This window comes from Micromonospora sp. DT231 (assembly GCF_049847025.1).
Lineage (GTDB): Bacteria > Actinomycetota > Actinomycetes > Mycobacteriales > Micromonosporaceae > Micromonospora.
The window spans coordinates 182,382-240,052 of sequence record NZ_JBNCNO010000003.1; the positions used below are offsets into that span (position 1 = coordinate 182,382).

The following is a 57,671-nucleotide window of genomic DNA, read 5'->3' on the forward strand; positions in this document are numbered from 1 at the left end:
CGCCGCCGCCCAGGGTGCCGTCGGGGTCATCGCCTGGATGCACACCTTCTCTCCGGCGAAGATGTGGATCGCCGGTCTGGACGCGTTGCAGACGCCGCTGCTGCACCTGCACACCCAGGCCAACGTGCTGCTGCCGTGGAACGACATCGACATGGACTTCATGAACCTGAACCAGGCCGCCCACGGCGACCGTGAGTTCGGGTACATCCAGACGCGTCTCGGTGTGGCCCGCAAGACGGTGGCCGGGCACGTCAGCGACCCGCGGGTGTCGGCCCGGGTCGGGGCGTGGGCGCGCGCCGCGCTCGGCTGGTCGGCGATGCGGTCGCTGCGGCTGGCCCGCTTCGGCGACAACATGCGCGACGTCGCGGTGACCGAGGGCGACAAGGTCGAGGCGGAGCTGCGGTTCGGGGTGTCGGTCAACACCTACGGGGTCAACGACCTGGTCAAGGTGGTCGGCGAGGTCACCGACGCGCAGGTGGACGACCTGGTCAAGGAGTACGAGGACACCTACCGCATCGGCGCGGAGCTGCTGCCCGGGGGCGATCGGCACGACTCGTTGCGGTACGCGGCCCGCCTGGAGTTGGGCATGCGCGGGTTCCTGGACGCGGGTGGCTTCCGGGCCTTCACCACCAACTTCGAGGATCTCGGCGGCCTGCGTCAGCTGCCGGGCATCGCCGTGCAGCGGCTGATGGCCGACGGCTACGGCTTCGGTGGCGAGGGCGACTGGAAGACGTCGATCCTGGTGCACACGCTCAAGGCGATGTCGGTGGGCGTGGACGGCGGCACGTCGTTCATGGAGGACTACACCTACGACCTCACCCCGGGCGAGGAGTTGGTGCTCGGCGCCCACATGCTGGAGGTCTGTCCGACAATCGCCTCCGACGTCCCCAACGTGGAGATCCACCCGCTGAGCATCGGCGGGCGGGAGGACCCGGTCCGGCTGGTGTTCGACGCCGCGCCCGGCCCGGCGGTGGTGCTCGGGCTGGCCGACATGGGTGAGCGGTTCCGGCTGGTGGCCAACGAGATCGACGTGGTGGCGCCGCCGCAACCGTTGCGTCGACTGCCGGTGGCCCGTGCCGTCTGGCGTCCGCGGCCCGACCTGCCCGGTTCGGCCGAGGCGTGGATCACCGCCGGCGCGCCGCACCACACGGTGCTGTCGCAGGCGGTGGGCGTGGAGGAGTTGCACGACCTGGCCGAGATGAGCCGTACCGAACTGGTCGTCATCGACGCCGACACCACGCCGCGCCGCTTCGCCGACGAGATCCGCTGGAACCAGGCCTACTACCGGCTGGCCCGCGGCTTCTGACCCGCGCGGCCCGGCCGCGTATCTGACGGGTGGTCCCATCCCCTGCCTGCGGGCTCGGGATGGACCACCCGTTCGCGTCTCCGCCGGCAGGGCCACGAGACGGTTGTGTTACGCCTTGACTAACAGCATGTTATCGCTCACAGTCTATAGCCAAGATGGTCGATGTCGTTGGCTGGTCCGGCCACGCGCGCGTCCTACCCCGCGGATTCGGCACCTCGGCACCGCGACGGTCGGACGACCGGTGTTAGCGATCACATGGCCGGGCGTGGTCAGCTCGGTGCCCCGCCCGGTGCCGCGGACGCCGGCCCAGACCGCACGGTTCGCGTCAGCAGAGGAGGATCATGCTTTCCATCGGTCGGGTTCCCCGGGGTGCGCCACGGCGCGGGTGGCTTACGAGACTCGCCGTCGCCGCGATGGTGCTTGTGGTCGGTGGCGCGGCTGCGGCCGTCGCCTCGTCGCCGGCGTCAGCGGCCACGGTCGACACCAGCGCCTGGTACGTCCTGGTGAACCGCAACAGCGGCAAGGCAGTGGACGTGTACAACATGGCCACGAACGACGGCGCGCGGATCACCCAGTGGACCCGTAACAACGGCAACCAGCAGCAGTGGCAGTTCGTCGACTCCGGCGGTGGCTACTACCGGCTCAAGTCGAGGTTGTCGGGCAAGGTGCTGGACGTCTCCGGCCGCTCGACCGCCGACGGCGGGCCGATCGTGCAGTGGTCCGACAACAACGGCACCAACCAGCAGTTCCGGTTGGCCGACTCGGACGGCGGGTACGTCCGGCTGATCAACCGCAACAGCAACAAGGCGATGGAGGTGCAGGGCGCCTCGACCGCCGACGGCGGCAACATCGTGCAGTACGCCGACTGGAACGGCACCAACCAGCAGTGGCAGCTCGTCCGCGTCGACGGCGGGGGCAACCCCACCACGCCACCGCCCACCACGCCGCCCCCGTCGAACGGCACGTACTCGAACCCGGTGGTCTGGCAGGACTTCGCCGACGTCGACATCATCCGGGTGGACAACGCCTACTACATGTCGGCGTCCACCATGCACTACTCGCCGGGCGCGCCGGTGCTGCGTTCGTACGACCTGGTCAACTGGGAGTACGCCGGTCACTCCGTGCCCAAGCTCGACTTCGGCTCGAAGTACGACATGAGCGGCGGTAGTAACGCGTACGTCGACGGGATCTGGGCGTCGACGTTGAACTACCGGCCGAGCAACAAGACGTACTACTGGGCCGGGTGCATCGACTTCGCGCAGACGCACATCTACACCGCGTCCGCCGTCGACAGCACGTGGACCAAGCACACCACCATCCCCAACTGCTACTACGACGCCGGGATGCTGATCGACGACAACGACACCATGTACGTGGCGTACGGCAACTCCACGATCAGCGTGGCGCAGCTGTCCGCGGACGGGAAGTCCCAGGTCCGTGCCCAGCAGGTGTACCAGACGCCGTCGAGCATCGGCACGCTGGAGGGCGCCCGGTTCTACAAGCGCAACGGCGCCTACTACATCTGGCTCACCCGCCCGGCCAACGGTCAGTACGTGCTGAAGTCGACAAACGGCCCGTTCGGCCCGTACGAGCAGCGCCAGGTGCTGCTCAACCTGCCCGGCCCGATCTCCGGTGGCGGCGTGCCGCACCAGGGTGGGCTGGTGCAGACCCAGAACGGCGACTGGTACTACATGTCCTTCGTCGACGCGTACCCCGGTGGTCGGATGCCCGCGATGGCTCCGATCACCTGGACCGGCGACGGCTGGCCGGTGCTGCAGACGGTCAACGGCACGTGGGGCTCCTCGTACCCGAAGCCGAACCTGCCCGCGCCGCCGCGAGCGGTCAAGCCGCTCACCGGCACCGACACGTTCGCCGGCACCACGCTCGGCCCGCAGTGGGAGTGGAACCACAACCCCGACACCAGCAAGTTCTCGGTCAACAACGGGCTGAACCTGCAGACCGCCACCGTCACCGGCGACCTGTACAAGGCCCGTAACACGCTCACCCACCGGATCCAGGGCCCCACCTCGACCGCCACCATCGAGTTGGACTACTCCACGATGCGCGACGGTGATCGGACCGGCCTGGCGGTGCTGCGCAACTCGTCGGCCTGGATCGGAGTCCGACGGGACAACGGGGCGACCCGACTGGTGATGCAGAACGGGCTCACGATGGACGGCAGTTGGAACACCACGAGCACCGGCAGTGAGGTGGCGAGCACCGCCGTCTCCGGTGGCCGGATCTGGTTGCGGGCCAACGCCGACATCAGACCGGGGTCCGGGCGGCAGGCCCGCTTCTCGTACAGCACGGACGGGGTCAACTTCACCTCGTTCGGCAATGCCCTGACGCTGGCGAACAACTGGCAGTTCTTCATGGGTTACCGGTTCGCCATCTTCAACCACGCGACGTCGGCGCTCGGCGGCGCGGTCACGGTCCGCCAGTTCGCCCTGACGACGCCGTGACGCCGGTCACACGGCGCTCGGTGTGACAGGTGGCGTCGACGAGCGCCGGCCGGTCCGGCACGAAGTCGGCGCCACCTGGTCATGTTCCAGTCGGCCTGCTCCACGCTCTGTCCAGGAGCGTGGAGCAGGTTGGCGCACCATCGCAGCCCGTACGCGCGAGCCGGTGGCCCGCGTACGGCGCGTGGGAAAAGCCTTGTGTGGCTTCGATGCGTAGCACATCCGGGCACAGCCGTCCCGTATTCGAAGCGGTTGCTGGCGTAGACTGACGGCGATTCAGCGCTGGTCACCTGGGATTCAGCACCGGCGTGGTGGCTGAGCGAGGGGGATCGGGCCGGGCCGTTCCAGTCGACGTCGACGGGCCGCGGGCCGGAGACGTAGCGGGGAGAGTGAAATGGCCGTCCACGGTCCCGCGATGACAGATGTCGCTCGTCTGGCCGGTGTCTCCCATCAGACGGTGTCGCGGGTGCTCAACGGGCACCCCAACGTCCGTGAGCAGACCCGGCTTCGGGTGCGGGCGGCGATCGCCGAACTCGGCTACCGCCCCAACGGTGCCGCTCGTGCCCTGGTGACCGGCCGATCCCAGGTCATCGGGGTGGTCGCCCAGAACACCACGCTCTACGGTCCGGCCTCGATGCTGGCCGCGTTGGAGCAGACCGCCGCCGAAGAGGGTTTCGCGGTGAGTGTCGGCAGCGTGCGAAACCTGGACCACCGCTCCATCTCGGCCGCCGTCGAGCGACACCTGTCGCACCGGGTCGCCGGCATCGTGGTCATCGCGCCGGTGGAGTCGGCGGGTGAGGCGCTGGAACACCTGCCGCAGGATGTCCCCCTCGTCACCGTCGACGGCGACCCGAGTCGGCCGGTGCCGCTGGTGACTGTCGACCAGGTGGCGGGCGCCCGGGCGGCGACCCAGCACCTGCTCGACGCGGGGCACCGCACCGTCTGGCACGTCTCCGGGCCGTTCGACTGGTTCGACAGCGTCGGCCGCATCGACGGTTGGCGGGAGGCGCTGCTGGCGGCCGGGGTGGACCCGCCGCCGCTGATGCCGGGGGACTGGTCCGCCGCATCGGGTTACCGGTGCGGGCAGATGTTGGCGAGGATGCCGGAGGTCACGGCGGTCTTCACCTCGAACGACCATCTCGCCCTGGGCGTGCTGCGGGCGTTGCACGAGTTCGGTCGGCGGGTGCCGCACGACATCAGCGTGGTCGGTTTCGACGACGTGCCGGAGGCGGCGTACTTCATTCCGCCGCTGACCACCGTCCGTCCGGACTTCGACGCGGTGGCGCGGGCGAGCCTGCAGATGCTGCTGACCCAGATCGAGTCGGGCACCGGCGGGGCGTTGCGAAAGACCATCGCGCCAACGCTTGTCGCCCGAGGGAGCGTCGCGCCGCCGCAACGCTGAGAGCCGGGCCGCCGCGAGGCCGCCGGCATCAGGTCGCCACCGCCCAGCGTCGCTCACGGTGGGCGGTTGCTCGGGGCCGACCTCACCTCGTCGCCATCCGGGCCGTCACAGTCGGTAAGACGTAGCTCAATCGAGCTTGTGCGTTTTTCATCGACGCACGACGATGCAACTGCCGGGGAGGTATTGAACCTCGTGAAATCTGGCCGTAACATGATGGACGTCGCTGTTAACGCTAACAAGAATTGGCGTCCAACTTCCGTCCCACCAGTCAGATCGTAGTCACGGGCGGGCGCCACCGACAAGGAGGCTCGATGAACCGCATCACCCGAGGTCGACGCTGGGGGGGCGTCCTGGCGGCCGGAGTGCTGGTCGCCGGCGCTTTGGTCGGCCTCCGCGCCCCCGTGGCGCAGGCACTGGACAACGGGGTGGCACGCACTCCTCCCATGGGGTGGAATTCGTGGAACTCGTTCGGCTGCAACATCAACGAAGCTCTGATCCGGCAGTCGGCGGATGCGATCGTCAGCAGCGGCATGCGGGACCTGGGCTACAACTACGTCGTGGTCGACGACTGTTGGTTCAACCCCAATCGGGACAGCTCCGGCAACCTCCAGGGCGACCCCGGCCGGTTCCCCAGCGGGATGAAGGCGCTCGGCGACTACCTGCACGCCCGGGACCTGAAGTTCGGCCTCTACCAGGTGCCCGTCGACAAGACCTGCGCGCAGTACTTCGGCGGCTACCCCGGGGCAACCGGCAGCCGCGGCCACGAGGCGCAGGATGCCCGCCAGTTCGCCGCCTGGGGTGTCGACTTCCTCAAGTACGACTGGTGCTCGCCGGAGGGCAGCATCAACGACCAGGTGACCACCTTCGCCAAGATGCGTGACGCGCTGGCCGCCACCGGTCGACCGATCGTCTACAGCATCAACTCCAACAGCATCCACGCCAAGACCGGCCCGCAGCGCAACTGGGGCGACGTGGCGAACATGTGGCGTACCACCGAGGACATCACCAACGCGTGGGACACCGGGCAGACCAACGGCTACCCGATGGGCATCCAGAACATCATCAACGTGACGGTTCCGATGGCCTCGTACGCGCGGCCGGGCGGCTTCAACGACCCCGACATGATGGAAATCGGCCGTGGCGGGATGAACGACACGGAGATGCGCAGCCACTTCGCGATGTGGGCGATCATGGCGTCTCCGCTGATCGCCGGCAACGACGTCCGGAACATGAACGCCGCGACGCAGACCATCCTGAAGAACGCCAACCTGATCGGGATCAACCAGGACTCGCTCGGGCTGCAGGGGGCGCAGGTCTCGTTCGACGGCACCCGTCGGGTGCTCGCCAAGCGGCTGGCCAACGGTGATGTCGCCGTGGCCCTGTTCAACCAGGGTGGCTCGACGACGACGATCTCGACGACCGCCGCCGCCGTCGGCAAGTCCGGCAGCTCGTTCACGCTCGTGGAGGCGTGGTCCGGTGCCAGCGCCTCCAGCACCGGGACCATCAGCGCCAGCGTTCCGGCGCACGGCACCGTGGTCTACCGGGTCAGCGGTGGCGGGACGACCCCGCCGACGACCACCCCGCCGCCCACGACGACCCCGCCGCCGAGCACGTCGGGCGCGTTCGCCAGTGCCGCCTCCGGCCGCTGCCTCGACGTGCCGGCGAGCAACACCGCGAACGGCACCCAGCCGGTGATCTGGGACTGCAACGGCGCCGCCAACCAGCGCTGGACCGCGAACGGTCAGACCCTGCAGTCGCTCGGCAAGTGCCTGGACGCGCCCCCGAACGCCACCCCCGGCACCAAGGCGCAGATCTGGGACTGCAACGGCGGGGCCAACCAGCAGTGGACCGTCAACACCAACGGCACGATCAGCAACGCGCAGTCCGGCCTCTGCCTGGACGTCAACAACAACGGCACGGCCAACGGCACCACGGTGCTCCTCTGGACCTGCACCGGGGCGGCGAACCAGCGGTGGACGCGGCGCTAGCCGACCAGGTCCCCCGACCGACCAGGTCGCGGCAGCCCACCTGATCCGACCGCCCGCCACGTGCCCGCGGACGACACCCGTCGTCCGCGGGCACCGTCGCGTCTGCCGGCGGTTGCGCCCCGGCGGCCGTTCCTGCTCGGGCGGTGGCCCGGCCGGTCCGGTGGTGGTTCGCGGCGGTTCTGGCCCCGTTGGCGGCCTCCGCGGGCGCCCGTCCGCGTCGTCACAGTTCGTCACCGTGATCGCAGGTCCGGGCCTGTTCGGCCGCTGGCCTGGTCGGTCGGGACGCCTCCGTTACGAGACCGTGACACCGGTATTTCGGATCAGGTGTTGACGTGCAGTATGTGAGCGCTAACACTACCCCGAAAGGTGACAGTTTTGGCCCCGGCACTCGACGGGGGAGTCCAGAGAGGAGAGGCCCGTGGGCAGGAGATTCCTGGTTGCTCTCGGCGGTGTGATGCTGACGCTGAGTATGGCAGCGTGCAGTGGCGGGGGTGCGGGCAGCGGTGACGACAAGAGCGCCGACAAGCCCGGTGACCTGACCATCGGTGTGTCGATGCCGACCCAGACCTCCGAGCGGTGGATCGCCGACGGCAACGCGGTGAAGTCGAAGCTTGAGGCCAAGGGCTACAAGGTCGACCTCCAGTACGCCGGCGACGACATCCCCACCCAGTCGCAGCAGGTCGACCAGATGATCACTCAGGGCGCCGACGTCCTGATCATCGCGGCGATCGACGGCACCGCGCTCAGCAGCCAGCTGCAGGCCGCAGCCGACGCGAAGATCCCGGTCATCTCCTACGACCGGCTGATCCGCGGCAGCAAGAACGTCGACTTCTACGTCAGCTTCGACAACTACAAGGTCGGCGTCGCCCAGGGCACCGGGCTGCTCGTCGGTCTCGGCCTGCTGAACAAGGACGGCTCGAAGGGCACGGCCAAGGGTCCGTTCAACATCGAACTCTTCGCGGGCTCGCTCGACGACAACAACACCCAGTACTTCTTCGGTGGCGCGATGGACACGCTGAAGCCGTTCATCGACAGCCGTACGCTTGTCGTCAAGTCCAAGCAGACCACCCCCGAGCAGGTAGCCACCCTGCGGTGGCAGCAGGAGACCGCGCAGAAGCGCATGGAGAACCTGCTGACCTCCAGCTACAACGACGGCTCGAAGGTCGACGGTGTGCTGTCGCCGTACGACGGCATCTCCCGGGGCATCATCACCGCCCTGCAGAACGCCGGCTACGGCACCGCCGCCAAGAAGCTCCCGCCGGTCACCGGCCAGGACGCCGAGATCGCCTCGATCAAGCTGATCAACGACGGGGTCCAGAGCTCCACGGTCTTCAAGGACACCCGTCTGCTGGCCGACCAGGCCGTGAACGCCGCCGAGGCGTTCCTGCAGAAGAAGGAGCCGCAGGCCAACGACACCAAGACGTACGACAACGGCGTCAAGGTCGTCCCGGCGTACCTGCTCCCGATCGTCACGGTCTACAAGGACGACATCAAGACCGCGCTGATCGACTCCGGCTACTGGACGGCGGAAGAGGTCGCCGCCGGTCAGGCCAAGAAGTAAGCCAATCGTCGGGCCCGGCGGTCATCGCCGGGCCCGACGTCTGGGCGTACCGTGTCCAGACCTGACGGAGGACAGTGACAATGGACGACACCATCCTCGAGATGCGTCGCATCACCAAGACCTTCCCCGGCGTGATCGCGCTGGAGGACGTCACCCTCGCAGTGCGCCGCGGGGAGATCCACGCCATCTGTGGTGAGAACGGCGCCGGCAAGTCCACCCTGATGAAGGTGCTGTCCGGCGTCTACCCGTCCGGCTCGTACGACGGCGAGATCCTCTTCGACGGCAAGCCGATGCAGTTCCGTGGCATCCGCGACAGCGAGGCCAACGGCATCGTCATCATCCACCAGGAGCTCGCCCTGGTGCCGTACCTGTCGATCGCGGAGAACATCTTCCTCGGCAGCGAGCGGCGCAGCCGCCTCGGGCTGATCGACTGGAACCTGGCCAACGCCGAAGCGGCGAAGCTGCTGGCGTCCGTCGGGCTGCACGAGAATCCCGTCACCCCGGTCATCCAGCTCGGCGTCGGCAAGCAGCAGTTGGTGGAGATCGCCAAGGCGCTGTCGAAGAAGGTGCGCCTGCTCATCCTGGACGAGCCGACGGCCGCGCTCAACGACGTCGACTCGGCTCACCTGCTCGACCTGTTGCGGGCACTCCGCGACCAGGGCATCACCTGCATCATGATCTCGCACAAGCTCAACGAGATCACCGCCATCGCCGACACGACCACCGTCATCCGGGACGGGCGCGCGGTGGAGACCCTCGACATGCGCTCCGACGACGTGACCCAGCAGCGGATCATCCGCGGCATGGTCGGGCGCGACCTGGACAGCTTCTACCCCGACCGCGAGTCGTCCCCCGGCGAGGAGGTCCTCCGGATCGAGGACTGGACGGTGCGGCACCCCGTGCAGGACCGGATGGTCGTCGAGGACGTCGCCCTGTCCGTCCGCGCCGGCGAGGTCGTCGGCATCGCGGGCCTGATGGGTGCGGGGCGGACCGAGCTGGCGATGAGCGTGTTCGGCCGGTCGTACGGGCGTGACATCCGGGGCCGACTCTTCGTGCGCGGTCGCGAGGTGCAGGCCCGCACCGTCGCCGAGGCGATCGACAACGGCATCGCCTACGTCACCGAGGACCGCAAGAGGTACGGGCTCAACCTCATCGACGACGTCCGCCGTAACGTGTCCGCCGCCGCGTTGGACCGGTTGTCCCGCCTGGGCTGGGTCAACGGCAACGAGGAGATCAAGGTCGCCGAGGACAGCCGGCGGGAGATGAACATCCGGACGACGAGCGTCATGGCTGTCGTCGGCAAGCTCTCCGGCGGCAACCAGCAGAAGGTCGTCCTGTCGAAGTGGCTGTTCACCGACCCGGACGTGCTGATCCTCGACGAACCCACCCGGGGCATCGACGTCGGCGCCAAGTACGAGATCTACACGATCATCAACCGGCTGGTGGCCGCCGGCAAGGCGGTGATCGTCATCTCCTCGGAGCTGCCGGAGTTGCTCGGGATGTGCGACCGCATCTACACCCTCGCCGCCGGCCGGATCACCGGTGAGATGCCGGTGGCCGAGGCGACTCAGGAGAGCCTCATGGAGCTGATGACAAAGGACAAGGAGCTCGTGGCGTGACCAGCATCAAGACCCCCCCGACGGAGAGCCCGGCGCCTTCGGACAGCACACCCGCGGCCGCTCTGCACAGCGGCACGAACGACCTGCGGGCGCTTGTGCTGAACAACCTGCGGCAGAGCGGGATCTACGTCGCCCTGGTCGTCATCGTCGCGCTCTTCGCAGTCCTGACCGACGGGGTGTTGCTGAGCCCCGGCAACATCACGAACATCGTCCTGCAGTACTCGTACATCCTGGTGCTCGCGATCGGGATGGTCATCCTGATCATCGGCGGGCACATCGACCTGTCGGTCGGATCGGTCGTCGCGCTGACCGGAGCGGTGTCCGCCGTCCTGGTGATCCAGCAGGGCTATCCCTGGTGGGTAGGCGTCGTGGCCGCGCTCGCGGTCGGCGTCGCGGTCGGCGCGTGGCACGGCTTCTGGGTGGCGTACGCCGGCATTCCGGCCTTCATCGTGACCCTGGCCGGCATGCTGCTGTTCCGGGGTCTCACCCTGCGGGTGCTCGACAACATCTCGCTGTCGCCGTTCCCGGCGGAGTACCAGAAGGTCGCGGCGGGCTTCCTCAACGGGCTGCTCGGCGGGCAGGGCTTCGACGCCTTCACGCTGCTGATCGGCGCCGTGGCCGTGGCCGGGTACGCGGTGAGTGGCTTCCGCACCCGCGTGGCGCGTATCCGCTACCAGCAGCCGGTCGAGTCGTTCCCGCTGTTCGTCGCCCGGGTCGTGCTCGTCGGCGCGGTCATCATGTACTTCGCGTGGCAGCTGGCGCACGCCCGCGGCCTGCCGATCGTGCTGATCATCCTGGCGGTTCTGGTGCTGGTCTACGGCCTGCTCACCAGGCGTACCGTCTTCGGTCGCCAGGTCTACGCGATCGGCGGCAACCTGTCGGCGGCGGCGCTGTCCGGGGTGAAGGTCCGCACCGTCAACTTCTGGATGTTCGTCAACATGGGCTTCCTGGCGGCGGTGGCGGGTGTCATCTACTCCTCGCGGTCGAACGGCGCTCAGCCCGCCGCCGGCAACATGTTCGAGCTGGACGCGATCGCCGCGGCCTTCATCGGCGGCGCGGCGGTCACCGGCGGCGTGGGCACCGTGGTGGGCGCCATGGTCGGCGGTCTGATCATGGCGGTGATGAGCAACGGCATGCAGCTGATGGGTATCGACCAGTCGACCCAGTCGGTGGTGAAGGGCCTCGTCCTGCTCGTCGCGGTCGCCTTCGACGTCTACAACAAGCGCCGGGCCGGCACGGCCCGCTGACGTCCTGACGGTACGAGGGTGCCCCCTGCCCGCCTCGCGGGCAGGGGGCACCCTGCGTCGGTGGGTGGAGTTAGTGGCAGGCGCTGGTGCCGCTGTCGGTGTAGGTCTGGCCGGCTACCGGTACGAACCGCCAGTCGTAGCTGTTGGAGTGCAGGGTGAACTTCAGGACTCCCCAGGCCGAGCTGTTGCGCGCCTCGCTGTTGGGCTGGATGGTGCCGAAGCCGTAGTGACCCGCGCCGCCCATGCCGGCGACGAAGCTGCGCATGCCGCGGCTGGTGTCGGCGCCACCGGACGGGTTCATCGGCGCGAAGCGCTCGTACACGTGGTTGTGTCCCCACACCACGACGTCGGCGTTGTAGTCGTAGAGCGCCTGGTACAGCGGGCGCGTGGACGTCGACGGCGCGTGGTTGGAGCTGGACGTGAACAGCGGGTGGTGCCAGTAGGCGAGCGTGCACGGCTTGCCGCTGGCGGCCAGGTCCGCCCGCAGCCACTGCTCCTGGGTGGATCCGGCCGACATGCTGATGTTCGAGTTCAACGACACGACGTGCCAGTTGCCGAGGTCGTACGAGTAGTAGCCGCGCCCGCTCGGGCCGGCCGACGTACCGAAGTAGTTGTAGTAGCCGGTCGCGCCCGACGTGTTGTAGTCGTGGTTGCCCGGCGACGGGCGGGTACGGCTCTTGTGCCGGCCCCAGGTGGGCTCGTAGTAACTGGCGAACTGCGACGCGGTGCCGCTGTCGTAGACGTTGTCGCCGGTGGTGAAGACCGTCCCCGGGATGCTGTCGAGCAGCGTCGCGGTGGCGCTGTCGCCGGAGCCGGAGTCGGCGATGTCGCCCGCCCCCACGAACACCGGGTCCCCGGACTCCGGTGGCGTGGTGGTCCCGGTGGTGACCACCAGTTGCGGGGCGTCCGCGCCACTCTCGCGCGTGTCGTAGTAGGCGCCGTCGCCGCTGGCGGAGGTCGCACCGAAGCTGTACGTCCCGTTGCCGGTGACGGCGGCCGTGACGTCGACCTCGTACCAGGTGTTGCCGCTGACCGCGCCGATGGTGCCGAGCGTGGCCCCGTCGATCGTCGGCTGGTTGGCCCAGGTGGTGCCGGTCTCCGACCACGTCGTGTTGGACATCCGGCGGAACGTGCCACCGGCGTCGCTGCCGCTGTTGCCGCTGATCGTGCGCAGTCGCACCTTGGCGCTTGTCACCGTGCCGCTGACACCGCTCACGGTGAAACGCAGGAACGAGCGGCGCACGGGCGAGTTGTCGACCACGATCTGCGTGGACGTGCCGTAGTTGGTGGACGTCGCGTCACTCTGGACGTAGGTGTCCGCGACCGGCGTGAACGTCACGCTCGCCGCCGACGCCGCGTCGGCGCCTACCCCGACGACGGCGGCGGTCGCGGCGACGAGCACCAGCACCGCTCCCGTCGTGATCGGCGGACGGGGGAATCGAATATCCATCCAGGACTCCTTCGCTGCGGGTGTGAAGCCCACGGAATGTAGGAAGGTCGATGGACCGGCGGGCGACGGGTGGATGAACACCACGTCCCGGCAGGCAAACACCTCGATGTTCGCGGCACGTTCACCCACGCCTCGCCCGGCTGCCACGCGCGGTCCGTTGTGCCCTTCGCGACGAGTACGGACGATGGCTGGCCGGCAGTTGTCGACCCGAGGAGATGCTCGTGTACCTGTCGACCGTTTCCCGACCGGTCGCCGACCCGCCCGCACCGGGGCCCCGGCGTCGACGGCTCGCCCTGGTCAGCGGCAACGTCGTCGCACTCGGCACGGTCAGCCTGATCACCGACGTCTCCGCCGAGATGGTGGCCGCCGTCCTACCGCTCTATCTGGTGCTGGGCCTCCAACTCAGCCCGGTGGCCTTCGGCGTGCTCGACGGCGTCCACACCGGCGCCACCGCGCTCCTGCGGGTCGTCGGTGGGTTCGCCGCCGACCGGTTCCGGCGGCGCAAACTGATCGCTGGCATCGGCTACACCCTCTCGGCGGTCGCGAAGCTCGGTCTGCTGCTCGCCGGCCGGTCGATACCGGCGATCGGTGGCGTCATCGCCGTCGACCGCCTCGGCAAGGGACTGCGCAGCGCACCACGCGACGCGCTGATCACGCTCTCCACGCCACCCGAGGCGCTGGGTCGGGCGTTCGGGGTGCACCGGGCGATGGACAGCGTCGGCGCGTTCCTCGGACCGCTCGCCGCGTTCGCGGTCCTGCTCGTCGTCGGGCAGTCGTACGACGCGGTCTTCGTCACCAGCTTCTGCGTCGCCGCGCTGGCCGTCGTCGTGCTCGTGCTCTTCGTCCGGGAACGCCCCGCCGAGCAGGCGACGGACGGCCCGGACGACCCGAGCGTCACCGTCCGGGAGGCGCTCGGCCTGCTGGGCGGGGGACCGGCCCGCCGGCTCGTGCTGGCCGCGGCGATGCTCGGGCTGGCCACCATCGGCGACGGTTTCGTCTACCTGCTGCTGCAACGCCGCGAGGACCTCGGCCTGCGCTGGTTCCCCCTGCTCGCGGTGGGGACCAGCCTGGCCTACCTGCTGCTCGCCGCCCCGCTCGGCGTCCTCGCCGACCGGATCGGCCGGCTGCCGGTGGTGCTCGGCGGCTACACCGCGCTCGGTGCCACGTACCTGCTGCTGGCCGGTCCGGTCGACGGTTGGCCGTTGATCGTGCTGACCCTGGGGCTGTACGGCGCGTTCTACGCCGCCACCGACGGCGTGCTCATCGCGCTCGCCGGACCGGTGCTGCCGGCGCGGCTGCGGACCACCGGGATCGCGCTGGTGCAGACCGGGCAGGCCCTCGCGTACCTCGTCTCCTCGATCCTGTTCGGTCTCGGCTGGCAGGCCTGGGGGCCGGAGGCGGCGATCCGCGCGGCGGCCGTGGCGGTCGCCTGCGTCCTGGTCGGCACGCTGCTCCTGCTGACCGCCCCGTCCCGTCTCGTCACCCGGAGGGTGCCCCGATGACTGCGTTGTCGACCCGAGCGAAACTCGGCGTGGTGGTCGCCTCGGCCGTGCTGCTGGGCAGCGTGGCAGCCGGCTACGTGGCCGTGGCGGCGGAACCTGCCCGGACGCCGCCGGCCGCCACCGGCGACCAGGTGGTCACCCTGACGCCCGGTCCGCGCCTGCTGGCCATCACCGACCGGCACCTGTCCACCGTCGCCACGGCCGACCCCACCGGGCCCCGCACCGTCTCCGGCGTGGAATGCCTGCGGGCGTACGCCGCGGGCGGCACCGGCGTCTGCCTGAGACCGGAGACCGCCTGGTCGTACGAGGTCGTCGTGCTCGACGCGGCGCTGCGCCAGACGCGGGCGGTCGGCGTGCCGGGTCTGCCGAACCGGGCCCGGGTGTCGGCCTCCGGCCGGATGGTCTCCTGGACGACGTTCGTCGGTGGCGACTCCTACACCGCCAGCGGCTTCTCCACCCGCACCGGGATTCTCGACACCACCACCGGCGCCACAATCAACACGCTCGAAGAGTTCGCCATCACCCGGGACGGACGCCGCTACCGCAGCCCGGACGTCAACTACTGGGGCGTCACCTTCACCGCCGACGACAACCGCTTCTACGCGACCATGTCCACCGGGGGCAAGCGCTACCTCGTCCGGGGTGACGTCGCCGCCCGTACGGTCGAGACGGTGCGGGAGAACGTGGAGTGCCCGTCGCTGTCACCCGACGGCACCCGGATCGCCTTCAAGGAGGCGATCGACGCCGACCCGGCGAAGGGCTGGCGGCTGTCGGTCCTCGACCTGGCGACCATGCGGGTCACCGCGACCGCCGAGACGCGCAGCGTCGACGACCAGGCCGCCTGGCTGGACGGCGGCACACTCGCCTACACGAGACGCCAGAGCGACGGCCAGCCCGACGTCTGGAGTGTCCCGGCCGACGGGTCCGCGACGCCGACACTGACGATCCCGGGCGCGGAGTCCCCGGCGCCGCTCACCTGACGGTCCGGCTGCCGGCGGTCCGGACACCTGCCCGCCTTGGCGCGGACAGCCTCCCGTCATGCGGGATTACGCGCCACACCCATCGCCGTTCATCGACGTTCTCAAGGCTGTTGACCATGACAAGGTTGAGCCGTCGCATTTTCGTCCTCGGTGGACTGGTGGCTGCCGGAATCGCGGTGACCCCCCGCCAGGGTGCCCGCGCCGCGGTGCCGTATCCCTTCAAACTCGGTGTGGCGTCCGGTGATCCGGCGCCCGACAGCGTGGTCCTCTGGACCAAGCTGGCACCGTCTCCGCTCAACGCCGACGGGCAGGGCGGCATGGCCAACGCCGACGTGACGGTCGAGTGGCAGGTGTCCACCACCGACAGGTTCACCTCGCTCGTCGCCTCCGGCTCGGTGACCGCCCGCTACGCCGACGCGCACTCCGTGCACGCCATCGCCGGTGGGCTCGCCGCCGACTCGGACTACTACTACCGGTTCCGGGCGCAGGGCCAGATCTCCCCGGTCGGGCGGACCCGGACCGCCCCGGCGCCCAGCACCGTGGGCCGCGACCTGGTGATGGCCTTCGCCTCCTGTGCCCACTACGAGGCCGGCTACTACACCGCGTACCGGCGGATGGCCGAGGACAACCCGGGGCTGATCCTGCACCTCGGCGACTACATCTACGAGGGTGGCGTCGGCACCTCCACGGTGCGGCAGCACGTCGGCGCCGAGATCGTGTCGCTCGCCGACTACCGCCGCCGGTACGCGCTCTACAAGTCCGACCCGGACCTGCAGGCGGCGCACGCGGCAGCACCCTGGCTCGTGGTGCCGGACGACCACGAGGTGGAGAACAACTACGCCAACATGGTCCGCAACGACAGCAGCCCGACGCTCACCGCCGCGCAGTGGACCGCCCGACGGTCGGCCGCGTACCGGGCCTACTACGAGAACATGCCGCTGCGGCCGGCCTCCGCCGCCAACGGCAACAGCATCCCGCTGTACCGGCGCATCCGGTGGGGACAGCTCGCCACCTTCCACCTGCTCGACACCCGGCAGTTCCGCGACGACCAGGCGTGCGGGGACGGCTGGAAGGTCTGCGCCGACGCGGACCTGGCCTCCCGGTCCCTGACCGGCGCGACCCAGGAGGCGTGGCTGCTCGACGGGCTGGCCCAGCGCTACGGCACCTGGGACATCCTCGGCCAGCAGGTCTTCTTCGCCCAACAGCTCGACGCGAACGGGGCGGCGAGCATGGACGCCTGGGACGGCTACCGGGCCTCCCGCAGTCGGATCCAGACCGGCTGGCAGCAGCGTGGAGTGCGCAACCCGCTGGTGCTCACCGGCGACGTGCACCGGTCGTGGGCCAACGACCTCAAGGCCGACTACGCCAACCCCGCCTCGGCCACCATCGGCACCGAACTCGTCTGCACCTCGATCACCTCGACCGGCAACGGCAGCGGCAGCACCACGGTCCCGAACGCGGCGGCCAACCCGCACCTGAAGTTCTACTCCGACCGGCGTGGCTACGTGCGGACCACGATCAGCCGCAGCCAGGTCCGCGCGGACTTCCGCACGGTGCAGACGGTGACCGAGCACGGCGCCGCGGCGGCCACGGCCCGCTCGTTCGTCATCCTCGACGGCCAGCCCGGCCTCCAGGCCGGGTAGAAGGAGACCCACAATGACCGCACTCACGACACTGCTCGCCGCCTCCCTGCTGCTCCCGAGCCTGGCACCGGCCCCGATCGCGGTCACCGCCGAGGCGATCACCTGGACCACCGCGAACAGCGTGGCCACCGGTGACCAGGACCTGCCCGGCATCGCCATGAACCGCAACGGCCAGGTGGCCGTGGTGTGGGAGGACGACCGGGACAGCACCGCGCCCGAGGACGACACCCACAGCGAGATCTACCTGCGACTGTTTCGCGACGGCACGCCCGCGTACGAGGTGAAGCTCTCCGGCGGGGGCACCAGCGGGGCCGCCTGGCGGCACATCAGCCCCGACGTGGGGCTCGACGACCGGGGCAACGCCGTGGTGGTCTGGGCCGCCGACGGCGACGGCAACGGTGTCTACAACATCCAGTACCGGGTGGTGTCGTCGAGCGGCGCCGTGCTCGCCTCGGGGCAGGCCAACGCCAGCGACGCCGGGCAGCAGATCTGGCCGAAGGTGGCGCTCGACCCGGACGGCGCGCCGACCAGCGGCGCGGTCGGGTTCACGGTGGTCTGGGAGGACGTCCAGGGGACCGCTCCGGCCACCGTCAAGGCCGCCGGCTACACCGCGGCCACCACCAAGGCGTACGAGGTGACCGCCTCGCAGACCACCGGCTCGCACCACCGCCCCGACGTGGCGGTGTCCGCCACCGGCGAGGCGCTCGTGGTGTGGGACGAGGACGCCGACGCGAACGGCTCGTACAACATCGGGTTGACCCGCCTGGCCCGGTCCACCGGCGCGGTGGCGCTGTCGCGGCGCACCGCCAAAGCGCAGAGCGGCGGGCAGCAGCAGCGACCGTCGGTCGCGGCGAACGTCGCCGGGGACTTCACCGTCGGGTGGGAATCCGACCACACCGGCGCCCGAGGCGTCTGGGCGCGGTCGTTCACCGCCACCGGCACCGCCCGCCACGACGAGGTCCAGGTCTCCACCGGGACCGGGGCCGTCGCGCCCGGCGTCGGCATCGACGACCAGGACAACGTGGTGGTGGGCTGGACGGTGTCGGGCGCCAACCCGGACGTCTGGGCGCGCGGCCTCAACCCGGACGGCACCTCCACCGGTCGGCTGGCGGCCCAGGCGTTGAGCCAGACCACCACGGGTCGGCAGGAGCATCTGGCCGTCGCCGCGTCGCCATGGGGCGAGGTGAGCCTGTGTTACACCGACGACAACGACGGGAACGCCTTCGACCAGGTGCTCCTGGGGTTGGGCGCGACGAACTCGACCTGGCTGATGTCGGCCGACGAGCTGCGCCGGTTGAAGGCGCGGGCGGGCGTCACGGCGCACTGAGCCGACGGGTCCGGGTCAGGCGGCGTGGTCGGGCCCGCCGCCGTCCTTCGCCACCCCGTCGTCCGCGCCAACGGACGACGGGGTGGCCACGGCGCGCAGAGTGACCGCCTGGTCGGCGTGCTCTACCTCGAACAACGTCCCGGCCGGGAAGGCCGCGAACGCCTCGGGTGGCAACTGGATCGTGCCGTCACCGGCCACCACGGCGAAGTCCCGGCCGTCGCGGCCCTCGGCCCCGACCCGGCCGTCCCGGATGGTGACGGCGCGGCCCAGCCGGGCACCCACCTCGCCGTCGTGGGTCACCACGACCACCGTGGTGCCCCGCTGGGCGTTGACGGTGGCCAGCGCCCTGAGCACCTCGTCCCGACCGGACGCGTCGAGCTGGCTGGTCGGCTCGTCGACCAGGAGCAGCCCGGGCCCGGCCGCGAGCCCCTGCGCCAGAGCGGCCCGCTGACGCTGCCCCGGAGTCAGGTCGCCCACCCGCCGCGCGCCGTGACCGCCGAGGCCGACGAGTTCCAGGACCGCCTCCGGCGGGTCGAGCCGACGTCCGGCGATGCGCGCCGCGGGTCGCTGCGCCAACCAGACGTTGCGCGACAGCGACACGTACGGCAACAGGTTACGTTCGGCGCCCTGGAGCACCGTGCCGACGGTGGCCCCGCGCAGGCCCGCCAGGCCCTTGGACGAGAGCCGGGACAGCTCGTGGTCGCCCACGTGCACGCGGCCGGCGGACGGTTGCAGGAGCCCGCCGAGGATCGCCACCAGGGTGGACTTTCCCGAGCCGGACGGCCCCACCAGCGCCAGCATCTCGCCCGGCGAGATGTGCAGGTCCACCCCGGAGAGCGCGACGACGTCGCCGGTGCCGGTGGAGTAGATGTGGATGAGCCGGTGGCAGGTGACGGCCACACCCCCGGCCGGCGGCTCGGCGGCGGTCGGCCGCTCCGGCCGCTCGGCAGTCAACGGCTCGTCCTGCGGCTCGGCAGTCATCGGCTCGTCCTGCGGCTCGACGGTCATCGGCTCGTCCTGCGGCTCGACGGTCATCGGCTCGTCCTGCGGCTGGGCGGTCATCGGCTGCTCCGGCGGCGCACCGAGGCGGCGATGACCCGACCGAGCACGACCGCGGTGAGGGCGAACAGCGTGACAGTGGGCACCACGAACACCAACAGCCGGCCGAGGTCCGGCCACTCGGGTATCGGGACCGGGGAGCGGCCATCACTGAACAGTCGTTGCCCTCTTCGGGTGAGCAGCCAGATCACCAGGGTGACGAGACCGCCCGACACGGCGGCGACCGCGACCGGTAACCCGTAGCCGCCGCGGACGGCGCGCGCTGGCAACCCCTGCCGACGCAACGCCACCAACATGGCCACCCGGGTACGCTGCTCGGCCGCCGCCATCGCGATCAGGCCGGCCGCCCCGATCAGCACCCCGGCCAGGGCGGCGAACAGGTTGAAGCGCAGTGCCAACGCCGGAGCCTGCCGATCGAAGTCCTGGCGAGCCCCGGTGATCGTCCGCTCGCCGACGATCGCCAGACCCTGGGCGCGAAGCCGGTCGAGGACGTCGGCGGGCGCGGTCGCGGCCAGCCACACCTCCTTGGTGCCGCTCTGGCCGGAGACCGCGATCCGATCGGCGTATTCCAGGTCGACGATCAGGCCGGCGCCACCGAGCTGCGGCAGACCGTCGGCCACCCCGTCGATCCGGGCCGTGGTCGGTGCCCCGTCGACGCCTTCGTGCGGATAAGTGGCGCCGAGCTGCGTCCCCTCCGACCGGGTCACGTAGACGGGCAGCGGAAACGGTGAGTCGGCGACACTGATGCCGTCTACCCCCGCACGCCCCTCCCACATCTTCAGGGCCAGCGCTGGGGACGAACCGCCCGTGGCGCTGACCTCCGAGTCATCCCCCGCGACGGTGCGTCGCCACCGCCTCAGATCGGCGAACTGCGTACCGGTCAGCACCACCGTGTCGGCGTTGCCATCGCCGATGCGCATCTCCTCGAAGTGGACCGTCACGTCCTGCCACATCACCGCGGTGACGATTTCCATCTTGACCAGGCGGCACTGTGTCACGCACTCGGGCACCGGAACGACGTACTGGTCGCGCCCCGGATGGATGTCCGGCTGCGCGACGACCACCCGAGTGCCATTGGCGCTGGAGACGGTCACCGCGAGGCGCGGCGCATTCCCCCCGAAGACCTCCGTGTCGAAGCTGGTGGTCGACAGGCCGACGCTGAGCAGTCGCCCCCGGAGCAGCACCGGCTCTCCGGGCGGGGCGGGGCGGATGGCGCGCGCGATGTCCGCGAAGGACGCTCCGTAGGACGGGTGCGGCACGGCCACCGCCGTCAGCCGGGCGGAGTCCACGGCGAGCACCGGTGTGCCGCCGTCGGGGAGCCTTTTCGTCACGACCGCGGCCATCGCGAAGCGACCCTCGGGATCGGCCTTCCGCACGGCCGCCAACAGGTGCGAACGGGACGGCGCGTCGACCTCGACCACGCGCGGCGCGCCGACCTCCACGACCGCCCGATCGCCGTAGGCGGCCGAGGCGAGCTCGTTCATCGACGCCGTGAAGGCGAGCATGGCGACAGCGACGGTGAGCAGCGCGATCAGCGGTCGGAACCGTGGTTGCCGGGCCACCTGCACCAGGGCGAGGCCGACGGCGGTGCGGCCCCGGGCCAGCAGTGCCGCACCGACCGCGGCGCCGGCCAGCATCGCGACCCGTGCCAGCAACACCGCCGCGGCGAGCGCCCCGGCGACAGGTGCCACGAGTGCCAGCCCGCTGGGCGACCCGCCGGAGCGCAACTGCACCACGGCGGCTGCCGCGATGGACACCGCGACGACGTCGCCGATCGTCGCCCGCCACCCCCGGACCCGGGCCGGCACCCGACGCAGCAGGTCGACGACAGGTGCGGACAGCATCCGAGCCTGGGCCAGCAGCACCGCGGCGAGCGCGCCGGCCGCGCCGATGGCGGCGAAGGCGACAACGTTGGCGTCCAGCGTGACGTCGGCGCGGGCCGGGAGGGTGTGCGCGGCGAGCAGTGTGGCAGCGGCGACGCCACCCAGGCAGCCGAGGGGGATCGCGACCAACGCGGGTACGGCGTGTTCGCCGATCGCCAGCGCCCACAGTCGTCGGCGTTGCACTCCGCGGAGCAGGAGCAGGCCCTGCTCCGGTCGCCGCTGCTCCGCCGCCGAACCCACCGCGACGAAGAGCACCAGCCAGCAGAGCAGCACGAGCAGCCCGGCGCCCAGCGTGACCCCGTCGGCCAGTTGCCCGCGTTGCCGCTCGATGCGGTCGAACAGGCTGGTCGTGGTGGTGCCGGCTCCGAAGTTCTCGCGGTTTCCGTCCCGCTGCAGCTTCATGACCGCGGCCCGCAGCTCCGGCATGGACCCGCTGTCCAGCAGCTTCTCGGTGACGTAGAGGTCGGCCGTGGACCGGTGCAGGATGACATCGTCGTCGGGCAGGGGAGCGGCCTCGGCGATGAAGATGGCATCCTCGGCGCTGCCCGGGATCGACGTGCCGGGGGAGCCCCCGGTGGCTGGGCGAATGAGTTCCCCGCCGAGCCAGAACGGATCGGTCACGTCCTGCGCTCGGTAGATGCCTGTCACCCGCACGGGCACCGCGGCGAAGGTGAAGCGATCGCCGACGGCGACACCGAGCCGCGCGGCGGTGTGCGTGCTGACCATGACCTCGGGGGGCTGGTCTCTCGAGGTGGCCCGGGGGCAGGCGCCAACCACGGCGACCCGCTCACACACCCCCTCCCGGAAGATCAGGCGGGAGGTCACCTCTCCGGCTCGGCCGGCGGCGACGCCACCGGTCTGAGCGCCCAGGACGACGTCGAAGCCGGCCGGCGTCAGTTGCCGGACCGTGCTGGTGAACACGGTGCGGGTGGGGTCACCGGGCATCCCCGGATATTCGGCGCCCTCGGCGAGCCGGATGCGAAGCTCGTTGGGCTCCGCAGTGGACATCTCGTACCGGGCCAGCGCCTGCCCGGCCGCGGCGACGTAGCTCGGTGCGGCCGCCGCGGCGGCGCTGGCGAGCACCGCGAGCAGGAGCACCGCCAACGCCTGTGCTCGGCGGGCCGCGATCGCACCCCAGATGACGGTCAGCATTGGTGCCGAGGTTATCGACCGGACCGCCCGCCCGCCGCCCCGTACCGGTAGACCGAGACCTGCCGGTTACCGGTGGCCTCAGTCGCGGAGGATCTCGGCCCGCCCCTCGACGAGGTGCAGCTCCGCCTCGCAGGCGGCAGCCACCTCCGGGTCGTGGGTGGCGAACACGACAGCCGCGCCCCGGCGTGCCTCGCCGTGCAACAGGTCCAGAACCCGCTGCCGATTGCCCGCGTCCAGCTCGCTCGTCACCTCGTCGGCCAGCAGCACGCTCCCGCGCAGGGCCAGGCCGCGGGCGACGGCCGTCCGCTGCTGTTGGCCACCCGACAACTCCTCGACGAGTTGGTCGGCCTGGCCGGCAAGGCCCAGCAGCTCCAGCATCGCGGCGGTCTGCCCGCGGGCCTCGGGTGGGGTCACGCCATCGGCCACGAGCGCCACCTGAAGGTTCTCGGCGGCCGTGAGGATCGGGGCCAGGCCGTTGTCCTGTGGGACGAGCACGATCCGGTGCGCGACCGCGTGATCGCGGTCGCGCAGCGGCTGCCCGTCGACTGTCACGGACCCTTCCCGTGGCCGCAGCAGCCCGGCCAGGGCGTGGAGCAGCGTCGTCTTGCCCGCGCCCGACGACCCGGTCAACGCCAGGACCCGTCCCGGCCGGACCGTCAACGAGATCTCCCGGAGGACGGCCGGCGCGTCGCCGTAGCCGACTGACGCCCCCTGCATGCTCAGCATGTGCCACCGCCCCTTTTTCCGGCTTCCAAGGATCCGCAGACTGCCACGGCGGGCGGACCCGCACAATCCCGTCGATCCGCCAGCGATCTGAGGTGGTCAGTCGAAGAGCAGGTCGAGGTGGGCGTCCAACGCGCCCAGTGCCTGCTCGACGGTGTACTGCCCACCCAGCAGGTAGACACCGAGCCCTTCCATGAGCGCCAGCAGACCGGCCGCGGCGGCGTCGCCGTGCCGGTCGGGCAGGACGCCGGCGATGAACCCGGTGAGCTGCCGGGTGCCCTCGCGCAGGCTGGGCACGGCGGCCGGACGCACCGCCGTGTAGGCGAGGAACGCGAGCGCCACCCGCCCGTCGTCGCGGGTGCCCTCGTCCAGGGGCAACAGCGCGGCGAGCATGGTGCGCAGCAGCAGCCGGGGTGGCGGGTCCACGCCCAGTCGTGCCAGCGCCTCGGTGACCCTGATCTGGCCGCGTTCCCGCACCACGCTCAACGCGAACGCCATCATCTCGTCTTTCGTCCGGAAGTAGTGCTGGACCATTCCGGCGGACACACCGGCCGCGGTGGCCACGTGGCGGAGGCTGACGGCCTCCAGGCCCTGGTCCGCGGCGACCCGCATCAACGCGTCCGCGATGAGGGTGCGGCGCTCCTGGTGATCGACCTTCTTGGGCATGGCCTCGATCGTTTCACAGTGGGTGGCCCGGACAGCCCGCCAGCGGCGGCGGTTACCGGCTGACCGGGTGGTTAGCGGGGGTGCCCCGCGCGCTGCGCAGGAGGCCGTCCGGGTCGTCGGCGTACAGGCGCAGCTCGTTCACCGGCATCGACCCGGCCTTCGGCAGGTCGAAGGTCAGCGGCCGGCGCAGCAGGACGTCGACGCTGGTCTGGCTGCCGACCGAGATGGATACCACCCGGCGCTCACCCTCCTGCTCGACCTGCACCGACCTGCTCGACGGCAACGAGCGGTGGCGCTTACGCAGGGCCTCGACGTCCGCCCACGGGATCCAGATGTCGATGCCCGAGCTGAGCCGCACCCGCAGGCCCCGGTCGCCCACCACGTGCGGATGGATCGTCATGCTGGCCCAGAGCCCGATCATCCAGAGCAGACCCCAGACGCCGAGGCCCAGCACGATCCAGCGGGCCGGCCGCCACGGCACCACGTGGGTGACCACCACGTCGAAGATGGGGATCTCCACGACCGACAGGGCGATGAAGATGCCCAGGATCGGCTTGACCACGCCGAGGTAGCCGAACGGCTCGTCGCCGGGTCCCAGCGGCAGGGGGCGGCGCCGGGCCCAGACGTACAGGCTGCGCCACGTCGCGGCCTCGGCCTGGGCCGCCCGACGCAGCAGCGGGCCCACCCGCGCCCTGGCCGGTGCCTTCGTGTCGGTCACTGTCGTCCTTCCCGCTCGGGCGTCGACGGTTGGTGGACCGTGATGGTGCCGGCGCCACCGTCCACGGTGACGAGCTGTCCGGTGCGGATCGTCCGGGTGGCGTCCGGCACGCAGATGACGGCGGGAATGCCGTACTCCCGGGCCACGGTCGGGCCGTGCGCCATGATCGCGCCGGTCTCGGTGACCAGCGCCGCCGCGGTGAGGAACAGCGGGGTCCAGCCGGGGTCGGTGGTCGCCGCCACCAGGACGTCGCCGGGCTCGACGTGCGCGGTGCCCGGGTCGTGGACGACCCGGGCGGGCCCGGTCACCCGGCCCGCCGACGCGCCCACTCCGGCGAGCGTCCCGTCGGCGGCGGGCGCCGCCGGCAGGACGGTCTCGACGTCGGTGCCGTCGGAGAGCAGCGCCACCGGCACGCTTCGGCGGCGCAGCTCCCGGCGGTGCGTCGCCCGTCGGGCGGTCACGGTGCCGCGCAGATCAACACCCTGGTGTACGACGGTGTGCGCCTCGTCCAGGGTCAGGAACATGATGTCGTCGGGCTGGTCCAGCAACCCGGATTCGTGCAGGTCGGCGCCGATGAGCAGCAGTTGGCAGCGCGTCTCCCGCAGTGGGTACAGCCCGGCGAACTTGCCGGCCTCGCGCAGGCCGGCAAGTGACCGCGCCCGGCGCAGCAGGAACCCGGCGACGCTGCCCCGCACCGGCCGCCGACGGCGGGCCCGCCCGACCAGCTCCTCCAACGCCGCCTCCGCTGCCGCGCCGGCCCGCTGGAAGCGCTGATCGGGGCCCTGCCGCGGATCGGTGACCCGCAGGTAGTTCGCGACCGCGGCGAAGACCGGCGTGGGATCCTCCGCCCAGCGCGGCACCCCGAGGTCGACCTCGGCGACGCCCCGGTGGCCGTAGGCGTCCAGGAAGGCGGTCATGCCGATGTCGGGCAGCGTGCCGTTCAGGTGGCGTGTGGCCAGCTCGGTCGGCGGGGTGTCGAGCAGGAGCTGACGGTGGTCGCCCGCACCCTGGGCGAGTCGCCAGAGGGCCAGGTCCATCTCGATGGTGACGTTGTGCGGCATCCCGGCCAGCACGGCGTGGATCTCGTCGGGACCGGCGAGGCCCCTGAGGAGGGTGGTCGGCAACGCGGTGGCGAGCATCCCGGCGACGATCGGCCACATGATCGCGTCGGCGGTGTCGTCGGCGTCGGCGTCAGTCGCCTGGACGAAGCGCAGCCGATCGGCCGCGGTACGCAGGTCGGCGGGGGCGGCGGACCGTACTCTGAGCTGCTCGACGGCCTCGAACAGCCGGATCCGCGCGGCCTCGGGGCGGGCCAGCGCCCGCAGGATCCCCACCACCGCGCGGCCGGCCGTCCGCAGCGACGCGGCCCCCGGTGCCCGGCCGCGCGTGGCGCCGCCCTTGGTCGGGGCGAACCGGGGATCCGCGAGCACGTGCTGCATCACCGCCTGGGCGCGCGGCCCGAAGTCGACAGCCAGGAGCCGCACCAGTCGCTTACGGGACGATCCGTCCCGCGCGAGGTCGGTCAAATCGCCGTAGAGGCGGCCGCCGATGTCGACGATCTCGACCCGCACCCCGAGCGCGGCGAGCATCCCGGCGATCTGCGCCCGCAGGGTCGACATGCCCATCGGGGTGACCGGTTGCCGCATGCCCTGGACGTGCCCGAACTCCAGGTAGACGCGGGGGAGGGGCTTCCCGCTCGGCGGCGGGGCGGGGAACAGGCTGGTGATCGGCCGGGACTGGAGGAGCCACAGCACGTCGTCCGCGTCGAAGGCCCACTCGACATCCTGCGGGCAGCCGAAGTGCGCCTGCAACCGTTCGCCGGTGGCGCGGAGGCGGGCCAGTTGGCCCGCCGTCAGGCAGCCGGTCTCGTCGCGCGTGACGTCGTCGAGGAGGTAGTGGTCGACGGCGGTGGCGCCGTCCACCACTGTCGTGCCGAGGCCGGCGGCGGCGTCGACGGCCATCTCGTCGCGGCGCCCGGTCAGCGGGTTCGCGGTGAACAGCACCCCCGCCACCGTGGGTGTGACCATGCGCTGCACGACGACGGCCATCAGCACCGTTCGATGATCGATGCCGTGGGCGTCGCGGTAGGCGGTCGCGCGGTCGCCGTGCAGCGAAGCCCAGCACTTCTCGATGGCGGCGATCAGCTCGGCGGTGCCGGTGACGTTGAGGACGGTGTCCTGCTGCCCGGCGAAGCTCGCGTCCGGCAGGTCCTCGGCGGTGGCGCTGGAGCGGACCGCGACGGGGCCCGCGCCGAGCCGCTCGTACGCGGCGACGACCTCGGCCGTGGGGATGACGCCGAGTCGGTGCGCCTCGGTGGTGACGCAGAAGCCCTCGGGCACCCGTTCGCCGTGCCTGATCAGCTCGCCCAGCCCGGCCGCCTTGCCGCCGACCAGGTCGGTCAGGTCGGCGCTCGCCTCGGACAACGCGATGACCTGCATCGGGCCTTCTCTCTTTGCAATGCAACCGTATTGCATCCACTGTAACGCTTTTACGATGCAACTGCAATGTCACTCTGGCCGTGGGGCGTGACCGGGCGCCGAGGCATTGCCGGCGTCTGCCATCCTCGAGACGGTGACGACCGGCCGCTCGACCACAGCCCGCTCCCACCGCCCCGCCCGCAGCCCCAAAATCCGCGTCCTCATCGCGCTCGTCGCGGCGGCGGCAGTCCTCGGTGTCATCCTCGCCATCACGCTTGTCGTCGTGCCGATGCTGCGACCGGCGGGGCCGCGCCCGCTCTTCCAACTGCCGGTCGCCTGCGGCGAGACGTGGCAACTGGGCACCTATCCCGGTCACGACGACTACGACGTCGACCTGTTCCCCACCGAGGGCGAGGCGTGGGGGCGGCCGGTGCTCGCGTCCTACGGCGGCACGGTCACCGAGGCGGGCATCAACGGGTCGCTCGGTGGTCGTACGCCGGACAACCCGGAAGGGCCCCGCGGGCGGGGCGGCGGTTACTGGGTGAAGATCGACCACGGTGGCAAGTGGGAGACGCAGTACCTGCACATGCTCGAACCGCCGTTGGTGAAGGTCGGGCAGGAGGTCGCTCAGGGTGACCAGATCGGGCTGCTCGGCAGCACCGGCAACTCCGGCGCGCCGCACCTGCACTACGAGCAGCGGCGCGGCTGGGAGAAGGTCGAGACCCACTTCGACGGTGCGCCCTCGGGCATCACCACCGACGAGCGCGAACACACGGTGCGGCTGACGAGCGGCAACTGTCCTCGGGCCGTCTCCTGAGGACGGCGGTTTGCCCGGCCCGGCTGCGGGCACTGATATCCGAGGAACACTTCGGATGCAGGGAGGAGTCGGCCATGGTCAAGGGTGACGTCGACACGTACCACGAGGACGGGCAGTGGAAGAACAAGGCGGAGGGCAACGAGCGGGCCACCAGCACGCATGACGCGAAGGCCGACGCGCAGGCCCAGGGCCGGGACATGGCGGCCGACCGTGGCGTCGAGCACGTGGTCAAGAAGCAGGACGGCACGATCGGGGAGAAGAACACCTACCCCCGCAGCCGCGATCCCCGCGACATCGAGGGCTGACACCGTCCTGCCGGACCTGCGCTGGCCTCGTCGAGTCGAGTCGACGAGGCCAGCGCAGGTCCGTTTCGGCGGTCACCCCGGGAACGTCAGCCCTCGCCGTCGAGCGGTGGGCGACGCGCCGGCGCCCGGTCAGGCCGGCACCACGTACGGAAAACCGGCGGCGCGGGCGGCCTTGGTGACCTCCGGGGTGAGGCCGGACGTGGTGCCGGTGTTGAGCACCAGGGAGAACATCACCTCGGGTGCGTTGTCGGCCATGCCGCGCCCGTTGCGGACCGCGAAGCCGTAGTTGGCCGCCGTGCCGACCTGGTAGGACAGCAGGTCGGGATAGAGCTGTCGGGCGACGCTCCACCCGTACGCCTGCGGGTCGGGGGCGGTGCCGTTGGCCGCGACGACGCCGGCGACGGCACTCGCGATCTCCTCGCCGTCCTCGGAGAGGTCCCTGCTGGGGTGCCGGACGTTCGCGGGGTCGGAGAAGTCGGTGTCGTGCGGCCAGAACAGCGGCCACATCATGGGGTGGCCGGCGCGGTTGATCTGTCGCCACCCACCGGCGTCGGTGGCCAGCATCGTGCGGCACCAGACGCCGATGTCTGTGCCGTCGCGCAGCAGCGGCTCGTCGTGGGAGACCTCGAGGACGATCGACTCGACAGTCGTGCCGGCGAAGCTGTTCTTGGCCTGGTCCGTCCGCCATGCCGAGCGGTCCACCCGGGCGCCGTTCTTGAGCGCGCCGTTGATGGTGGCGAGTTCGTCGAGGTCGACGTAGAACGGGTCGGTGATCCGCCCGGCCCAGACCCGGGCGTTGCCGCCGGTCGACACCTCGCCGGTGTGCCCCTCGACGATGGGCGTGCCCATCGCGGCGTCGTCGCGGGCATCCTCGCCGGCGAGCTCGTACAGCTGGAGGGTCTGCCTGCCGTCGCCGTCCGGCTCGCCGAAGGCGAATCGGTAGGCCAGACCCTCCATCTCCGCGCCGTTGAAGTGGATCTTTATCTCGTACCGCGCCTCGGCGTGGAAGCCGCGCTTGATGTCCGCCTTCGTCACCGAGCTGTTGACGTCCATGACGAACACCGTGGCGCGGTCACCGTTGAAGACGTACAGGTCGTCGATGTAGAGCTGGCCGCCCTGGGCGGCCAGCGGGGTGTCGAGATGGTGCGACATGAACTGACTCCCGAAATGCCGGATTCTGGACGTATCCGAACATAGCGGGCAGTCGTCAGATGCGGGACCACTTCTGGTTGGCGGCACCGAGGCAGTCCCACAGGTGCAGCTTGCCGCCGTTGTTGGGGTTGGCGTCCCGCACGTCCACGCACCTGTTGGCGTTGAGGTTGACCAGGTCACCAGCGGCGTTGAGGGTGAAGCGCTGCGCGGTGTTGCCGTTGCAGCTGACCAGGTTGACCTCGGTGCCGTTCGCCGTGCCGGCCCAGGCGGGGTCCATGCACTTGCCCATCGCGCGGACCGTCCCGTCGGAGGCGAAGGTCCAGGCCTGGGCCGCGGTGGTGTTGCAGTCCCAGATCTGCAGCTTGGCGCCCTCGACCGGGTTGGCGCTGGGAATGTCGACGCACCGCCCGCTCTGCGCGCCCCTGATCCGGCTGGTGCCGGGCGCCGGGTCGCCGCCGCCGGAGGTGTAGCTGGACACCCGGACATAGTCGACGAGCATCTGCTGGGGGAACTGCGTGGAGCCGTCCGGGTAGCCGGGCCAGTTGCCGCCCACCGCCACGTTGAGGATCATGAAGAAGGGGTGGTCGAACACCCAGCGGTTGCCGCCGAGCCGCGCGGGATCGACCCGGTGGTACTGGACCCCGTCCAGGTACCAGGTGATCACGTTCGGCTCCCAGTCCACCCGGTAGGTGTGGAAGGTGTCGGCGAGCGGCGCACCGAGGCTGCGGCTGCCGGTGATGCCGCCGCCGCCGGAGTAGCCGGGCCCGTGCACGGTGCCGTACACGGTGTTGGGCTCCCGGCCGATGTTCTCCATGATGTCGATCTCGCCGGCGTCGGGCCAGCCGCCGCCGGTGCCGAGCATCCAGAACGCCGGCCAGATGCCCTGGCCGCGCGGAATCTTGATCCGGGCCTCGAACCGGCCATAGGTCTGGGTGAAGGTGGCCGCCGACAGCAACCGCGCCGAGGTGTACTCACACCGCCCGTAGTGGCACTGGTAGTTGGCGGGATTGTCCCGGCGGGCCGTGATCACCAGGTTGCCCTGGCCGTCGTGGACGGCGTTGCTCGTGCTGTTCGTGTAGTACTGCCGCTCGTTGTTGCCCCAACCGCCGCCGCCGGTGTCGAAGCGCCACTTGTTCTGGTCGACGGGCGTGCCGGACGGAGAGTTGAACTCGTCCTGCCAGCTGATCGCGCCGATGGCGGCCTCGGCGCGGTCGGGGTGTGCCGGGACGAGCGCCGCGGCGGCCGCGACGAGGGCAACCGCCAGGAGTACGAGGGGACGAGGCCGGGTGCGGGCTGTGAACACGGGAGGCTCCTCAGCGGAAAGTGGTGGAGGCTGCGCGACGAAAAGGGCGGAGAGCGCTCTCTGTAGAGAAGCATGTCGATATCCTGTCTTTCTGTCAAGAGTGTTTCCAATACGCTCGCATCGCCCCTCGCGCGCCGGCGCCGAGCGCGGCTCGGCGACCGTCCGGGACTCCGAGATGGAGGCGACGACCCCCGGAGCGGTGGCCTCGTCTGTTACTCGATGGCGGTCGAATCGACCCTTCCTATTGCCGTGGGGCGTCCACCCGGGACAGGATGACGAGGCGTGCGGGAAACCTCCTCGTAACCTGCGCGCTGCTGGTCTCTGTCACAAGGAAGTGGGAGTCAGTCATGAGCGACGCGTCGACGGCGCTGGGTGTGCGCCTCTACCCGGATCTGGTCGAGCGAGGTGGTCTGGCCCCCGCGCTCATCGAAACCGCCGCCCGACACGGGCTCGATCTCGGTCGGGTCACCGCCCCCGCGCAGGGGCGGAGCCGATTCACCTGCGCCGAGCTGCACTCCGGGCAGGGCGTGGTCTGTGTGAAGCTGGGATCGCAGGCCCGCTACTTCATGATCGACCTGCGGGTGTCCGGCGAGGTGCTGGCGCGCGGCGACGTGATGGACCTGTTGCAGGTCGCCAAGGTGGCCGCCGCCTGGCAGTCCGGGCTGACGATCGCCGAGCTCACCGCCCAGTTCCCGTTCATGGAGGAGATCAGGCACCGCCCGGCGCCGGTGGCCCAGGTCGGCTGACGCGCCTGCGCGTCCGGGTCAACACCGCAACCGCGGTGGCAGCGGTGCCTCGACGCCGACACCACGGTCCAGGTAGGTCGACTGGACGAAGTCGACGATGCGTTCCGCGTCGGTCGCGGTGGACGCCAGCCCGAACGAGACACGGACCGCGCCACCAGTCGGTAGGCGCAGCTCGGCAAGGTAGCTGTCGATCGTGTCGACCCGCGCCAACAGCCGCCGCCGCAGCGAGTCCCGGCTGATGCCGAACGCGCCCTCACCCGCGCCCGGGTTGCAGAAGCAGCCGGTCCGCAGGGCGAAGCCGGCCGCCGCCGACTCCCGCGCCACAAGCCGCTCGTCGACCAGGACGCCGTCCGGGTCGCGGAGGTTGAACGTCACCGTGCCGCCGCGGTCCGCGCCCGTCGTCGGCCCGTACACCTGCACCAGGGGTTGGCCGCTGGCGTGCCGCAGCGTGGTCAGCCGCGCCAGCAGCCACTCGCTGAGCAGGCCGACCCGGGTGTGCACGAGGTCCACGCCGATCGAGTCCAGCCACCGCAGCCCGAACTCCACGTCCGGGATGCTCAGGAAGTTGAGCGTGCCGTCCTCGAACGCCGACTCGTCGTCCATCGACCGGTGCCAGTCACCCTGCACGCTTACCGCCCGGATCGTGCCGCCGGCGAACCACGGACGGCGCAGCCGGGCCAGCGCGTCGCGGCGGGCCAGCAACGCGCCGACCCCGGTCGGGTAGCCGAAGAGCTTGTACCAGCTCAGACACACGAACTCCGGCCGGACGACGCTGAGGTCCAGCCGATTCGTCGGCGCGAAGCCGGCAGCGTCGAGCAACACGTCGTAGCCGTGCTGGTGGGCCAGCTCCACCCAGCCCAGCGGGTGCTGCACACCGGAGAAGTTGCTCTGCGCCGGATAGGCGAACAGGCCGCGCCGACCTCGACCCCGACCCCACCGCCCGCCGCGGCTGGCGTCGAGCACCGTGGTCAGATCCGACTCCGCGACCCGCAGCTCCGGCCCGCTCAGCGGCACGTAGCGCACGGCCGCGCCGGCCGCCCGGGCGTACTCGCGGATGCCGTTCACCGAGTTGTGGTTGTCCCAGGTCAGCGCCAGCGGAGCGCCCCGGCCGAAGTCGTACGCCTCGCCGACCAGCCGGCAGGCGCCGCTGGCGTTCGGGGTGAAGACCACCGCGTACTCGGACGGGTCCGCGCGGAAGAAGTCGAGCACCGCGCGTCGTGCCGACTCCACCAGGGAACCGGCCGCCGCGCTGCTGGGGTTCTCCGAGTGCGGGTTGCCGTACAGGCCGGCCAGCAGCCGGTCGTGATGTTCGCGTACCTGGGCATGTGCCGCGACGCCGGCGCCGGCGTAGTCGAGGTACACCTGCCCGGCGGTGTCCAGGTGCCGGTATTCGGTGGCGCGCAACTCGTCGATCCGGCCGGTGGCGGCGTAGCCCGGCAGCGCGGTGGGGGAGGCGTGCGGGATCGGCTCAGGAGGCACGACGGGAGTCCCGTCGGGCCAGCACCGCCCAGGCGGCGCCGAGGAAGAGCACCGTGAAACCGCCGAGCACCAGCCAGTTCACCCAGACCGGCCGGGAGAAGCTGTCACCGTACGTGGCCAGCAGCGGCGGGCCGAGCGGGGAACCGCCGTCGCGCCAGAGTCGTTCCACCCCCGCGGTGTGCCCCAGACCCTCGAACGCCCAGCGGTTCGACATCGCGAAGCTGAGCCACTGACCGCCGACGGCCATGGCCGGCACCGGCAGGATCGCACCGACGAAGAGCACCTGCGGAAAGCAGAGCATCGGCAGCATGAGCGTCGCCTGGGCCGCGTCGGAGACCGCAGCCGAGCACAGCAGGCCGAGGGTGAGCGCCGCCGCCGAGGAGAGCAGCAGGGTCGCGTACAGGGCCGCGAAGTCCCTGCCGTCGACAGGCGGCAGCCGGTCGATCCCGCGCAACACCCCGAGCAGGGCCAGGTCCACCAGGGCCAACAGCGGCAGCAGCACCGCGACCTTGCCCAGCAGGTACGGCAGTAGCCGGACACCCGCCAGCCGCTCCCGGCGCAGGATCGCCAGCTCGGTGCAGATCTGCAGCAACCCGTAGGTCAGCCCGAAGAAGAAGCCGCCGAACGCGATCCAGAACAGGATCATCACGGTCACTGTCGGGCTCGGCCGGGTGGGCTCGAACGCCCCGGGTCGGAACAGCAGCGCGAACATGCCGAGCACCATCAGCGGTGAGCCGAGCAGGATCGCCAGGGTCAGCCGATTGCGGACGACGATCTCCGCGTTGCGCGCGGTGAGGACGGCCCACTGGCGCAGCCGGCCGACCCGCCGGGGCGGCGTCGGGGCGATGTCACTGTCGTCGCCGGCGCGGCGCCGCCACTCGGCGTCGCGGTGCTCGGCGTCGCTCTGGGCTGCCTCGGTCTGGGCGGCGTCGCGGTGCTCGGCGTCGCTCTGGGCGGCGTCGCGGTGCTCGGCGTCGCTCTGGGCGGCGAAGCGGTCGGGCCACTCGGCCGGGTGCGCCGCCTCGTCGAGCCGCAGGTGGACCTCGGCGAGGGACCGCAGGCCGAAGAACTCCCGGGCGGCGGCGGGTGTGCCGGTGAACGCCAGACGACCCTGTCGGGTCAGCACGACGACCCGGTCGCAGCGGTCCACGTCGGTGATCTGGTGGGTGGTGAGCACGACAGTGGTCCCGGAGTCGGCGAGCGTACGCAGCACCCGGAGCAGCTCCACGGCGATCGCCGGGTCCAGACCCGAGGTGGGCTCGTCGAGGAAGAACACGCCGGGCCGGGTGAGCAGCTCGACGGCGATGCTGGCGCGTTTGCGCTCACCACCGCTGAGCAGGCCAACCGGGGTGGCGGCCCGTTCGGTGAGGCGCAGTTCGGCGAGCACCTCCTCGACCCGGCGGGTGGCCTCGGTCGGCCCGGTGCCGGGTGCCAGGCGTAACCGGGCGGCGTGGCGCAGGGTGCGGGACAGTGGCAGCTCGCGGTGGATGATGTCGTCCTGCGGGACGAAACCGATCGCGCCCGCCGGGGCGGCGCCGTCGTAGGTCACGGCGCCCGCCGTCGGTCGCCGGACACCGGCCAGCAGCTCCAGCAGGCTGGTCTTGCCGGCGCCGCTGGCGCCGATGATCGCGACCAGTTCACCGGGTGCGATGGCCAGCGAGATGTCGGCGAGGATCTGGCGAGGACCGCGGACGCTCTGGCCCAGGGCACTGGCGACGATGCCGACGCCGGCACGTGGCGGAGAGGTGGTCTGCTCGGTCGTCATGTCGGCTGCCCGATCGGGTCGGTGGTGGTCCGCCTGAACATCGTGCCCCGCCGATGGTACTGAGCGACCGCGCAGCGCGCCCGGAGTGGACGGTCAACGACAGTCGTCCGTTCAGCCGGTGGTGGTCCGCGCCTCCGCCGGTACCTGGAGGAGATCGAGGCAGTTGCGCCACAACGTTTCCAGCTGGGTCGGATCGTTGAGCAACTTCGCGAACAGGACCCGCCCCTCGATCTGCGCGACGATCGATCGGGCTGCTTCCCGGCTGTCGACCTCGGGGCCCGCCAGGCCACTCTCCTTCGCCTCGACGACGACCTGCTCGATGAGGCTGATCTGCTCCTCGAAGATCTCCTGGAGCCGACCGCGGATCTCCTCGGCCTGGTTGCTGAGTTCGAGGGCGAGGTTGCCAAACAGGCAACCGGCAACGACTCCGGCCTTCTGCTGACCGACGCGCTGGACCTCCTCGGTGGCCTCGAACAGGTCCCGAAGCCGCTGTAGCGGGTCGCGCTCGCTGCCGAGCACCTCTTCCCACTGGCGGCGCTGGGTGACCCAGTGCCCGTCGATGACGGTGCGGGCGAGCGCCTGCTTGGACTCGAAGAAGTAGTAGAAGCTGCCCTTCGGCACTCCCGCCGCCGTGCAGATCTCGGCCACCCCGAGCGCCGTGTAGCCGCGCTGCTCGATAAGCGCGGCAGCCGCGTCGAGGATCTTGTTCCGCGCGTCACTTGTGCGTCCCATGCCTCGACGATACACGACCGGTCGGCTAGCTTTTAGTAGACCAGTCGTCTAGTGAAGGTGGTTTCCTCATGAACAGCAGTCCGGGACAGAAGGTCGTCGTGATCACCGGGGCCTCCCAGGGCATCGGCGCCGACCTCGTGGACGCCTACCGCAAGCTCGGGTACGGCGTCGTGGCGACATCACGCTCGATCGGCGCGTCCACCGACCCGGAGGTCGTCACGGTTCGGGGCGACATCGCCGAGGCCGACACCGCGCAGCGGGTGGTCAGTGCCGCCCTGGACCGGTTCGGGCGGATCGACACCCTGGTGAACAACGCCGGCATCTTCGTCGCCAAGCCGTTCACCGACTACACCGACGAGGAGTTCGACCAGGTCACCGGGGTCAACCTCGCCGGGTTCTTCCACCTCACCCGACGCGTCCTGCCGCACCTGCTGGCCGGGGGCACGGGGCACATCGTCAGCATCACGACCAGCTTCGTCGACCAGCCCAGCTCGCACGTTCCGTCGGTGCTCGCCTCGCTGACCAAGGGCGGCCTCAGCTCGGCCACCAAGTCCCTGGCCATCGAGTACGCGGCTCGTGGCGTACGGGTCAACGCCGTCGCGCCCGGCATCATCAAGACCCCGATGCACCCGGTGGAGACGCACCAGACGCTCGCCGGTCTGCACCCGGTCGGCCGGATGGGCGAGACGAGCGATGTGGTCGACGCCGTTCTCTACCTGGAGTCCGCTCCCTTCGTCACCGGCGAGATCCTGCACGTCGACGGCGGCCAGAACGCCGGTCACTGACGCCACCCACACCGCAGAAAGGAGCAGACGATGCCGATCGTGACCATCCAGATCACCCGCGAGGGCAGCACCGCGGGCGCGCCCGCGGCGACCGCCGAGGAGAAGGCCGCCCTCATCAAGGGCGTGAGCGAGTTGCTGCGCGACGTCCTGAACAAGCCGCTGACGTCGACATTCGTGGTGATCGACGAGGTCGACACCGACAACTGGGGTCGCGGCGGCCTCCCGGTGCAACAGTTCCGCGAACAGCAGGTGCCCGAGTAGGCCGGGGGCGTCCGCCGATGCGACGGGCAGGATCCGCGCCTGTGGTGCGGGCTCCTGCCCCGGCGACGTCAGCGGGTGGCGGTCACCGTCCCGGTCGGGCCGCCGATGCCTCGGCGAAGAACTGCCGTAGGGCGTCCGCGACCAGGGTGGGCGCGGTCATGGTGACGAAGTGCGACTGGCCCGGCCAGACGACGTAGCGGGCTGCCGGAATCGTCCTGGCGAGAGTGTCCATCGTGGTGGGCATCGGCTCCCAGGTGTCCGCGCCCGCCAACAGGAGAGTCGGCACGGCGATCGCCGACCACCGCGCGATGTCGGTGCTGTCCTGCGCGAGGGCCTCGAGATCGTGCAGCCAGCCGATCGCCGAGCGGCGCGCTTCGACCGGGTCGGGTACCCGATCGGCCGCGCCGGCGGCGATCGCGGCGACGATCTCGGCCGGGACCCGCGTCACGTCGTTCAGAGCCGCTGCCATCGCGGCGGCGTCGTCGCGCTCGAAGGCGGCACGGTACCGGTCGAGCAGCGGCGCGATCTCCGCCCCGGCCGCGAAGAGCGGTGGTTCGAAGATGGCCAGGGAGCGGACGTCGCGCGGATCGGCCAGGGCGGTGTGCAGCGCCAGCGTCGCTCCGTAGGACGCGCCGACGAGATGGACCGGTCGGTTCGAGGACTGGCGGGCCGCCTCGATGACGGCGAGCAGGTCGGCGGTCTCGTCGCGGAAGGATTTGGTGCCGGCCGGGACGTCGCTGGGGCCGTAGCCGCGCCGCGCCGGCAGCCACACCTCGTGGTCGTCGGCGAGGTGCTCCGCCACGGTGGCCCAGGAGTGCAGCCCGCCACCCGAGCCGTGCACCAGGATGACGGGGTCTCCGACGCCCAGGCGTCGCACCACCAGGCGGGTGCCGTCGGCCGACTCGACCGACTGGTCACGACTGTTCACTGCTGCTCCCGTTTCTCGGTTGGCCAGTTGCTCAAGGTGGTGTGGACCGCGTCGAGGATCGAGTGCCAGGACGCGTCGACGGCGCGGGGATGCCCGAAACCGTCGACGGTTTCGAGACTCGCGAAGCCGTGCAGGGTGCTGCGGACGAATCGCATTGCGTCGGTGAGCGCCGGCTCGTCGAGCCCGTAGCCGCGCAGCATCGCGTAGCTCAGCTCGATCAGGCGCAGATGCCCGGCCGAACTGGTGCCGACCTCGGGCGGAAGCGGGAGCTGCGTCGCGGCGTACTGCCCCGGGTGCGCCACGGCGAACGCGCGCCAGGCGTCGGCGAACCCGACGAGAGCCCGGTGGCCCGCTCGCCCGGCCACGGCGATCGCGAGCTGGTCGGCGAACGCGGCCGCCGCCCGGACCGCGACGTGCTCGATGAGGGCGTCCCGACTGCGGACGTGCACGTACAGCGCGGCGTCCGAGACGCCGAAGTGCCGGGCGACGGCCGCGACGGTCAGCCGGGACAGACCGACCACGTCCGCCAGTTCGGCCGCAGCGGCCGAAACGCGCGCGCTGGTCAGACCCTGCCGTGGCATCGCGCACCTTTGTCTCGCTAGGAAGAAACTTAGGAGCCCTAAGATAGCACCGCCGTCCGCCTGGTTGTCCGGCCCCGGCATGACCGGCCCGGTTGGGGGAAGACCGGCTCTTTCGCCGCCGAACAGGAGACCCGGGATGCGAGCCGTCGTCTACGCCGACGTCCGGACCGTCGCCGTGCGGGAGGTGCCCGACGCGACGCTGGAGGCGGAGACCGACGCCCTCGTACGCATCACCTCCACCGCGCTGTGTGGCACCGACCTGCACATGTACGACGGACGCACCGGCGCCACCCCCGGGCTGGTGCTCGGCCACGAACCGCTGGGTGTGGTGCGGGAAGTGGGACGGGCGGTGCAGACCGTCCGGCCGGGCACCCGCGTGGTGATTCCCACGCACCTCTTCTGTGGGACGTGTGTGATGTGTGCCCGCGGGCTCTCGGCTGCCTGTCTCCGGGCGCGGGCGGAGGGGCCGGGCGCGGCGTACGGCTACGCCGGGATGGGCCCCTATCGGGGCGCCCAGGCCGACCTGCTGCGCGTGCCGTGGGCCGACGCCAACTGCGTACCCCTGCCCGGTGAGCCGGGGGACGGGTACGAGGACGACTTCGTGCTGCTCGCCGACGCGTTCGTCACGGGGTGGCATGCCGCCGCCACCCTTGCCGGGGTCGAGCCCGGTGACACGGTGGCCGTCTTCGGCGCCGGCACGATCGGGCTGCTCGGCGCCTACGCGGCACTGCTCCGGGGCGCCCGGGTCGTCTACTGCGTCGACGGTGTCGACGCTCGGCTCGACAAGGCGGGGGAGATCGGCGCCGTGCCCGTCGACTTCCGCCGGGGGGATCCGGTCGAGCAGATCCGCGCCGACCGGGCCCGGGTGGGGCTGCCGCTCGGCGAGGAGAAGCTGGGCGGAGTCGACAAGGTGATCGACGCGGTCGGGTTCCAGGCCCGCGACCGGGAGCGCTCCGACCGGGAACGGCCGGACCAGGTCATCGCCGACGCCGCCCGGCTGGTCAACCCCGCCGGCGCGATAGCGGTCGCTGGCGTGTATCCGGAGAAGGACCTGCATCCCGGACCCGGCGCGGACGCCCACGAGGATCTCGTCGCACCGTGGGGGACGCTCTTCGCCAAGGGCGTCGCTGTCCGGTTCGGCCGCACCCACGACCGCCGCTACACCGTGCTGTTACGCGACCTGGTCGTCGCCGGTCGTGCCCGGCCCAGCGTCGTCGTGACCCACCACGGCACCCTGGCCGACGCGCCGGAGCTGTACCGCCGCTTCGACCGCCGGGAGGACGGGGTGATCAAGGCGGTGTTGCGCCCGAGTTGACCTGTCGGCACCGGGGGCGCGGGCGGGCAGACGGTCCCGGATCCGCCCTTAAGGGACGTTAAGGTGCGGACCCGTCTCCTGGTGGCGGGCGTGACGGGGCGATCACCGTCGATCCGACCCTCCGATGGAGGCGTGGGTCACACCCTCGGCCGAGGGTCGCCGGGCCGTCCCGGGTGGGGTGCCGGCGTCGCGCCCCGATCACGATCATTCGATGGTGACCGGGACGCGATGTGGCGCCCCCTGTGTGGCCCGACGAGGATCGTGGCTGGTGGCGGGCCTGTCGGGGATGATGGGAGCCGATCGCGGCGTTGTCTTCCATTTGACAACGTTGCCACCGGCAGGCGAAGGTGCCGGGAGGGGCTGCGGAGGCGGCTGTGACGGGCGAAAAGAGTGCTTCGTCGATATTGCCGGATTGTTACATTTTCAACAGTCCCTCGCCTTGCGGATGGCCCTTCGGCCGCAATACGTTGCCGTCAACAACAAAACCAAGTGAAGGTTCAACCTTCCGGAGGCAACCGATGACGTTGGCGAGGTGGTACGAGCGATGAGCAACGTGCCGACCCTCCTTGAGATGCGCTCCATCACCAAGGAGTTCCCCGGAGTCAAGGCCCTCTCCGACGTCAACCTGGTGGTTCGCGCCGGTGAGATCCATGCCATCTGCGGCGAGAACGGTGCGGGCAAGTCCACGCTGATGAAGGTCCTCAGCGGGGTCTACCCGTACGGCAGCTATGACGGCCAGATCGTCTACCAGGGGTCGGAGAGCAAGTTCTCCGACATCCGGGCCAGCGAGAACGCCGGAATCGTGATCATCCACCAGGAGCTCGCGCTCATTCCCGGCATGTCGATCGCCGAGAACATCTTCCTCGGCAACGAACCGCGCAAGCGGGGCGCGATCGACTGGAAGGCCGCGAACCGGATGGCGCTGGACCTGATGGCCCGGGTCGGTCTCCAGGAGAACCCGGACACCCTGATCAAGGACATCGGTGTCGGCAAGCAGCAGCTCGTGGAGATCGCCAAGGCGTTCGCCAAGGACGTGAAGCTGCTCATCCTGGACGAGCCGACGGCCGCGCTGAACGAGGCGGACTCCCGGCACCTGCTGGACCTGCTGCGCGGCTTCCGCTCCCGCGGCATCACCTCGATCATGATCTCGCACAAGCTGAACGAGATCGAGGCGATCGCCGACCAGATCACCATCCTGCGCGACGGCCGGACCGTGGAGACCCTCGACGTCAAGGCGGACGGGGTCGACGAGGACCGGATCGTGCGGGGCATGGTCGGCCGTGAGCTGAGCAGTCGGTTCCCGGACCACACCCCGAAGATCGGTGACGTCTTCTTCGAGGTGCGCGACTGGAACGTCCGGCACCCGATCTCCGCCGACCGGCAGGTCTGCAAGAACGAGAGCTTCGTGGTGCGCCGCGGCGAGATCGTCGGCTTCGCCGGTCTGATGGGCGCGGGCCGCACGGAACTCGCGATGAGTGTCTTCGGCCGCTCCTACGGGGTGTTCGAGTCGGGCACCATCATCAAGGACGGCAAGGAGATCGTCCTGAAGACGGTCGCGGACGCGATCGACAACGGGCTCGCGTACGTCAGCGAGGACCGCAAGGCGATCGGCCTCAACCTGCTCGACGACATCAAGACGTCGACGGTGGCCGCCAAGTTGTCCAAGATCCGGCACCACGGCGTCCTGAACGAGGTCGAGGAGTACCAGGCGGCCGAGGCGTACCGCAAGGAGTTGCGGACCAAGGCCCCGACTGTCGACGAGGGTGTCTCGAAGCTCTCCGGCGGCAACCAGCAGAAGGTCGTGCTGGCGAAGTGGATGTTCACCGATCCGGACCTGCTGATCCTCGACGAGCCGACGCGCGGCATCGACGTGGGCGCCAAGTACGAGATCTACGGCATCATCCAGCGGCTCGCCGACCAGGGGAAGGGCGTCGTCGTCATCTCCTCGGAGCTGCCTGAGCTGATCGGGCTCTGCGACCGCATCTACACCGTGTTCGAAGGCGCCATCACGGGCGAGATCGCCCGGGCCGACGCCACCCCGGAAAACCTCATGAAGCAGATGACCTCGACGAAGAAGTTGGCCTCCCGATGAGCCGTATCAAGGACCTTCAGAAGAATCTGTTTGGAGGTACGACCTCCAACGCGCGCCAGTTCGGGATGATCTTCACCCTGGTGGCGATCGTCCTGATCTTCCAGATCTGGACCAACGGGCTGACGCTGCGCTCGGACAACCTGATCGCGCTGTTCCAGCAGAACTCGTACATCCTGATCCTGGCCATCGGCATGCTCATGGTGATCGTCGCCGGGCACATCGACCTGTCGGTCGGCTCGGTCGCGGCCTTCACCGGCATCCTGGTCGCCAAGTCGATGACCGAGTGGGACCTGCCGTGGCCCGCCGCCATCGTGTTCGGTCTCGCCATCGGCGCGGTGATCGGCGCATGGCAGGGGTTCTGGGTGGCCTACATCGGGGTGCCGGCGTTCATCGTCACCCTGGCCGGCATGCTGCTCTTCCGCGGCGGCAACCAGTTCATCGGCAACGCGCAGAGCATTCCGGTGCCGGAGGGCTTCCGGGACATCGGCTCCGGGTTCCTGCCCGAGTTCGGCCCGGACACCGGCTACAACAACGCGACGCTGCTGCTCGGCCTGGCCGCCGCGGTGGCGGTGGTGTGGCGCGAGCTTCGGGCCCGTAACACCCGGCGGGCCATGGACGCCGACCCGGCGCCCATGTGGGTCTCGATCCTGCGGATGGCCATCATGGTCGGGGTCATCGCCTTCGCCACCCTGCGCTTCGCCAGCGGTCGCGTCGGCACCAGCTTCCCGATCTCCGGCATCATCCTGCTGGTCCTGGTGATCGCGTACTCCTTCTACACCCGCAACACGGCCGGTGGCCGGCACATCTACGCGGTGGGTGGCAACTCCCGGGCGGCCGAGCTGTCCGGCGTGAAGCTCAAGCGGGTCAACTTCTTCGTCATGATGAACATGTCCGTCCTGGCCGCGCTGGCCGGCATGATCTTCGTGGCCCGTTCGGCGGCCTCCGGCCCGCAGGACGGCAACGGCTGGGAGTTGGACGCCATCGCCGCGGTCTTCATCGGTGGCGCGGCCGTCGCCGGCGGTATCGGCACCATCAGCGGGTCGATCGTCGGTGGTCTCGTCATGGCCGTGCTCAACAACGGCCTCCAGCTCGAGGGCGTGGGCACCGACAAGGTCCAGATCATCAAGGGCCTGGTCCTGCTGCTGGCCGTCGCGGTCGACGTCTACAACAAGAGCCAGGGGCGCTTCTCCATCATCGGGAGCCTGATGCGGCCGTTCCGCCGCGACGACTCCGCCTCACCGCCGAACGCGGAGCGCGAGCCCGCCAAGGCAGCGGTGTCCGGCTGACGGTCACCGACCTCACCACCCTGTTACACATCCAGAAAGGCAAGTCCTCACCATGCGTAAATTCTTCGGCACGTCGGTGGTCGCCATCAGCGCCGCCGCCATGCTGGCCCTCGCTGGCTGCGGCTCCGGCCGTGACGGCGACTCCGACGCCAAGGGCGGCGACGCCAAGGGCTTCGCGGCCAACTCGCTGATCGGCGTGGCCCTGCCGGCCAAGACCTCCGAGAACTGGGTCCTCGCCGGTGACCTGTTCACCAACGGCCTCAAGGAGGCCGGCTTCCAGGGCGACGTGCAGTACGCCGGCGCGTCGACCACCGTCGCCGACCAGCAGGCCCAGATCACCGCCATGGTGACCAAGGGCGCCAAGGTCATCGTCATCGGCGCGACCGACGCCGCGCAGCTGTCGACCCAGGTCGCGGCGGCCCACCAGGCCGGCGTGAAGGTCATCGCGTACGACCGGCTCATCAAGAACACGCCGGACCTCGACTACTACGTCGCGTTCGACAACTTCAAGGTCGGCCAGCTCCAGGGCCAGGCCCTGCTGGACGGCATGAAGGCCAAGAAGCCGAACGGCCCGTACAACATCGAGCTGTTCTCCGGCTCGCCGGACGACAACAACGCCGGTGTCTTCTTCGACGGTGCGATGAGCGTGCTCAAGCCGGAGATCGACAAGGGCAACGTTGTCGTGGCCTCCGGTCAGAAGGAGGTCAAGCAGACCGCCATCCAGGGCTGGAAGGCCGAGGGTGCGCAGGCCCGCATGGACCAGCTGCTGACCTCGACCTACGGCAGCAAGGAGCTGGACGGCGTCCTCTCCCCGAACGACACGCTGGCCCGCGCCATCCTGACCTCGGTCAAGGGCGCTGGCAAGCCGACCCCGATCGTCACCGGCCAGGACTCCGAGGTCGAGTCGGTCAAGTCGATCGTCAAGGGTGAGCAGTACATGACGATCAACAAGGACACCCGCAACCTGGTGAAGGAGACCATCAACATGGTCAAGGCTCTCCAGGCCGGTGACGCCCCGCAGGTGAACGACACCAAGTCCTACAACAACGGCAGCAAGGTCGTCGACACGTACCTGCTCCCGCCGGTCGCCGTCACCAAGGCGAACGCCGCGGAGGCGTACGCCAACGACCCGAAGCTCGCGCCGCTCACCAAGTAATCACCGCACGGTAGGCAGCAACGCCGATGGGTCCCGGGTCTCCTCTACCGGGACCCATCGTCGTCCTTACGCCCCCGCGCCAACCGGCTTCGACCCGGAAGGAGGTCTGACCGTGGCAACACCCGTCCGGTCCAGACCAGCCGGCGTCGGCCGCCCCACCGAACCCCCGCTGCCGTCGGTCCCCGGCGCCAGCCAGGAGGAGATCCGGCGGCAGAATCTCGGCGCCGTGCTGCGCTACGTCCACGTGCACGGGCCGACGTCCCGGGCCGAACTGACAAGCCGGCTCGGCCTCAACCGCAGCACCATCGGCGCCCTCGCGGCCGACCTGGTCGCCAGCGGCCTGGTCACCGAGGAGGCGCCTACCACGGCCCGCCGCGCCGGCCGGCCCTCACTCGTGGTCAGTCCCCGCTCCGACCGGGTCTACGCCCATGCGTTGAGCATCGACGCGGACCGACTACGTGCCGCCCGGGTCGGCCTCGGTGGGCAGATCCTCGATCGGCGGGAGATCCCGCGGCCCAGTGGCCTGTCGGCGGTCGACGCCGTCGGGCCCCTCGCGGACCTGGTCCGGGACATGGAACGGTCGGTGGCCACGGACGCGCTGCTGGTCGGCGGGGCCGCCGCGGTCACCGACACCACCCGTGACCGGGACGGCCGGATCCGGATCGCCAGCATCGACGAGACGCTCGCCGTCGCGCTGGAGGCGGAGTTCAGCGGCGGCCCCGGTTTCGTGGCCGGTGACCTGGCCGACATCGCCGGGCTGGCCGAGCACGTCCGGGGCGTGGCGGTGGGCATCGCCGACGTCATCTACCTGCACGGCGACCTGGGTATCAGCGCCGGCATCATCGTCGGTGGCCGGCTGGTGATGGGCCACCGCGGTCACAGCGGCAAGGTCGGTCACATGGTCGTCAACCCGAACGGCCTGCCCTGCGGCTGCGGCTCACGTGGCTGTTGGGAGACCGAGATCTCCGAAGCCGCGCTGCTGCGACACGCGGGCCGTGATCCGAGCGATCGCGCCGCGGTGGCCGAGGTGCTGCGCGCGGCGGCGGACGGCGACCGAACCGCCCGCGCCGCCGTCGAGCAGGTCGCCGGATGGCTCGGCTTCGGTGTGGCCAATCTGGTGAACGTGGTCAACCCGGATGCCGTGGTGTTCGGCGGTTCGCTTCGCGACATCTTCACCGCCGGAGCGGACGTGGTCCGCGATCGGTTGGACAGCATGCCGCTGCCTGCCTCCCGCGCGCACCTGCGGCTGCGCGCGGCGGCCCTGGGGCGGGACGCCGCCCTGATCGGCGCGGCCGAGCTGGCCTTCGACAAACTCCTCGTCGACCCGCTGAACGTCGGCGTGGCGGGCCAGGTCGGGACCGGCGGGTAGTCGTCAGGGAGTCGGCACCTCCTCCACGACGCTGCTGCCGCTGCCCGGCCGGGACTCCCACGACCAGGTCTCGTGCAGCCGGACCCGGCCGTCGGGCAGCACCGACACGTCGGAGACGCAGTGCCCCGAGGACGTCTGGCCGTCGGCGTTGAGCTGGACGTAGCGGAAGTCCAGCCGGTCACCCGCGCGGGTGCCGACCAGGTGACCGCGCCGGATGGATCCGCCGGCGTACTCGGCCCACACCTCGCCGGTCCGCTCGTGGTACGTGAAGACGGTCTGCGTGCCCACCTCGCCGGCCACCACATCCGCCACGGCCCGGAACCGCCGACCGTCCAAGGAGATCGTCATCCGCCGAACCTAGTCGAAGCATCGCTCCCGTACGCCCTACCGTATGGTGTACGGTAACCGCGCCTGAACGCCTGCGGAAGGGGAGCACTGTGCCGACGAGAGACGACGCGATAGTGGCGGAAGGGCTGCGTAAGCGGTATCGGGACCGCTACGCGCTGGACGGCTTCGACCTGCGGGTGCGGCCGGGGACGGTGTGCGGCCTGCTCGGCCCCAACGGGGCCGGCAAGACCACCTCGGTACGGATCCTGTCCACCCTGCTCCGGCTGGACGAGGGTCGTGCCGAGGTCGCCGGGTTCGACGTGACCCGCCAGCCCGACCAGGTGCGCTACCGCATCGGGCTGGTGGGGCAGCATCCCGCGCTCGACGAGGCACTCAGCGGCCGGCAGAATCTGGTGCTCTTCGGTCGACTGTTCCACCTGGGTCGACGCCGCGCCCGGCAGCGAGCGGTCGAGCTGCTGGACCGCTTCGGTCTCGCCGACGCGGCCGAGCAGCCGGTCAGCACGTACTCGGGGGGCATGCGCCGCCGGCTCGACCTGGCGGCCGGCATGATCCTGGCCCCCGCGGTCCTCTTCCTGGACGAGCCCACCACCGGGCTGGACCCGCGGGGCCGCAACGAGGTGTGGGAGGCGGTCCGGGAGTTGGTGCGCACCGGCACCACAGTGCTGCTCACCACCCAGCACCTGGACGAGGCCGACCAACTCGCCGACCGGATCTCGGTGGTCGAGTCGGGCCGGGTGATCGCCGAGGGCACTCCCGACGACCTCAAGGCCCGCCTCGGCGGCGATCGGATCGAGGTGGTCGTCGCGGCCCCGACCGACCTCGCCGTCGCCGTCGCCGAGGTGCGCCGGGTGGCCGGCGACGAACCGACCGTCGACGTGGACCGGCGGATGGTGAGCGTCCGGGTCGGCCACCGGGCCGGCGCGCTCGTCGACGTGTTGCGGGCGCTGGATGCCGAGGGCATTCCGGTGGCGGACGTCGCGCTGCGCCGTCCCACCCTGGACGACGTGTTCCTGCACCTCACCGGGCACCGCACCCGGGCCGTCGAGGAGGTGGCGGCATGAGTGCGGCGAGCACGCCGGTCCCGGCGGTGGACCTGACGCCCGGTCGGCCCGCCCTCCTGGCCGACAGCGGCACGCTGATCTGGCGTGGCCTGGCCCGGTGGCGATGCGACCCCGGCCCGCTGGTCGCCTCACTCGGCTTCAACATCCTGATCGTGCTGATGTTCGCGTACCTGTTCGGTGGCGCGTTGCAGGTGCCCGGCGGTGGCAGCTACCGGGAGTTCCTGATGCCCGGCATGTACGTGATGACAATGGTGTTCGGCATCAGCCTCACCACGATCGCCGTCGCCGAGGACCTGGAGCGCGGGCTGACCGACCGCCTCCGGTCGATGCCCGTCGCGTCGCTGGCCCCGCTGGCGGCCCGGGCCGTGGCCGACATGTTGTTCGCCCTGGTCACCCTCGGGGTCCTGCTGCTGACCGGGCTCGCGATCGGGTGGCGGGCGGACGGCGGGGCCGGTGCCACGCTCGGGGCGGTGGGGCTGATTCTGCTGCTGCGCTTCGCCCTGGTCTGGGTCGGCATCTTCCTCGGGTTGGTCACCCGCGGGCAGACGGCCGTGGTGGCCGTGCAGACCCTGGAGTTCCCGCTCGGCTTCCTCTCCAACGCGTTCGTCGCGCCGTCCACCATGCCCGCGTGGCTCGGTGCGGTGGCCGCCTGGAACCCGCTGTCGGCGACCGTCGGCGCCACCCGGGAGCTGTTCGGAAACCCCGGCTGGGGTGGTGACTCCTGGGCGGCGCAGCACTACCCGTTGCTGGCGGTGCTCTGGCCGGTCGTCCTGGTCGCGGTCTTCCTGCCGCTCTCGGTCGCCCGCTACCGGCGACTGGCCGGCTGACCCACTCGACGGGTGATCGCCGAGCCCCCGTGGCCCGGCGATCACCAGTCGTCGACTACGCGATCCGACGCACCCGGCGGATGGCGAGGTAGAGCAGGAGCAGGGCGAGGGCGACGAAGATGCCCGTCTCGATCCCCTGGAACAGCCAGAACCGGTCCGCCGGCTGGTACAGCTGCCAGTTGTACGCGCCCGGCTCAAGTCCCAGTTCCGCACCGCAGACCCGGCCCTCCGGTCCCTTGCCGCCCGGCGGGCACTGGATCCGGCCGCCCTCCGAGATCATCGTGCCGTCGGGGTTCCGGACGCCCTGGGCGAGGACCCAGTCTCCCCGGCTGATCTCCGGTGGCCCTTCCCCCTCGATCGGGAAGGTCTGGGTGCGGGCCGGCTGGTAGTGCCGTCGGACCAGGAGCTCCACCGCCGCCCGGACGCCGATGTAGCCGGCGAGGGTGATGCCCATGGCGGGCAGCATCCGCTTCCAGACGGTGCCCGCGAAGACGCCCAGCGCCACGGCGAACAGGGTGTACCCGATCGGGACGATGCCCTGCAGGTCGAAGACGATCATGCCGAACCGGCCCTCGTGCGCGGCCTGGGTGAGCGGGTCGACCCACCACGACATGCCCAGCCCGTAGACCGTCGCGAGGACCAGGACGGCCGCGCTCACCAGCCCGAACTTCACCAGAGCCCAGCGGGTGCGGCCGACGCCCTGGGTCCAGACGAACCGGTGCGTGCCGTGCTCCACCTCGCGGGCGACCAGCGGGGCACCCCAGAACAGGCCGACCAGCGCCGGCAGGGTGATCAACAGCACGGCCACCAGGGTGAGGCTGCCGTACTGGTTGCCGAAGCGCCGGAAGCCCGCGTCGCAGGCCTCCCGGGTCGCCGCCGCCACGTTGGGGTCCGCGAGCTGGCGTGCGCAGTCCGTCAGCCCGAGGTCGGCGTAGGTGTTCCGCATGGCCAGGCCGATGGGCACCAGCAGGGCGGCGAGCGCCACGAGCCCCAACAGGGTGTAGAGCGCCTGCTTGCGGTGCTGCCGCCAGGTCAACCAGATCATGCTGCCACTCCCCACTCGCTGTGCCGGGTCTGCGTGGTGCCGTCGGCCAGGTAGGCCAGCACGACGTCCTCCAGGGTGACCTCGCGGACCGTCCAGGCCGGGTCGGTGACCGGGCCGTCGGTGCGGACCAGCAGCGTGGACTGCCGATCGGTGTGGCTGGCCCGGACCACGGCGGCGACGCCCCCGATGACGCCGCCGTCGTGCCGGGGGCCGACCAGTTGGCGGTGCCCGGCGACCAGGTCGTCGACCATGCCGGTGAGCTGCACCTGGGCGGAGTTCAGCACGATCAGGTAGTCACAGACCCGTTCCAGGTCGGCCAGCAGGTGCGAGGAGAGCAGGACCGTGGTGCCGGATTCCGCGACGCTGCCCATCAGCGACTGGAGGAACTCCCGCCGGGCCAGGGGGTCGAGGCTGGCCACCGGTTCGTCGAGCAGCAGCAGCCGGGGCTGCTTGGCCAACGCGAGGGCGAGCGCCACCTGCGCCCGTTGACCGCCGGAGAGCTTGCCGACCGGTCGGTCCGGGGGGATGCCGAGCTGGGCCAACCGCTGGCGGGCCAGCGTGGCGTCCCACCGCCTGTTCAGCTTGCCACCGGCGATGACCAGCTCGGCGGCGGTGAAGTCCCGGTAGAGCGGGGTGTCCTGGGCGACGAAACCGATGTCGGCCAGACCGTCCGTGTCGCCGTACGGGGATCTGCCGAAGACCCGGACCGCGCCCGCGTCCGGCTTGAGCAACCCGACGGCCAGGTGCAGCAGCGTGCTCTTGCCCGCGCCGTTCGGCCCGACCAGCGCGGCGATCCGGCCGGCCGGCAGGTGCAGCGAACAGTCCCGCAACGCCCACGTGCTGCCGTACCGCTTGCCCAGCCGGTCGGCCTCCAAGACCATGTCCATCCTCTGTCCTCTCGATCCCGGCTGCGCCCGCGGCTTCGTGGCGGAGCAGCCCTTGGTGCGATGCCTGGTGGTTCGCTCGCCGTACACGCTCAGGCGGGCTCCCTCTGCGGGGCGTCGTCGGCGAGGGTGGCGCGCAGCGTGGTCTCCACCAGGGCGATCACGTCCTCGGCCGAGAGGCCCGCGGCCTGCGCGCGGTGCAACCAGGCGACCAGGTCCTCGCGTAGCTCGGCCTGGTTGGGCAGGGACGCGCCGGCCAGGGTGCGCTGGACGAACGTGCCCACCCCGGGTCGGCCGCCGACCAGACCCTCGATCTCCAACTCCCGGTACGCCTTCAGCACCGTGTTCGGGTTGATCGCCAGTGACTGCGCGACGTCCCGGACCTTCGGCAACTGGTCGCCCGGCGTCAGCAGACCGACGCGCAGCGCCTGCTTCACCTGCTGCACGAGCTGCATGTAGGTGTTCACCTTCGACCGGCTGTCCAACACGAACTCGATCACCCGTGATGATCCTTCCTGTTGTCCTACGACAGTAGGACTAATAGACAGCTTCATCGGTGCCCCCGCCGCTGTCAAGTACGCGGCGCGTCGCGATGCGTCCGGCGCGTCGGGCTGGGTGGCACCGGCGGGCCGGAGGTTGGCCCCAACGGGCCAGTCCAGCGGGAAGGGACCGGCACGGAATTCGTGCCGACGGAGAGGTGTTCGATGGTCACCAACGAGGTGGCGACGTCGAGAGCGACTCCACTACAGGCGGCTCGCGCCCGGGGGCGGGTACGCGGCCGGTTGATCCTGCTCGGCCCGGCGTTCGTCGCCGCCGTCGCCTACGTCGACCCCGGCAACTTCGCCACGAACGCCGCCGCCGGTGCCCGCTACGGCTACCTGCTGGTCTGGGTGGTGGTGGTGGCCAACCTGATGGCGATGCTGGTGCAGACACTCACCGCCAAGCTGGGTCTGGCCACCGGGCGCAGCCTGCCCGAGCTGTGCCGGGAACGGCTGCCCCGGTCGCTGAACCGGCTGATGTGGGTGCAGGCCGAGCTGGTCGCCATGGCCACCGACCTGGCCGAGGTGATCGGTGGCGCGGTCGCCCTCTACCTGCTCTTCGGCATTCCGCTGCTGCCCGGCGGTCTCCTCATCGGCACGGCGGCGTTCGCCGTGCTGGCCCTGCGCTCGCGCGGGTTCCGCGCCTTCGAGATCGCCATCGCCGTACTGCTCGGTGTGATCGTCCTGGCCTTCGCCGCCAACCTGCTCGCGTCCGGCTCCGATCCCGGCTCCGCCCTGGCCGGTCTGGTGCCTCGGCTCCGGGGCACCGACAGCGTGCTGCTGGCCGCCGGCATCCTGGGCGCCACAGTCATGCCGCACGTCATCTACGTGCACTCCGCACTGACCCGGGACCGCATCCCGGCCACCGACGACACCGAGCGCCGGATCCTGTTTCGCGGCCAGCGCGCCGACGTGCTGCTCGCCCTGAGCGCGGCCGGCGCGGTGAACCTCGCCATGCTGCTGATCGCCGCGGCCAGCTTCCGTGGCGGCGGCCCGGGTGGCGCGGACAGCCTGGAGGGTGTGCACGCCGGGCTCGGCCAGACCATCGGCACCGCGGCGGCGTTCGGGTTCGCCGTCGCCCTGTTGGTGTCCGGGCTGGCCTCCACGAGCGTCGGCACCTATGCCGGCGAGGTGATCATGCAGGGCTTCCTGCGGCGGCGGGTCCCGCTGCTGCTGCGCCGGCTGGTCACCCTGCTGCCGGCCCTGGCCGTGCTCGCCATCGGCCTCGACCCCACCCGAGCCCTGGTCCTGTCCCAGGTCATCCTCAGTTTCGGCATCCCGTTCGCGCTGATCCCGGTGGTCGCCTTCACCCGGCGACGCGACCTGATGGGCAACCTGGTCAACCACCCGCTGACCACCGCCGCCGCGTCGCTGGTGGCCGTGCTCGTGGTCGCGCTGAACGCGTTCCTGCTCTGGCAGGTCACCACCGGTTGAGCCGGCGGGGCTGTTGAGCTGGCGGGGCCGATGGGACCGGTGGGGCCGGTGGGACCGGCGTGGTCAGGTGCGCCGGCCCTCGTCGCGGGTCGAGATCTCCTGACGCTGTTCCAGGGCGTCGGCCGGGTTGGCGTCGGCCGGCAGCGACGTCACCTCCTCGAGCGTGCCGCCCGGGAGGGCGCCCTGCTCGGCCAGGTCCGCCTCGGACGCCTCCGGGTCGACGTCACCCGACACCCGGTCCGGCGGCCCGTAGTCGACGGCGTCCTGCCGTTGCTCCTGGGCGTCCGCCTCCGGAGGAGGGAACGTGTCGCCCTGATCATCTGAGTACGTGCTCATCGGAGCCTCCTGCCCGGCGGTTGTCGACATGCCGCCGGGCCGCTGCCTACCCCGCACCGCGACACTCAGGCCTGCCACCCGCTCACGATCCGCTGGCGCGGCAGTGCCCCCCGGTCGCGCCCCGGACCGTCGTCGGGGCGCCGAGATCCACCGGCGCCGGGCCGCCCGTGCAGGTGAGCGCGCCCACCTGACCGCCGGCGAGGATGGGCGCCGACGCGGTGCCGGTCAGCGCCAGCGGACCGGTGACCCGCGCCCCCACCATCGTGACGTGGTCGGTGGTGCCGGTCAGCGCCACCGCGCCGCGTACCTCGGTGTGGAGCAGCTCCACGGCGGCGGCGCGGGAGGAGGTCAGGCTCCCGGCGATGGTGGAGCCCTCGGCGACCAGTGCGGCGCCGGCCGCGACGGTGACCGGACCGGTCACCGTCGCCGTACGCAGGCAGGTGACGCCGGTGGTGACCGCCAGCGGGCCGGTGTGCCGGCCGCTGACCACGCGGGTGCAGGCCGGTGGCGGCGGGATCAGGGTGGCCACGAACGTGTGGGCAGCCCCGATGTTGCCGACCGCGTCGATGCCCCGATAGTCGATGGTGTGCCGGCCGTAACCGGGGGACCGCTCGGCGAACGGGGACACCGACAGGCCGCCCGAGCCGAGGTTGCCGTAGACCAGGCCGTCCACGTCGGTGCCGGTGGCGGTGAACCGGAACGGCGACCGGGCGTCGGTGGGCCAGCCGTAGTAGTTGTGCCACCCGTCGCCGTCGAGCCGGAACTCGGCGGTGACCTGCCCGGTGCCGTCGTCCGTGCCGGTCAACCCCATGGTGAAGGGGCCGTTGTACACGTACTCGGTGGGTCGGCCCGGCCGGGTCGTGGTGAGCAGCGGCTCGGAGAGGGTGGACGCGACGTCGGGTCCGGTCGCGTCGACAGCCCAGGTGCGGGTCACCACCGCGCGGGTCGCCAGGTCGCTGACCCGCGCGGTCAGCCGGTGGGTGCCGCGCGACAGCCGTAGAGCGCCCAGCCGCACATCCCGGTCGCTGCCCGTGTCGGCCACCGGTCGGCCGTCGATCGACCAGCGCACGCGCGGAACCCGGTCGGCCGGCTGGCTGGTGCGCACGTACACGACGTCGCGGGCGCCAACCGGTCGGTCGGTCGCGGTGGAGTCGGTGATCGCCAGCGGCTGCGCCACCGGCGGGGTGCGCACACCGGTGTCCACCGTCCAGGTGCGCGTCTGGGTCAGCGAGGGCGAGCGGCGCACCTCCGGGTCGCGGACGAACTCCGTCGGGTCGGTCACCGTGGCCGTGACGGTGTGCCGGCCGGACTTGAGGCGCAGCGTCCGCAGGTCCAGGTGGCGGGCGTTGCCGGTGCGCGGCACCGCCCGGCCGTCCACCGACCACGTCACCGTCAACGCGTGGCTCACCGGGTGCAGGGTGTCCACCCAGAGCAGCCGGTCCGCGCCGACCGGCTGGTCCGTGGCCGTGCCGCCCTCGACGATGCCCACCCGGCCCGCGATCCGCTCGGTCATCTGCTCCCGGCCGACCTGGTCGAAGTAGAAGCCCAGCGACTTCATCATCGAGTGCCGGCTGGGCCGCCACACCCCGCGCTGGAGGTAGAGGCCCCCCTCGTAGCGGCCGATCGTGCCGCCCGCCTCGCTCGGCTCGCCCAGCCAGCGCCACCACTTGGCGCGGGTGTCGCGCATCTGCCGCTCGGTCAGCACCGTGTGGTGCGCCGAGTCCGGTTCCGGGCCCTCGTACGTGTCGCCGGGCACCCCACGGCCGTAGTAGTCGTACTCGTCCTGCAGGCCACCGAGCGAGTGCCCCAGCTCGTGCGGGCTGATCAGCGCGGAGAGCGCGTTGCCGCCGGAGGCGGTGGCGTTGCTGCCGCCCGCCCCACCGTAGGTGCCGCTGTTGGCCAGGGCGATCAACTGCCGGTTGCCCGGGGTGGTGCCGACGGCCAGATCGGCGTACGCGTTCGCGGCGACGCCGTCGACGGTGAGCAGGCGTTGCACGCTGGCCGGGTTGCAGCCACCCCAGAAGCCCATGTCGAGGACGGTGTCGCGCCGCGGCGCGGACAGGCCGGGGTCGCAGTCCACCCCGGACTCCGGTGAGACGATCTCGATCGCGTAGACGTTGAAATAGCTGCGGTAGGACTTGAACGGCTCGATCGTCCACAGGGTGTTGAGGTGTCGGTCCACGTGTGACCGGAAGGCGGGCAGGTCGGCCTCGGTGTAGCCGTCGCCGAGCAGCACCAGGTTGAACCGTTTCGCCGGATCACCTGTCACCTGGATCGGCACCACAGTGGCGGCGTCCACAGGTGCGGCCGCGGCCGGTGTGGCGACCGCCAGCCCCGCCGCGACGAGCGCCGCGACGCACAACCCCGCTCTGATCCGCACCCCGCGCCCCTTCCGTCGTGCCGGGCGGCCGGACGGCGTCGGACGTCGGACCCGGCGGGACGCCGTCGTCCGGGTCGGCCGTGACCGCGGTCACCTCGGACCGTACCGGGGTGCCGGCCGACAGGTAAGCCCGTGCCGTCCCCGGCGCATCGTGAGGGCGGGGTGACCGTTCGGCTCGCGGGGTGACAGCACGTCGACGACGCGCGGCCACCTCGGCCGCGCCGACCACGCCGGTGGCCGGGATCGGCCAGGATGGGCAGGTGGCCGGTCCCGGCCGCGACGAGGAGGGTGGGCGATGCGGGTAAGCGGACGGTTGACCTGGGGGCGGCGTACCCGTGCGGGTGTGGCGTCGGCGGCGCTGCTCGCCGCGGCGGTGGCGCCGGCCGTCGCGCTGACGCCGGCAGCGGCGGCGGGTGCGGCGGCGGCCGGGACGCCCGTCTGCCAGGTGCGCGACGACCGGCTCCGCGAGCTCTCCGGGATGGTCGCCACCGACGACGGGTACGTCATGATCAACGACGGTGCCGACGACGAGGCCCGCCGCCGGATCTTCTTCCTCGACAAGCGCTGCGCGGTGGTCCGGGCGGTGGCCTTCCCGTCCCGCCCCCGCGACACCGAGGACCTGGCCATCGGCCGCGACGGCACGGTCTGGGTCGCCGACATCGGCGACAACGACCACTCCCGGGCGACGATCGCCGTCTGGCGGCTCGCCCCCGGGGCGGACGAGCCGGTGCTGCACCGGCTGACCTACCCGGACCGTCCGCACGACGCGGAGGCGCTGCTGCTCGACGCGTCCGATCGGCCGGTGGTCATCACCAAGGGCGGCAGCGGCACCGTCTTCCTGTACGCCCCGACCGCCGCGCTGCGGTCCGGGGCGACGACGCCGATGGCCTCGGTCGGCCAGGTGACCCTGCCGACGACGAACACCAGCAACCCGTTCTCGTTCCTCGGACGGGGCGTGATCACCGGCGCGGCGAGCGCACCGGACGGGCGTCGGGTGGTGCTGCGCAGCTACGCCGACGCCTTCGAGTACGACGTGCCCGACGGCGACGTGGTCCGCGCGCTGACCGCCGGCACCGCGCGGATCACCCCGTTGCCGGACGAGCCTCAGGGCGAGTCGATCACCTACAGTCGCGACGGCCGCTCGTTGCTCACCGTCTCCGAGTCCGCCGACCAACCACCCGGCACCCGTCCGACGATCCTGCGCTACCCGGCCACCGACGGACCGGCCACCGCCGCGCGCCCGACAGATTCCGCCGCCTCGGCGTTGCCCACCCTCGCCCGACCGATCGCCGAGGAAACCACCGGCCCGGGCAACCGCACCTGGCTGGTGGCGGCCGGCGTCGGAACACTTGTGGTGCTGCTCGCCCTGGCCGGCGTGCTGCGGTGGAGGCACACGGCGCGCCGCTGAGCGCACGCCGGCGGTGCGGCAGGATGGTGGGATGTCCGTGCTGTCCACGTTGCGTCACCCGATCGTCGCGGCCCCGATGGCCGGTGGCCCGTCCACGCCAGCGCTCGCGGCGGCCGTCTCCGCTGCCGGTGGCTTGGGCTTCCTGGCCGCCGGGATGATCGACGTCGAGCGGATGACCGCCGACGTCGCGCAGGTGCGCGCCCGCACCGACCGGCCGTTCGGCGTCAACGTCTTCCTGCCCGACCCCGGCGGCGTGGACGAGGCCGCCGTCCGGGCGTACGCCGAACGGCTCGCCCCGCAGGCCGCCGCGCGCGGGGTGCGCCTGGGCGAGCCGGTCGGCGGCGACGACGCGTACCCGGAGAAGCTGGCCGCGCTGCTCGCGGACCCGGTCGGAGTCGTGTCCTTCGTGTTCGGGCTGCCGGACCGGGCGGCGGTGCGCGCCCTGCGCGAGCGGGGGACCGAGGTGTGGGCCACCGTCACCCGCCCGGACGCCGCGACGGCCGCCGCCGACCTGGGCGTGGACGCGGTGGTGGTGCAGGGCACCGAGGCCGGCGGGCACCGGGGCGGGCTGCCGGACGACGACGACTACGCGTTGTTGCCCCTGCTCCGGCTGGCCGCCGCCCGCTGCGACCGGCCCCTGGTGGCCGCGGGGGGCATCGTCGACGGTCCCGGGCTGGCCGCCGTGCTGGCTGCCGGCGCCGCCGCCGCGCAACTCGGCACGGCCTTCCTGCGCTGCCCGGAGGCGGGCAGTTCGCCGATGCACCGGGCGGCGGTGGCCGGGGCCGCGCCGACCGCGCTGACCCGGTCGTACACGGGCAAGCGGGCCCGGGGCGTGGCCAACGACTTCCTGCGCCAGCACGACGCGTCGGCGCCGGCCGGTTACCCGCAGGTGCTGCACCTGACGCGTCCGCTGCTGGCCGCCGCCCGGCGCGACGGCGACGCGTCCGTCGCGAACCTGTGGGCGGGGCAGGCGCACCCCCTCGCCCGGGATCTGCCGGCGGCCGAGGTGGTCACCGAGGTGAGTGCCGGCGCCCGAACCGCGCTGGCGGCGGTGGTCGAGCGGTCGGCGCGCTGGGGCTGACCGGCGGCCTCGGGCGGTCGGGACCGCGGACCGGGAAACCCGTTAGAGTCTCGCCGTGATCGAGATCGGTGCGCAGGTCGACCTGTCCCACCCGCCCGACCGGGTCTGGCGCGCACTCACCGATCGGAAGCTGCTCGGGCGGTGGTTCGCCGAGGCCGACACGGTCGAGGGCGTGGCGGACCGACTGCTGCTGCACACGGCCGAGTTGCCCGGCTTCGAGGCCAACGTCGAGGTCGAGGTGACCGAGCGGCAGGAGGCGGCGCTGCTCGTGCTGGCCTGCGACGAGGCCGGCCGGCTCAGTGAGCTGACCTGCGCGGTCACGGCCACCAGCCAGGGCTGCCGGTTGGAGGTACGGGAGGTCACCACGCACGGCGCGTGGTCCGCCGACCAGCACGACCCGCGTGAGCAGCAGCTGCGGCAGGCGCTCACCGTACGGCTGCCGGCCATCCTCGACTGGCTCGCGTTCCAGCAGGTCGACCTGCGCCGCGCCGACGGTGGGATGACCACCGAGCTGCCGCTGATCGGTGCGCCCGGCTCGTCCGGCCGCACCCACCGTCGGCGTCGCACCCTGGTCGCCGTCCTGGTCACCGGTGCCGCCCTGCTGGCGGGGACGGCGGCCTGGATAACGGTGCCGCCCGAGTCGACGCCCACCGCCGCGCCCGTGTCGACCGGATCGCCGTCGCCGTCCGTCCCGGCCGGCACGACCGCCGCCGCCCGGACGGCGACCCCCTCGGTGCGCCCCTCGCGGAGCACCGCGTCGGCGAGCACCCGCCCGAGCCGGACCCCGTCGGCGCAGCCGCCGAGTCCGCCCGCGTCCGCTGTGCCACCCCCGCCGCCAGCGCCGCCGGTGCCCATGGTGGCCCGTTACGAGACCGACTCCAGCCGACTGTTCGGCTACACCGGCGCGGTGGTGGTCGGCAACCCCGGCGGCGTGCCGGTGGCGGACTGGGCCGTGGTGGTCACTCTCGGCGAGGGCACGACTGTCGACGACGTCGACGGCGCGAACTGGCGACAGGACGGGCGGGCGATCACCTTCACCGGAGCCGCGGTGGCGGCCGGAGGCTCGCAGACGATCAGCTTCGACGTCCGCGACAGCCGGCCGAAGGCCCGGGAACCGGAGAGCTGCACGATCGGCGGGCAACCCTGCGCGGGCC

General features: G+C 71.2%; 47 protein-coding genes (2 of these 47 cut by a window edge). 27 read left to right on the forward strand and 20 right to left on the reverse strand.

The window, feature by feature from the left end; all coding sequences use genetic code 11:
• The 7 genes from araA to mmsB (ACPXBU_RS09075) all read left to right on the forward strand — a co-directional run.
• Positions 1–1,306, forward strand: partial view of an L-arabinose isomerase gene (gene araA, locus ACPXBU_RS09045; RefSeq protein WP_393367305.1) — the 3' portion only. The gene continues 197 nt to the left of window position 1, outside the view; 1,306 of the gene's 1,503 nt are visible here — the last part of the coding sequence; its start codon lies off the left edge, out of view; it ends in the stop codon at positions 1,304–1,306.
• Positions 1,307–1,647: 341 nt separating this feature from the next.
• Positions 1,648–3,768: an RICIN domain-containing protein gene (locus ACPXBU_RS09050; RefSeq protein ID WP_425757697.1), complete on the forward strand. Its 2,121-nt coding sequence runs from the start codon at positions 1,648–1,650 to the stop codon at positions 3,766–3,768.
• A gap of 412 nt (positions 3,769–4,180) precedes the next feature.
• Positions 4,181–5,167 (forward strand): LacI family DNA-binding transcriptional regulator, encoded by a 987-nt coding sequence (locus ACPXBU_RS09055; protein WP_393367307.1) that lies wholly within the window; start codon positions 4,181–4,183, stop codon positions 5,165–5,167.
• 311 nt (positions 5,168–5,478) lie between these two features.
• On the forward strand, positions 5,479–7,155 hold the full coding sequence (locus tag ACPXBU_RS09060) for a glycoside hydrolase family 27 protein (protein WP_425757698.1): 1,677 nt from the start codon (positions 5,479–5,481) through the stop codon (positions 7,153–7,155).
• A gap of 418 nt (positions 7,156–7,573) precedes the next feature.
• Complete coding sequence (gene chvE / locus ACPXBU_RS09065) at positions 7,574–8,716, forward strand: multiple monosaccharide ABC transporter substrate-binding protein (RefSeq protein ID WP_393367309.1); 1,143 nt, start codon at positions 7,574–7,576, stop codon at positions 8,714–8,716.
• Between the two features lie 80 nt (positions 8,717–8,796).
• Positions 8,797–10,335, forward strand: coding sequence for a multiple monosaccharide ABC transporter ATP-binding protein (gene mmsA / locus ACPXBU_RS09070; protein ID WP_393367310.1), 1,539 nt, complete (start codon positions 8,797–8,799; stop codon positions 10,333–10,335).
• Positions 10,332–11,582 carry a multiple monosaccharide ABC transporter permease gene (gene mmsB, locus ACPXBU_RS09075; RefSeq protein WP_393367311.1) on the forward strand — a complete coding sequence of 417 codons (1,251 nt, stop codon included), beginning with the start codon at positions 10,332–10,334 and terminating at the stop codon, positions 11,580–11,582. Before mmsA (ACPXBU_RS09070) ends, mmsB (ACPXBU_RS09075) begins: the two co-directional genes overlap by 4 nt.
• Before the next feature lie 70 nt (positions 11,583–11,652).
• Here mmsB (ACPXBU_RS09075) and ACPXBU_RS09080 read toward each other — a convergent pair whose 3' ends face one another.
• The gene (locus tag ACPXBU_RS09080; protein ID WP_425757699.1) at positions 11,653–13,032 is read right to left on the reverse strand and encodes a DUF7594 domain-containing protein; all 1,380 of its coding nucleotides are present in this window, start codon (positions 13,030–13,032) and stop codon (positions 11,653–11,655) included.
• A 221-nt stretch (positions 13,033–13,253) separates the two neighbouring features.
• Here ACPXBU_RS09080 and ACPXBU_RS09085 point away from each other — a divergent pair, with 221 nt between their 5' ends.
• The 4 genes from ACPXBU_RS09085 (at position 13,254) to ACPXBU_RS09100 (ending at position 18,484) form a co-directional block, all read left to right on the forward strand.
• Positions 13,254–14,534 carry an MFS transporter gene (locus ACPXBU_RS09085; RefSeq protein WP_425757700.1) on the forward strand — a complete coding sequence of 427 codons (1,281 nt, stop codon included), beginning with the start codon at positions 13,254–13,256 and terminating at the stop codon, positions 14,532–14,534.
• A complete protein-coding gene (locus tag ACPXBU_RS09090) occupies positions 14,531–15,514 on the forward strand; it encodes a hypothetical protein (RefSeq protein WP_425757701.1) in 984 nt (327 codons plus the stop codon). Before ACPXBU_RS09085 ends, ACPXBU_RS09090 begins: the two co-directional genes overlap by 4 nt.
• A gap of 116 nt (positions 15,515–15,630) precedes the next feature.
• On the forward strand, positions 15,631–17,157 hold the full coding sequence (locus tag ACPXBU_RS09095) for an alkaline phosphatase D family protein (protein WP_425757702.1): 1,527 nt from the start codon (positions 15,631–15,633) through the stop codon (positions 17,155–17,157).
• 13 nt (positions 17,158–17,170) lie between these two features.
• Positions 17,171–18,484 (forward strand): hypothetical protein, encoded by a 1,314-nt coding sequence (locus ACPXBU_RS09100; RefSeq protein ID WP_425757703.1) that lies wholly within the window; start codon positions 17,171–17,173, stop codon positions 18,482–18,484.
• Positions 18,485–18,499: 15 nt separating this feature from the next.
• Here the strand turns inward: ACPXBU_RS09100 and ACPXBU_RS09105 are convergent, their stop codons facing one another.
• The 6 genes from ACPXBU_RS09105 to ACPXBU_RS09130 form a co-directional block, all read right to left on the reverse strand.
• Positions 18,500–19,546 (reverse strand): ABC transporter ATP-binding protein, encoded by a 1,047-nt coding sequence (locus tag ACPXBU_RS09105; protein WP_425757704.1) that lies wholly within the window; start codon positions 19,544–19,546, stop codon positions 18,500–18,502.
• Positions 19,543–22,578, reverse strand: coding sequence for an FtsX-like permease family protein (locus tag ACPXBU_RS09110; RefSeq protein WP_425757705.1), 3,036 nt, complete (start codon positions 22,576–22,578; stop codon positions 19,543–19,545). The genes ACPXBU_RS09105 and ACPXBU_RS09110 overlap by 4 nt, the downstream gene beginning before the upstream one ends.
• A 78-nt stretch (positions 22,579–22,656) precedes the next feature.
• Positions 22,657–23,304, reverse strand: a complete 648-nt coding sequence (locus ACPXBU_RS09115) for an ABC transporter ATP-binding protein (protein ID WP_393367319.1) — start codon at positions 23,302–23,304, stop codon at positions 22,657–22,659.
• A 96-nt stretch (positions 23,305–23,400) separates the two neighbouring features.
• Positions 23,401–23,967: a TetR/AcrR family transcriptional regulator gene (locus ACPXBU_RS09120; protein WP_425757706.1), complete on the reverse strand. Its 567-nt coding sequence runs from the start codon at positions 23,965–23,967 to the stop codon at positions 23,401–23,403.
• A 52-nt stretch (positions 23,968–24,019) separates the two neighbouring features.
• Entirely contained in the window at positions 24,020–24,685 is a 666-nt protein-coding gene (locus ACPXBU_RS09125; RefSeq protein ID WP_425757707.1) for a PH domain-containing protein, read from the reverse strand.
• Positions 24,682–27,123 (reverse strand): PEP/pyruvate-binding domain-containing protein, encoded by a 2,442-nt coding sequence (locus tag ACPXBU_RS09130; protein WP_425757708.1) that lies wholly within the window; start codon positions 27,121–27,123, stop codon positions 24,682–24,684. The genes ACPXBU_RS09125 and ACPXBU_RS09130 overlap by 4 nt, the downstream gene beginning before the upstream one ends.
• Before the next feature lie 133 nt (positions 27,124–27,256).
• Between ACPXBU_RS09130 and ACPXBU_RS09135 the strand changes: the two genes are divergently transcribed.
• Positions 27,257–27,919, forward strand: a complete 663-nt coding sequence (locus tag ACPXBU_RS09135; RefSeq protein WP_425757709.1) for a M23 family metallopeptidase — start codon at positions 27,257–27,259, stop codon at positions 27,917–27,919.
• Positions 27,920–27,993: 74 nt separating this feature from the next.
• Positions 27,994–28,224, forward strand: a complete 231-nt coding sequence (locus ACPXBU_RS09140) for a DUF2188 domain-containing protein (protein ID WP_425757710.1) — start codon at positions 27,994–27,996, stop codon at positions 28,222–28,224.
• Between the two features lie 129 nt (positions 28,225–28,353).
• Here the strand turns inward: ACPXBU_RS09140 and ACPXBU_RS09145 are convergent, their stop codons facing one another.
• Positions 28,354–29,376, reverse strand: coding sequence for a DUF4331 family protein (locus ACPXBU_RS09145; RefSeq protein WP_425757711.1), 1,023 nt, complete (start codon positions 29,374–29,376; stop codon positions 28,354–28,356).
• Positions 29,377–29,431: 55 nt separating this feature from the next.
• Positions 29,432–30,679, reverse strand: coding sequence for a family 16 glycosylhydrolase (locus tag ACPXBU_RS09150; RefSeq protein ID WP_425757712.1), 1,248 nt, complete (start codon positions 30,677–30,679; stop codon positions 29,432–29,434).
• A gap of 347 nt (positions 30,680–31,026) precedes the next feature.
• On the opposite strand from ACPXBU_RS09150, the gene ACPXBU_RS09155 reads away from it, so the two are divergent.
• The gene (locus tag ACPXBU_RS09155) at positions 31,027–31,425 is read left to right on the forward strand and encodes a hypothetical protein (protein WP_425757713.1); all 399 of its coding nucleotides are present in this window, start codon (positions 31,027–31,029) and stop codon (positions 31,423–31,425) included.
• Between the two features lie 18 nt (positions 31,426–31,443).
• On the opposite strand, the gene ACPXBU_RS09160 is transcribed toward ACPXBU_RS09155, so the two are convergent.
• The 3 genes from ACPXBU_RS09160 to ACPXBU_RS09170 all read right to left on the reverse strand — a co-directional run bounded on the left by ACPXBU_RS09160 (position 31,444) and on the right by ACPXBU_RS09170 (position 35,401).
• Complete coding sequence (locus ACPXBU_RS09160) at positions 31,444–32,904, reverse strand: aminotransferase class V-fold PLP-dependent enzyme (RefSeq protein ID WP_425757714.1); 1,461 nt, start codon at positions 32,902–32,904, stop codon at positions 31,444–31,446.
• A complete protein-coding gene (locus ACPXBU_RS09165; protein ID WP_425757715.1) occupies positions 32,894–34,669 on the reverse strand; it encodes an ATP-binding cassette domain-containing protein in 1,776 nt (591 codons plus the stop codon). The genes ACPXBU_RS09160 and ACPXBU_RS09165 overlap by 11 nt, the downstream gene beginning before the upstream one ends.
• A gap of 111 nt (positions 34,670–34,780) precedes the next feature.
• A complete protein-coding gene (locus ACPXBU_RS09170; protein ID WP_393367336.1) occupies positions 34,781–35,401 on the reverse strand; it encodes a TetR family transcriptional regulator C-terminal domain-containing protein in 621 nt (206 codons plus the stop codon).
• A 68-nt stretch (positions 35,402–35,469) separates the two neighbouring features.
• Between ACPXBU_RS09170 and ACPXBU_RS09175 the strand changes: the two genes are divergently transcribed.
• The gene (locus tag ACPXBU_RS09175) at positions 35,470–36,186 is read left to right on the forward strand and encodes an SDR family NAD(P)-dependent oxidoreductase (protein WP_425757716.1); all 717 of its coding nucleotides are present in this window, start codon (positions 35,470–35,472) and stop codon (positions 36,184–36,186) included.
• 30 nt (positions 36,187–36,216) lie between these two features.
• The gene (locus ACPXBU_RS09180; RefSeq protein WP_393367338.1) at positions 36,217–36,447 is read left to right on the forward strand and encodes a tautomerase family protein; all 231 of its coding nucleotides are present in this window, start codon (positions 36,217–36,219) and stop codon (positions 36,445–36,447) included.
• 82 nt (positions 36,448–36,529) lie between these two features.
• On the opposite strand, the gene ACPXBU_RS09185 is transcribed toward ACPXBU_RS09180, so the two are convergent.
• Both ACPXBU_RS09185 and ACPXBU_RS09190 read right to left on the reverse strand, forming a co-directional pair.
• The gene (locus tag ACPXBU_RS09185) at positions 36,530–37,375 is read right to left on the reverse strand and encodes an alpha/beta fold hydrolase (protein WP_425757717.1); all 846 of its coding nucleotides are present in this window, start codon (positions 37,373–37,375) and stop codon (positions 36,530–36,532) included.
• Positions 37,372–37,956 carry a TetR/AcrR family transcriptional regulator gene (locus ACPXBU_RS09190; RefSeq protein ID WP_425757718.1) on the reverse strand — a complete coding sequence of 195 codons (585 nt, stop codon included), beginning with the start codon at positions 37,954–37,956 and terminating at the stop codon, positions 37,372–37,374. The genes ACPXBU_RS09185 and ACPXBU_RS09190 overlap by 4 nt, the downstream gene beginning before the upstream one ends.
• 136 nt (positions 37,957–38,092) lie before the next feature.
• Here ACPXBU_RS09190 and ACPXBU_RS09195 point away from each other — a divergent pair, with 136 nt between their 5' ends.
• The 5 genes from ACPXBU_RS09195 (at position 38,093) to ACPXBU_RS09215 (ending at position 45,174) form a co-directional block, all read left to right on the forward strand.
• Entirely contained in the window at positions 38,093–39,271 is a 1,179-nt protein-coding gene (locus ACPXBU_RS09195; RefSeq protein ID WP_425757719.1) for an alcohol dehydrogenase catalytic domain-containing protein, read from the forward strand.
• A 544-nt stretch (positions 39,272–39,815) separates the two neighbouring features.
• Positions 39,816–41,363, forward strand: coding sequence for a multiple monosaccharide ABC transporter ATP-binding protein (mmsA, locus tag ACPXBU_RS09200; protein ID WP_393367342.1), 1,548 nt, complete (start codon positions 39,816–39,818; stop codon positions 41,361–41,363).
• Complete coding sequence (mmsB, locus tag ACPXBU_RS09205) at positions 41,360–42,649, forward strand: multiple monosaccharide ABC transporter permease (RefSeq protein ID WP_425757720.1); 1,290 nt, start codon at positions 41,360–41,362, stop codon at positions 42,647–42,649. Before mmsA (ACPXBU_RS09200) ends, mmsB (ACPXBU_RS09205) begins: the two co-directional genes overlap by 4 nt.
• Positions 42,650–42,701: 52 nt before the next feature.
• The gene (locus ACPXBU_RS09210) at positions 42,702–43,805 is read left to right on the forward strand and encodes a substrate-binding domain-containing protein (protein WP_425757721.1); all 1,104 of its coding nucleotides are present in this window, start codon (positions 42,702–42,704) and stop codon (positions 43,803–43,805) included.
• Between the two features lie 112 nt (positions 43,806–43,917).
• Entirely contained in the window at positions 43,918–45,174 is a 1,257-nt protein-coding gene (locus ACPXBU_RS09215; RefSeq protein WP_425757722.1) for an ROK family transcriptional regulator, read from the forward strand.
• 3 nt (positions 45,175–45,177) lie between these two features.
• Here ACPXBU_RS09215 and ACPXBU_RS09220 read toward each other — a convergent pair whose 3' ends face one another.
• Positions 45,178–45,522 (reverse strand): hypothetical protein, encoded by a 345-nt coding sequence (locus ACPXBU_RS09220; protein WP_425757723.1) that lies wholly within the window; start codon positions 45,520–45,522, stop codon positions 45,178–45,180.
• 89 nt (positions 45,523–45,611) lie between these two features.
• On the opposite strand from ACPXBU_RS09220, the gene ACPXBU_RS09225 reads away from it, so the two are divergent.
• Both ACPXBU_RS09225 and ACPXBU_RS09230 read left to right on the forward strand, forming a co-directional pair.
• Complete coding sequence (locus ACPXBU_RS09225; protein WP_425757724.1) at positions 45,612–46,583, forward strand: ATP-binding cassette domain-containing protein; 972 nt, start codon at positions 45,612–45,614, stop codon at positions 46,581–46,583.
• Positions 46,580–47,410, forward strand: a complete 831-nt coding sequence (locus tag ACPXBU_RS09230; protein ID WP_425757725.1) for an ABC transporter permease — start codon at positions 46,580–46,582, stop codon at positions 47,408–47,410. Before ACPXBU_RS09225 ends, ACPXBU_RS09230 begins: the two co-directional genes overlap by 4 nt.
• Before the next feature lie 55 nt (positions 47,411–47,465).
• Here ACPXBU_RS09230 and ACPXBU_RS09235 read toward each other — a convergent pair whose 3' ends face one another.
• The 3 genes from ACPXBU_RS09235 to ACPXBU_RS09245 form a co-directional block, all read right to left on the reverse strand.
• Complete coding sequence (locus ACPXBU_RS09235) at positions 47,466–48,455, reverse strand: ABC transporter permease (protein WP_425757726.1); 990 nt, start codon at positions 48,453–48,455, stop codon at positions 47,466–47,468.
• Positions 48,452–49,342, reverse strand: coding sequence for an ABC transporter ATP-binding protein (locus ACPXBU_RS09240; RefSeq protein ID WP_425757727.1), 891 nt, complete (start codon positions 49,340–49,342; stop codon positions 48,452–48,454). The genes ACPXBU_RS09235 and ACPXBU_RS09240 overlap by 4 nt, the downstream gene beginning before the upstream one ends.
• An 89-nt stretch (positions 49,343–49,431) precedes the next feature.
• Positions 49,432–49,839 (reverse strand): GntR family transcriptional regulator, encoded by a 408-nt coding sequence (locus tag ACPXBU_RS09245; RefSeq protein WP_425757728.1) that lies wholly within the window; start codon positions 49,837–49,839, stop codon positions 49,432–49,434.
• A gap of 204 nt (positions 49,840–50,043) precedes the next feature.
• On the opposite strand from ACPXBU_RS09245, the gene ACPXBU_RS09250 reads away from it, so the two are divergent.
• Positions 50,044–51,312, forward strand: a complete 1,269-nt coding sequence (locus tag ACPXBU_RS09250) for an Nramp family divalent metal transporter (protein ID WP_425757729.1) — start codon at positions 50,044–50,046, stop codon at positions 51,310–51,312.
• Positions 51,313–51,375: 63 nt separating this feature from the next.
• On the opposite strand, the gene ACPXBU_RS09255 is transcribed toward ACPXBU_RS09250, so the two are convergent.
• Together ACPXBU_RS09255 and ACPXBU_RS09260 are read right to left on the reverse strand one after the other, a co-directional pair.
• Positions 51,376–51,648, reverse strand: a complete 273-nt coding sequence (locus ACPXBU_RS09255) for a hypothetical protein (protein WP_425757730.1) — start codon at positions 51,646–51,648, stop codon at positions 51,376–51,378.
• Positions 51,649–51,730: 82 nt separating this feature from the next.
• Entirely contained in the window at positions 51,731–54,028 is a 2,298-nt protein-coding gene (locus ACPXBU_RS09260) for a M64 family metallopeptidase (protein WP_425757731.1), read from the reverse strand.
• A 295-nt stretch (positions 54,029–54,323) separates the two neighbouring features.
• On the opposite strand from ACPXBU_RS09260, the gene ACPXBU_RS09265 reads away from it, so the two are divergent.
• The 3 genes in view from ACPXBU_RS09265 to ACPXBU_RS09275 are tightly spaced (at most 55 nt apart) and all read left to right on the forward strand, a layout consistent with a single transcriptional unit that may run on beyond the window.
• Entirely contained in the window at positions 54,324–55,436 is a 1,113-nt protein-coding gene (locus tag ACPXBU_RS09265; protein ID WP_425757732.1) for a hypothetical protein, read from the forward strand.
• 31 nt (positions 55,437–55,467) lie between these two features.
• Complete coding sequence (locus ACPXBU_RS09270) at positions 55,468–56,517, forward strand: nitronate monooxygenase (protein WP_425757733.1); 1,050 nt, start codon at positions 55,468–55,470, stop codon at positions 56,515–56,517.
• Between the two features lie 55 nt (positions 56,518–56,572).
• Positions 56,573–57,671: the 5' portion of an SRPBCC family protein gene (locus ACPXBU_RS09275; RefSeq protein ID WP_425757734.1), read on the forward strand. It continues 5 nt past the right edge of the window; 1,099 of the gene's 1,104 nt are visible here — the first part of the coding sequence; the start codon lies at positions 56,573–56,575; the stop codon falls past the right edge of the window.

What these genes read in the sequence shown, in the direction of transcription:
- ACPXBU_RS09050 (WP_425757697.1), top strand. Translation starts at nt 1,648, where the DNA reads ATGCTTTCCATCGGTCGGGTTCCCCGGGGTGCGCCACGGCGCGGGTGG.
- ACPXBU_RS09055 (WP_393367307.1), top strand. Translation starts at nt 4,181, where the DNA reads ATGACAGATGTCGCTCGTCTGGCCGGTGTCTCCCATCAGACGGTGTCG.
- ACPXBU_RS09060 (WP_425757698.1), top strand. Translation starts at nt 5,479, where the DNA reads ATGAACCGCATCACCCGAGGTCGACGCTGGGGGGGCGTCCTGGCGGCC.
- mmsA (WP_393367310.1), top strand. Translation starts at nt 8,797, where the DNA reads ATGGACGACACCATCCTCGAGATGCGTCGCATCACCAAGACCTTCCCC.
- ACPXBU_RS09080 (WP_425757699.1), bottom strand. Translation starts at nt 13,032, where the DNA reads ATGGATATTCGATTCCCCCGTCCGCCGATCACGACGGGAGCGGTGCTG.
- ACPXBU_RS09090 (WP_425757701.1), top strand. Translation starts at nt 14,531, where the DNA reads ATGACTGCGTTGTCGACCCGAGCGAAACTCGGCGTGGTGGTCGCCTCG.
- ACPXBU_RS09095 (WP_425757702.1), top strand. Translation starts at nt 15,631, where the DNA reads ATGACAAGGTTGAGCCGTCGCATTTTCGTCCTCGGTGGACTGGTGGCT.
- ACPXBU_RS09100 (WP_425757703.1), top strand. Translation starts at nt 17,171, where the DNA reads ATGACCGCACTCACGACACTGCTCGCCGCCTCCCTGCTGCTCCCGAGC.
- ACPXBU_RS09105 (WP_425757704.1), bottom strand. Translation starts at nt 19,546, where the DNA reads ATGACCGCCCAGCCGCAGGACGAGCCGATGACCGTCGAGCCGCAGGAC.
- ACPXBU_RS09110 (WP_425757705.1), bottom strand. Translation starts at nt 22,578, where the DNA reads ATGCTGACCGTCATCTGGGGTGCGATCGCGGCCCGCCGAGCACAGGCG.
- ACPXBU_RS09115 (WP_393367319.1), bottom strand. Translation starts at nt 23,304, where the DNA reads ATGCTGAGCATGCAGGGGGCGTCAGTCGGCTACGGCGACGCGCCGGCC.
- ACPXBU_RS09120 (WP_425757706.1), bottom strand. Translation starts at nt 23,967, where the DNA reads ATGCCCAAGAAGGTCGATCACCAGGAGCGCCGCACCCTCATCGCGGAC.
- ACPXBU_RS09130 (WP_425757708.1), bottom strand. Translation starts at nt 27,123, where the DNA reads ATGCAGGTCATCGCGTTGTCCGAGGCGAGCGCCGACCTGACCGACCTG.
- ACPXBU_RS09140 (WP_425757710.1), top strand. Translation starts at nt 27,994, where the DNA reads ATGGTCAAGGGTGACGTCGACACGTACCACGAGGACGGGCAGTGGAAG.
- ACPXBU_RS09145 (WP_425757711.1), bottom strand. Translation starts at nt 29,376, where the DNA reads ATGTCGCACCATCTCGACACCCCGCTGGCCGCCCAGGGCGGCCAGCTC.
- ACPXBU_RS09155 (WP_425757713.1), top strand. Translation starts at nt 31,027, where the DNA reads ATGAGCGACGCGTCGACGGCGCTGGGTGTGCGCCTCTACCCGGATCTG.
- ACPXBU_RS09165 (WP_425757715.1), bottom strand. Translation starts at nt 34,669, where the DNA reads ATGACGACCGAGCAGACCACCTCTCCGCCACGTGCCGGCGTCGGCATC.
- ACPXBU_RS09170 (WP_393367336.1), bottom strand. Translation starts at nt 35,401, where the DNA reads ATGGGACGCACAAGTGACGCGCGGAACAAGATCCTCGACGCGGCTGCC.
- ACPXBU_RS09175 (WP_425757716.1), top strand. Translation starts at nt 35,470, where the DNA reads ATGAACAGCAGTCCGGGACAGAAGGTCGTCGTGATCACCGGGGCCTCC.
- ACPXBU_RS09180 (WP_393367338.1), top strand. Translation starts at nt 36,217, where the DNA reads ATGCCGATCGTGACCATCCAGATCACCCGCGAGGGCAGCACCGCGGGC.
- ACPXBU_RS09190 (WP_425757718.1), bottom strand. Translation starts at nt 37,956, where the DNA reads ATGCCACGGCAGGGTCTGACCAGCGCGCGCGTTTCGGCCGCTGCGGCC.
- ACPXBU_RS09195 (WP_425757719.1), top strand. Translation starts at nt 38,093, where the DNA reads ATGCGAGCCGTCGTCTACGCCGACGTCCGGACCGTCGCCGTGCGGGAG.
- mmsA (WP_393367342.1), top strand. Translation starts at nt 39,816, where the DNA reads ATGAGCAACGTGCCGACCCTCCTTGAGATGCGCTCCATCACCAAGGAG.
- mmsB (WP_425757720.1), top strand. Translation starts at nt 41,360, where the DNA reads ATGAGCCGTATCAAGGACCTTCAGAAGAATCTGTTTGGAGGTACGACC.
- ACPXBU_RS09210 (WP_425757721.1), top strand. Translation starts at nt 42,702, where the DNA reads ATGCGTAAATTCTTCGGCACGTCGGTGGTCGCCATCAGCGCCGCCGCC.
- ACPXBU_RS09220 (WP_425757723.1), bottom strand. Translation starts at nt 45,522, where the DNA reads ATGACGATCTCCTTGGACGGTCGGCGGTTCCGGGCCGTGGCGGATGTG.
- ACPXBU_RS09230 (WP_425757725.1), top strand. Translation starts at nt 46,580, where the DNA reads ATGAGTGCGGCGAGCACGCCGGTCCCGGCGGTGGACCTGACGCCCGGT.
- ACPXBU_RS09235 (WP_425757726.1), bottom strand. Translation starts at nt 48,455, where the DNA reads ATGATCTGGTTGACCTGGCGGCAGCACCGCAAGCAGGCGCTCTACACC.
- ACPXBU_RS09240 (WP_425757727.1), bottom strand. Translation starts at nt 49,342, where the DNA reads ATGGACATGGTCTTGGAGGCCGACCGGCTGGGCAAGCGGTACGGCAGC.
- ACPXBU_RS09250 (WP_425757729.1), top strand. Translation starts at nt 50,044, where the DNA reads ATGGTCACCAACGAGGTGGCGACGTCGAGAGCGACTCCACTACAGGCG.
- ACPXBU_RS09255 (WP_425757730.1), bottom strand. Translation starts at nt 51,648, where the DNA reads ATGAGCACGTACTCAGATGATCAGGGCGACACGTTCCCTCCTCCGGAG.
- ACPXBU_RS09265 (WP_425757732.1), top strand. Translation starts at nt 54,324, where the DNA reads ATGCGGGTAAGCGGACGGTTGACCTGGGGGCGGCGTACCCGTGCGGGT.
- ACPXBU_RS09270 (WP_425757733.1), top strand. Translation starts at nt 55,468, where the DNA reads ATGTCCGTGCTGTCCACGTTGCGTCACCCGATCGTCGCGGCCCCGATG.